Raw genomic sequence first — 55,143 nt, forward strand, 5'->3', positions numbered from 1 at the left:
TGCGCGACCCAGTACTCCACGTTGCCCTTGCCGGAGCCCATGCGGACTTCGATCGGCTTCTTGGTGATCGGCTTGTCGGGGAACACGCGGATCCACATCTTGCCGCCACGCTTCACGTAACGGCTGATGGAACGACGCGCGGCCTCGATCTGGCGCGCGGTCAACTGGCCGTGCGCGGTCGCCTTCAGGCCGAACTCGCCGAAGCTGACGGCATTGCCGCTCCAGCTCAGGCCTTCGTTCCGGCCCTTGTGCTGCTTGCGATATTTGGTTCGCTTGGGTTGCAACATGACTTAGTCCCTCGCTTCACGGTCGCGGCGCGGGCCGCGCGGACGTTCGCGGTCGCCACGATCATTGCGATCGTTGCGCGGCGTGTCGTCCTGCTTTTCCTGGCCAACCTGGGAGAAATCGAAGATCTCGCCCTTGTAGACCCACACCTTGATGCCGATGATCCCGTACGTGGTCTTCGCTTCGGCAAAGCCGTAGTCGATGTCCGCACGCAGGGTGTGCAACGGCACGCGGCCTTCGCGGTACCACTCCGAACGAGCGATTTCCGCACCGTTCAAGCGGCCACCGACGTTGACCTTGATGCCCAGCGCGCCGAGGCGCATCGCGTTGCCGACCGCACGCTTCATCGCGCGGCGGAACATGATGCGACGCTCCAGCTGCTGCGCGATCGACTCGGCGACCAGCTGCGCGTCAAGCTCCGGCTTGCGCACTTCCGTGACGTTGATGTGCGCCGGGACGCCCATCACATCGCTCACTTCCTTGCGCAGCTTCTCGATGTCCTCACCACGCTTGCCGATCACCACGCCCGGGCGGGCGGTGTGGATCGTCACGCGGGCGTTGTTGGCCGGACGCTCGATCAGGATCTTGCTGATGCCCGCGGCGGCCAGCTTCTTGCGCAGCACCTCACGGACCTTGAGGTCGGCGGCGAGGAAGTCTGCGAAGTGCTTCTTGCCGGCGAACCACTTGGAATTCCAGTCCTTGGAAATGCCCAGGCGGATGCCGATCGGATTGACTTTATGACCCATGATTACTTGCCCTCGCCCACGATCACGGTGATATGGCTGGTGCGCTTGGTGATGCGCGTGCCACGACCCTTCGCACGCGCCATGAAGCGCTTCAGCGAGGGACCTTCATCGACCATGATGGTCTTGACCTTGAGTGCATCGACGTCGGCGCCGTTGTTGTTCTCGGCATTGGCGATGGCGGACTCCACGACCTTGCGGATCATGGCGGCGGCCTTCTTGTCCGAGAACTTCAACAGGTTGACGGCGCGTTCGGCAGACAGGCCACGCACCTGGTCGGCGACCAGGCGAACCTTCTGGGCGGAGATGCGCGCGCTGCGCAGGATTGCTTTCGCTTCCATGGTCATCTCCTTACTTGCCCGACTTCTTGTCGCCGCCGTGACCCTTGAAGGTACGGGTCAGGGCGAATTCGCCAAGCTTGTGGCCAACCATGTTCTCGTTGACCAGCACCGGGATGTGGTTCTTGCCATTGTGGATGGCGATGGTGAAACCGATCATTTCCGGCAACACGGTCGAACGACGCGACCAGGTCTTGATCGGCTTCTTGCTGCTGCCCGCGGTCTCCACCTTCTTCTGCAGGTGGTGATCGATGAACGGGCCTTTCTTGAGTGAACGTGCCATTGCCGATTAGCTCCTGCGGTCGCGCACGATGAACTGCTGCGTGCGCTTGTTCTTGCGGGTCTTGTAACCCTTGGTCGGCACGCCCCACGGGGTGACCGGATGCGGATTACCCTGGCCAGCCTTGGCCTCACCACCGCCGTGCGGGTGGTCGACCGGGTTCATGGCGGCACCGCGGACGGTCGGCTTGACGCCGCGCCACCGCTTGGCACCAGCCTTGCCCAGCTTCTCGAGGTTGTGCTCGTCGTTGCCGACTTCGCCGATGGTGGCGCGGCAGTCGGCCGGCACCTTGCGCATCTCGCCCGAACGCAGGCGCAGCATCGCGTAGATGCCTTCGCGCGCGACCAGCTGGACGCCGGCACCGGCGGCACGCGCGATCTGCGCACCCTTGCCCGGCTTCATCTCGATGCAGTGCACGGTGGAACCGACCGGGATGTTGCGCAGCGGCAGGGTGTTGCCCGCCTTGATCGGCGCATCACGGCCCGCGATCACCTGGTCGCCGGCCTTCAGGCCCTTCGGCGCGATGATGTAGCGGCGCTCACCGTCGACATAGCACAGCAACGCGATGTGCGCGGTGCGGTTCGGGTCGTATTCAATGCGTTCGACGCGGGCGGGGATGCCTTCCTTGTCGCGCTTGAAGTCGATGATGCGGTAGTGCTGCTTGTGGCCACCACCGATATGACGGGTGGTGATGCGGCCGTGGTGGTTGCGGCCGCCGCTATTGCTCTGCTTTTCGACCAGCGCCGCATGCGGCGCGCCCTTGTGCAGGCCGGGCGTCACCACGCGGACCATCGAACGACGGCCGGGCGAGGTGGGTTTGAATGTCATCAATGCCATGGACTAGTTCCTCAGGCCGAGGCCGTCATCACGTCGATCGACTGGCCTTCGGCCAGCGTGACGTACGCCTTCTTCCAGTCGCTGCGGCGGCCCTGGCGATTCTTGAAGGCTTTGGCTTTGCCCTTCACGTTCACCACGTTCACTGCTTGGACCTTGACGTCGAAGATCTTTTCCACGGCAGCCTTCACATCGGCCTTGGTGGCGGTCTTCGCGATTTCAAAGACGTATTGGTTGGAGACTTCCTGCAGGCGCGCGGTCTTTTCCGACACGCGCGGCGCACGAATCACTTCGTAAACATTGGCGGTGCTCATGCCAGCCACTCCTCGATCTTCTTGACGGCATCGGAGGTGATGACGACGGTGTCGGCACCGACCAGCGCAACCGGGTCCAGGCCCTGCACGTCGCGGACCTGCACGTACGGCAGGTTGCGGGCGGACAGGTACACGTTCTCGGTCGCATCCTCGGTGACGATCAGCGGACGCCGACCGACGTTGAGGTCCTTCAACTTGGCAACCATGCCGTTGGTCTTCGGCGAATCCAGCTCGAAGCCTTCGACCACCAGCAAACGGTTCTGGCGGTTCAGCTCGGACAGGATCGCGGCGATGGCCGCACGGTACATCTTGCGGTTGACCTTCTGCGCGAAGCTGCGCGGCTTGGCCGCGAAGGTCACGCCACCGCCGACGAAGATCGGAGCCGTCAGCGCGCCATGACGCGCACCGCCGCCCTTCTGCTTCTTCGACTTCTTGGTGGTGCCATTGACTTCCGAACGGGTCTTCTGCGCCTTGGTACCGGCGCGACCGGCGTTGCGATAGGCAACGACCACCTGATGAACCAGGTCTTCGCTGAAATCGCGGCCGAACACGGCGTCGGACACCGACAGCGTCTTCCCGTTATTGATATTGAGTTCCATGATCAGACTCCCTTGCTCGTCGGGCGCACGATCACATCGCCACCCGGCGCACCCGGCACGGCACCGCGCACGGCGATCAGGCCGCGCTCGGCGTCGACCTTGACCACCTGCAGGTTCTGCGTGGTCTGGGTGACGGCACCCATGTGACCGGACATCTTCTTGCCCGGGAACACGCGACCCGGCGTCTGGCGCTGGCCGATGGAGCCCGGCGAGCGGTGCGACAGCGAGTTACCGTGGGTGGCATCACCCATGCGGAAGTTCCAGCGCTTGATCGTGCCCTGGAAGCCCTTGCCCTTGGTCACGCCCTGGACGTCGACGATCTGGCCTTCGCTGAAGATGTCGGCCTTGATCTCGCCGCCCACTTCATAGCCACCGATCTGGTCGGCTTCCACGCGCAGTTCCCACAGGCCGCGACCCGCTTCCACCTTGGCCTTGGCCAGGTGGCCGGTGGCCGGCTTGTTCAACAGCGAGGCGCGCTTCACGCCCGCGGTCACCTGCACGGCGGAGTAGCCGTCGGTTTCGACGGTCTTCACCTGGGTGATGCGGTTCGGGGTTGCCTCGATCAGGGTCACCGGGATGGACTTGCCATCTTCGGTGAACATGCGGCTCATGCCGGCCTTGCGACCGACGATGCCGAGCGAATACTTCTTCGCGCTCATCGTTAAGTCCTCAGGTCAGCTTGATCTGGACGTCGACGCCAGCCGCGAGTTCGAGCTTCATCAGCGCGTCCACGGTCTTGTCGTTGGGGTCGACGATGTCGAGCACGCGCTTGTGCGTGCGGGTTTCATACTGGTCGCGCGCGTCCTTGTCGACGTGCGGCGAGGTCAGGATGGTGTAACGCTCGATCTTGGTCGGCAGCGGGATCGGGCCGCGCACTTGCGCGCCGGTCCGCTTGGCCGTCTCGACGATCTCGCTGGCCGAACGGTCGATCAGACGATGATCGAACGCCTTCAGCCGGATGCGAATCTTCTGGTCCGCCATGGGAGGAATCCTTCGTATCTAAAGAGCGACAGGTGCGGCGGCTGGGTGCGCCGTACCCCGTGGAAACAACGGTGTTGCGATGGAGCGGATGAAACAAAAGGCGGGCCGGTTACCCGGTCCGCCAGCGTGGGAATCCATGAACGCGCCGAAAGGCCCCGCCGAAGTGCTCCGGAAATCTCCGGAACGGACGAGGCCTTGCCACGCGACATCTCCCTGTCTGGCGAACACGAGGCGCTTCCTGCACCTCTTTTCGCTGTTCGCGGAAACTCACATCCCCGCGAAGGTCTTGCATTCTAGCGGATTCAATCCAGCCAGCGCAAGCCCGAATCCACAATCTTTTTGCAATTCCCGGTAGAACCGGCGGCCGATTGCTCGGCCGCCGATAACTTCTTGAATTACTTGATGATCTTTGCCACGACGCCGGCGCCGACGGTACGGCCGCCTTCGCGGATCGCGAAACGCAGGCCTTCGTCCATCGCCACCGGGTTGATCAGGGAGACGACCATCTTGATGTTGTCGCCCGGCATGACCATTTCCACGCCTTCCGGCAGGGTCACCGCACCGGTGATGTCGGTCGTGCGGAAGTAGAACTGCGGACGGTAGCCCTTGAAGAACGGGGTGTGACGGCCGCCTTCGTCCTTCGACAGGACATAGACCTCGGCCTCGAACTCGGTGTGCGGGGTGATCGAACCCGGCTTGCACAGCACCTGGCCGCGCTCCACGTCGTCACGCTTGGTGCCGCGCAGCAGCAGACCCGCGTTGTCGCCCGCCTGGCCCTGGTCCAGCAGCTTGCGGAACATTTCCACGCCGGTCACGGTGGTCTTCTGGGTCGGGCGAATACCGACGATCTCGATTTCCTCGCCCACCTTGATCACGCCGCGCTCGATACGACCGGTCACCACGGTGCCGCGGCCCGAGATCGAGAACACGTCTTCCACCGGCATCAGGAACGGCTTGTCCACGTCGCGCTCCGGCTCCGGGATCCAGCTGTCCAGCGCTTCCACCAGCTTGATGATCGACGGCACGCCGATGTCCGACTGGTCGCCTTCCAGCGCCATGCGCGCCGAACCCGAGATGATCGGGGTGTCGTCGCCCGGGAACTCGTACTTGCTCAGCAGTTCGCGGACTTCCATCTCCACCAGCTCCAGCAGCTCGGCATCGTCCACCATGTCCGCCTTGTTCAGGTAGACCACGATGTACGGCACGCCGACCTGGCGGCTCAGCAGGATGTGTTCGCGGGTCTGCGGCATCGGGCCGTCAGCCGCCGAGCACACCAGGATCGCGCCGTCCATCTGCGCCGCACCCGTGATCATGTTCTTCACGTAGTCGGCGTGGCCCGGGCAATCCACGTGCGCGTAGTGGCGGTTCGGGGATTCATATTCCACGTGCGCCGTCGAGATCGTGATGCCGCGCGCCTTCTCTTCCGGCGCCGCGTCGATCGAACCGTAGTCCTTGAACTCGCCACCGAAACGCTCCGCGCCCACCTTCGTCAGCGCCGCCGTCAGCGTCGTCTTGCCGTGGTCCACGTGTCCAATCGTGCCCACGTTCACGTGGGGCTTGGTGCGCTCGAACTTACCCTTTGCCATTTTGATTCACCTTGCTTGTCGTGTGTGTTCGGCGGCACCCGTGGATGCCGCCGGAATGTTGGTTGATCAGGAGTTGATCAGCTGCCTAAATCAGGACTTCTTCATCACCGCGTCGGCGACGTTGCTCGGCGCTTCGGCGTAGTGGTCGAATTCCATGGTGAAGGTCGCGCGGCCCTGCGACATCGAACGCAGCGAGGTCGCGTAGCCGAACATCTCGCCCAGCGGCACCATCGCGTTGATGATCTTGCCGGACGGGCTGTCGTCCTGGCCCTGCAGCAGGCCGCGACGACGGCTGACGTCGCCCATCACGTCGCCGACGTAATCTTCCGGGGTCACGATCTCGACCTTCATGATCGGCTCCAGCAGGACCGGATCGGCCTTGCGGAAACCTTCCTTGAACGCCATCGACGCGGCGAGCTTGAACGCCATTTCCGACGAGTCGACGTCATGGTACGAACCGAACACCAGCTTGGCCTTGGTGTTCACCACCGGGAAGCCGGCCAGCGGACCGCTGGTGATGGTTTCGCGGATGCCCTTCTCCACCGCCGGGATGAATTCCTTCGGAATCACGCCACCGGTGATGTCGTTGATGAACAGGAAATCATCCTTGACGTCCGGATTCGCGCGATCTTCCGCGGTCATCGGCGACATCTCGATCACCACGTGGCCGTACTGACCCTTACCACCGGACTGCTTGGCGTGCTTGTAGTCCGACTTCACGTCCGACTTGCGGATGGTCTCGCGGTACGCCACCTGCGGCTTGCCGACGTTGGCCTCCACGTTGAACTCGCGCTTCATGCGGTCGACGATGATGTCCAGGTGCAGCTCGCCCATGCCGGCGATGATGGTCTGGCCGGATTCCTCGTCGGTACGCACGCGGAACGACGGATCTTCCTGCGCCAGGCGACCCAGCGCCATGCCCATCTTTTCCTGGTCGGACTTGGTCTTCGGTTCGACCGCCATCGAGATGACGGGCTCCGGGAACACCATGCGTTCCAGGGTGATGATGTGATCCTGCGCGCACAGGGTATCGCCGGTGGTGACGTCCTTCAGACCCACCGCCGCGGCGATGTCGCCCGCGCGCACTTCCTTGATCTCGTCGCGCTGGTTGGAGTGCATCTGCAGGATGCGGCCCACGCGCTCCTTCTTCGACTTGACCGGGTTGTACACCTGGTCGCCGGAGTTGAGCACGCCCGAGTACACGCGGAAGAAGGTCAGCGAACCCACGAACGGGTCGGTCATGATCTTGAACGCGAGCGCGGAGAACGGCGCCTTGTCGTCGGCCGTGCGGGTGTCTTCCTTCTCGTTCTCGTCGATGCCCTGCACCGGCGGACGGTCGATCGGCGACGGCAGCAGGTTGATCACGCCGTCGAGCATGGCCTGCACGCCCTTGTTCTTGAACGCCGAGCCGGCGAACACCGGCACGATTTCCACGCGCAGCGTGCGCAGGCGCAGGCCTTCGATGATCTCGGCTTCGGACAGCTCGCCCTCGTTGAGGTACTTGTCCATCAGCTCTTCGGTCGCTTCGGCGGCGGCTTCGATCATGAAGCTGCGCGCTTCCTCGGCCTTGGCCTGCAGGTTCGCCGGGATGTCGCGGTACTCGAACTGGGTGCCCTGCGAGGCGACATCCCAATGGATCGCCTTCATCTTCAGCAGGTCGACCACGCCTTCGAAACCGTCTTCAGCGCCGATCGGCACCTGCATCGGCACGGCGTACGCGCCCAGGCGCGCCTTCAGCTGCTCGACGACCTTGTCGAAGTTGGCACCGGTGCGGTCCATCTTGTTGACGAAGGCCATGCGCGGTACTTGGTACTTGTTGGCCTGGCGCCACACGGTCTCGGACTGCGGCTGCACGCCGCCGACGGCACACAGCACGAACACCGCGCCGTCGAGCACGCGCAGCGAACGCTCGACTTCGATGGTGAAGTCGACGTGGCCGGGGGTATCGATGATGTTGAAGCGGTGCTGCGGCAGCGACTTGTCCATGCCCGACCAGAACGCCGTGGTGGCGGCCGAGGTGATGGTGATGCCGCGCTCCTGCTCCTGCTCCATCCAGTCCATGGTGGCGGCACCGTCGTGCACTTCACCGATCTTGTGGCTGACGCCGGTGTAGAACAGGATGCGCTCGGACGTGGTGGTCTTGCCGGCATCGATGTGGGCCATGATGCCGAAGTTGCGGTAACGCTCGATGGGAGTGGTACGGGCCACGGTGATCTCTCGATGTGATTCCGTCGAAACGGAGTGTGGGAATCGCGCTTTGAAGGGGATGCTTCAGCGGATTCCGGATGGCCGATGGCCGCCTTGCGGCGGCCGTCGGTCTTTGTGCAGGACGAACCTGCGTGGCGCATGTGATCCGCGCCTTGCGGGCTCAGCGGGCCCGCACCGACAGTCTTACCAGCGGTAGTGCGCGAATGCCTTGTTGGCTTCGGCCATGCGGTGGGTTTCTTCGCGCTTCTTGATCGCGCCACCACGGTTTTCCGAAGCGTCCAGCAGCTCGCCGGCCAGCTTGCGCGGCATGCTGTTCTCGCCACGCTTGCGCGCGGATTCGATCAGCCAGCGCATCGCCAGCGCCATGCGGCGCGAGGAACGCACTTCGACCGGCACCTGGTAGGTCGCACCACCGACGCGGCGGGACTTCACCTCGACCGACGGCGACACGTTGCCCAGCGCCTTCTCGACCAGCTCGAGTGCGTTCGGGTTCTTCTCGCCGATCACGTCCATCGCGCCGTACACGATCTTCTCGGCGACCGACTTCTTGCCGCTCTGCATGACCATGTTGATGAAGCGGGCGATGGTTTCGCTTCCGTGCTTCGGATCCGGCAGCACCGAACGCTGCGGAGTATTGCCTTTACGGGACATATTCAGTAACCCCTAGAAATCTATTCGTGGGCGGTCGCGTGATGCGACGCGCTTAGGCCTTCGGACGCTTGGCGCCGTACTTGGAACGCGCCTGGCGGCGCTTGGCGACACCGGCGGCGTCGAGCGAACCGCGCACGGTGTGGTAGCGCACGCCCGGCAGGTCCTTGACGCGACCGCCGCGGATCAGCACCACGCTGTGCTCCTGCAGGTTGTGGCCTTCGCCACCGATGTACGAAATGACTTCGTAACCGTTGGTCAGGCGCACCTTGGCCACCTTGCGCAGGGCCGAGTTCGGCTTCTTCGGGGTGGTGGTGTAGACGCGGGTGCACACGCCACGACGTTGCGGGCAGTTGGCCAGCGCGGGCGAGGTGCTCTTGTAGGTTTCCGGGTTGCGCGGCTTGCGCACAAGCTGGTTGATGGTTGCCATTAGGTAACTCGATTGGTGGGCCTGGGCCCTTTGGAGACGGACGAACTAAGCAGGCATGGCCGGATCAATAGGCAATCCGGCCAAGTTAGACGAAAAAGTATAGCCCGCGCTCGACCCTTCGGTCAAACGCAGCCATACCGAAAAACCATGTCGGCCGCATGCGGCCAGCCATGGTCAATCTGCGATCCCGCCCGTCCTGGGCCCAATACGAGGCGCGTCCTGCGACCTCATTTGGTGATCTGGATGGCCCAAGGCCATCAAAACGGTGCGGAGTATAAGCCGTACCGAAGTATTACGCCAGCCCCGCCCGGCCAATGCCGGGCGGGATGCCGGATGTGTTACACCGCCTCGCCGGACTCGACGTCCTCGGCCAGCTCGCCGGACAAGGTCGCCATTTCGGCCTCGGTCAGGCCGGTGGCGTTCTTGCGGCGCTGGGTGTGGTACGCAAGACCGGTACCGGCCGGGATCAGGCGACCGACGATCACGTTTTCCTTCAGGCCGCGCAGGGTGTCGCGGGTGCCGCGGACGGCAGCCTCGGTCAGTACGCGAGTGGTTTCCTGGAACGAAGCCGAGGAAATGAAGGATTCGGTCGCCAGCGAAGCCTTGGTGATGCCCAGCAGGACCGGCTCGACCTTGGCCAGGATCTCGTTCTTGGCGGCGAGGCGGGCATTTTCCTCGATGACGCGCTGGCGCTCGGCCTGTTCGCCATGCAGGTACTTGCTGTCGCCACCGTCCACGATCTCGACCTTGCGCAGCATCTGGCGAATGATCACTTCGATGTGCTTGTCGTTGATCTTCACGCCCTGCAGGCGGTAGACGTCCTGGATTTCCTTCACCAGATACGCGGCCAGCTCCTCGACGCCCTTCAGGCGCAGGATGTCCTGCGGAGTCGGCTCGCCGTCCACCACGGTCTCGCCCTTCTCCACGTGCTCGCCTTCGAACACGATGATCTGGCGATACTTCGGGATCAGCTCTTCGTGCTCGGTGCCGTCCGGGTGCTTGATCACCAGGCGCTGCTTGCCCTTGGTTTCCTTGCCGAAGCTGACCACGCCGGAGATCTCGGCGAGGATCGCCGCTTCCTTCGGCTTGCGCGCTTCGAACAAGTCGGCCACGCGCGGCAGACCGCCGGTGATGTCGCGGGTCTTCGAGGCTTCCTGCGGGATCTTGGCGACCACGTCGCCCACGCCCACGGGGGCACCATCCTGAAGATTCACGATCGACTTCGGCGGCAGCATGTACTGCGCCGGCAGGTCGGTACCCGGGATGTTGAGGTCCTTGCCCGCCTTGTCGACGATGCGCACCAGCGGACGCAGGTCCTTGGCCTGGGTACCGCGACGCTTCGGATCGGTGATCTCGCGCGAGGCGAGGCCGGTCAGGTCGTCGGTCTTCTCGATCACGGTCACGCCATCGACGAAGTCGATGAAACGCATGAAGCCGGCGACTTCCGAGACGATCGGGTGGTTATGCGGATCCCAGGTGGCGATGGTCTGTCCCGCCTTGACCTCACCGCCGTCCTTGACGTTGATCATCGCGCCGTACGGCAGCTTGTAGCGCTCGCGCTCGCGACCGTGGTTGTCGAGGATCGACAGTTCGCCGGAACGCGACACCGCCACCGAACCGCCGCTGGCGTGGTTGACGTGCTTGAGGTTGTTGAACTTCACCGAGCCGGTGGTCTTCACCGTCACGTTGTCGATCGCCGCCGCTCGCGACGCCGCACCACCGATGTGGAAGGTACGCATGGTGAGCTGGGTACCGGGCTCACCGATCGACTGCGCGGCGACCACGCCGACCGCTTCGCCGTGGTTGACCAGGTGACCACGGCCCAGGTCGCGGCCGTAGCAGTGCGCGCACACGCCGAACGGCGCTTCGCAGGTAATGGTGGAACGCACGTCGATCGCCTGCACGCTGGCGTCTTCCAGCTTCTGCACCCAGGCTTCATCGAGCAGGGTGTTGCGGGTGACGAACGGATCTTCGTCGTTGCCCGGCAGGAACACATCGCGAGCCACGATGCGGCCCAGCACGCGGTCGCGCAGCGGCTCGACCACATCGCCGCCTTCCACGATCGGGGTCATGGTCAGGCCGGTGGTGGTGCCGCAATCGGTCTGGGTGATCACCACGTCCTGCGCCACGTCGACCAGGCGACGGGTCAGGTAACCGGAGTTCGCGGTCTTCAGCGCGGTATCCGCCAGACCCTTACGGGCACCGTGGGTCGAGATGAAGTACTGCTGGACGTTCAGGCCTTCGCGGAAGTTCGAGGTGATCGGGGTCTCGATGATCGAGCCGTCCGGCTTGGCCATCAGGCCGCGCATGCCGGCCAGCTGACGGATCTGCGCCTGCGAACCACGCGCGCCGGAGTCGGCCATGATGTAGATCGAGTTCATCGACTTCTGGTCGATGGTCTCGCCCTGGGCGTTCTGCACTTTCTCGGTGCCGATGGTGTCCATCATCGCCTTGGCCACGCGCTCGTTGGTGCGCGACCAGATGTCGACCACCTTGTTGTAGCGCTCGCCGCCGGTGACCAGGCCACTCTGGTACTGCTGCTGGATTTCCAGCACTTCGGCTTCGGCCTCGTCGAGGATGCCCTTCTTCTCATTCGGGATGATCATGTCGTCGATACCGATCGACACGCCCGCGCGCGTTGCGTACGCGAAACCGGTGTACATCAGCTTGTCGGCGAACACCACCGTGTCCTTCAGGCCCAGCATGCGGTAGCAGCTATTGATCAGGCGACTGATGTTCTTCTTGCTCAGCTCGGTATTGACCAACGCGAACGGCAGGCCTTCCGGCAGGATTTCGCGCAGCAGCGCACGACCGACCGTGGTGTCCACGATCGAGGTCTGCTTGCTGCGGCTGCCGTCTTCGGCCACCACGGTCTCGCTGATGCGCACCTTGCACTTGGCGTGCAGCTGCACCACGCGGTTGTCGTAGGCGCGCTTCACTTCGGCGATGTTGGCGAACACCATGCCCTCGCCCGCCTTGTTCTCCAGCGCGCGGGTCATGTAGTACAGGCCCAGCACCACGTCCTGCGACGGCACGATGATCGGCTCGCCGTTGGCCGGCGACAGGATGTTGTTGGAGGCCATCATCAGCGCGCGCGCTTCCAGCTGGGCTTCCAGCGAAAGCGGCACGTGCACGGCCATCTGGTCACCGTCGAAGTCGGCGTTGAACGCGGTACACACCAGCGGATGCAGCTGGATCGCCTTGCCTTCGATCAGCACCGGCTCGAACGCCTGGATGCCCAGACGGTGCAGGGTCGGCGCACGGTTCAGCAGCACCGGATGTTCGCGGATGACTTCTTCCAGGATGTCCCAGACTTCCGCCTCTTCGCGCTCGACCAGCTTCTTCGCCGCCTTGATGGTGGTGGCCAGGCCACGACGCTGCAGCTTGGCGAAGATGAAGGGCTTGAACAGTTCCAGCGCCATCTTCTTCGGCAGGCCGCACTCGTGCAGGCGCAGGGTCGGGCCGACCACGATCACCGAACGACCGGAGTAGTCCACGCGCTTGCCCAGCAGGTTCTGGCGGAAGCGGCCCTGCTTGCCCTTGATCATGTCGGCCAGCGACTTGAGCGGGCGCTTGTTGGTGCCGGTGATGGCGCGGCCGCGACGGCCGTTGTCCATCAGCGCGTCCACCGATTCCTGCAGCATGCGCTTCTCGTTGCGCACGATGATGTCCGGCGCATTGAGTTCGAGCAGGCGACGCAGGCGGTTGTTGCGGTTGATCACGCGGCGATACAGATCGTTCAGATCCGAGGTCGCGAAGCGGCCGCCATCCAGCGGTACCAGCGGACGCAGGTCCGGCGGCAGCACCGGCAGCACGGTCATCACCATCCACTCCGGGCGGTTGCCGGATTCGAGGAAGGCTTCGACCAGCTTGATCCGCTTGGTCAGGCGCTTGAGCTTGGTTTCCGAGCCGGTGCTGGCGATCTCTTCCTTCAGCGTCAGCATTTCCGACTGCAGGTCGATGGTGCGCAGCAGGTCGTACACGGCCTCGGCGCCCATCGCGGCGTCGAAATCATCGCCGTGTTCCTGGCGCGCCTGCATGAACTGCTCTTCGGTCAACAGCTGGCCGCGCTCCATCGGAGTCAGGCCCGGCTCGGTCACCACGAAGGCTTCGAAGTACAGGATGCGCTCGATGTCACGCAGGGTCATGTCCAGCATCAGGCCGATGCGCGACGGCAGCGACTTCAGGAACCAGATGTGCGCGACCGGCGAGGCCAGGTCGATGTGGCCCATGCGCTCGCGGCGCACCTTGGCCAGGGTCACTTCGGTGCCGCACTTCTCGCAAACCACGCCGCGGTGCTTCATGCGCTTGTACTTGCCGCACAGGCACTCGTAGTCCTTGATCGGGCCGAAGATGGCGGCGCAGAACAGGCCGTCGCGTTCCGGCTTGAAGGTGCGGTAGTTGATGGTCTCGGGCTTCTTCACTTCGCCGTACGACCACGAACGGATCAGGTCCGGGCTGGCCAGCGCGATCTTGATCGCGTCGAAGTCGAGCGCCGGGCGCTGCTGGTTGAAGAGGTTCAACAAATCTTTCATTTGGATTCTCCGGATGAGGGGCAATGGGTCTTGCGGTCCGGCGCGGCGTTACCGCCGCGCCTTCGCGAAACTCAGTGCTCCTCGAGTTCCATGTTGATGGCCAGACTGCGGATTTCCTTCACCAACACGTTGAAGGATTCCGGCATGCCCGCGACCATCTCGTGCTCGCCATCGACGATGTTCTTGTACATCTGGTTGCGGCCCTGCACGTCGTCGGACTTCACCGTCAGCATTTCCTGCAGGGTGTAGGCCGCGCCGTAGGCTTCCAGCGCCCAGACTTCCATTTCGCCGAAACGCTGGCCGCCGAACTGCGCCTTGCCGCCCAGCGGCTGCTGGGTGACGAGCGAGTACGGACCGGTCGAACGCGCGTGCATCTTGTCGTCGACCAGGTGGTTCAGCTTTAGCATGTGCATGTAGCCGACCGTCACCTCGCGCTCGAACGCCTCGCCGGTGCGACCGTCGTGCAGCACGGTCTGGCCGGACAGCGGCAGCTCGGCGAGTTCGAGCATCTTCTTGATCTCGGCCTCGTCCGCGCCGTCGAACACCGGGGTGGCCATCGGCACGCCGTCGGTGAGGTTCTGCGCCAGGGTCAGCAGTTCGGCATCGCTGAACTGCTTGAGGTCGACGCGCTCGGCATGCGCGGTGTTGTCGTGGTTGTAGATCTGGTCGAGGAACTTGCGCAGGTCGGCGATCTTGGCCTGGGCATCGAGCATCTTCTGGATCTTCTGGCCCAGGCCCTTGGCGGCCCAGCCCAGGTGCACTTCCAGCACCTGGCCGATGTTCATACGGCTCGGCACGCCCAGCGGGTTCAGCACGATGTCGACGGTCTCGCCGTTGGCCATGTACGGCATGTCCTCGACCGGAACGATCGTCGAGACCACGCCCTTGTTGCCGTGGCGGCCGGCCATCTTGTCGCCGGGCTGGATGCGGCGCTTCACCGCCAGGAACACCTTGACCATCTTCAGCACGCCCGGTGCGAGGTCATCGCCCTGGGTGATCTTGCCGCGCTTGTCGTCGAAGCGCTTGTCGAACTCCTTGCGGTGCGCGTCGAGCTGCTTGGTGGCGCGTTCGATCGCGTCGTTCGCGTCGTCTTCCTTCATGCGCAGCTGCAGCCAGTCGGACTTCTTCAGGCCGTCGAGCACCAACGAGGACACGCTGTCGCCCTTCTTGACGCCCGGGCCGCCATTGGCGGTCTTGCCCAGCAGCACTTCGCGCAGGCGTGCGTAGATCGCCGACTCGAGGATGCGGAACTGGTCGTCGAAGTCCTTCTTGACGCGCTTGATCTCGTATTCCTCGATCTGGCGCGCGCGCTTGTCCTTCTCGATGCCGTCGCGGGTGAAGACCTGCACGTCGATGACGGTGCCGTCCATGCCCGGCGGCACGCGCAGCGAGCTGTCCTTCACGTCGGACGCCTTCTCGCCGAAGATCGCGCGCAGCAGCTTCTCTTCCGGGGTCAGCTGGCTCTCGCCCTTCGGCGTGACCTTGCCGACCATGATGTCGCCGGCGCGCACTTCGGCGCCGATGTACACCACGCCGCTCTCGTCGAGGCGATTCAGCGCCTGCTCGGAGACGTTCGGGATGTCCGCGGAGATTTCCTCCGGGCCCAGCTTGGTGTCACGCGCGACGCAGGTCAGCTCTTCGATGTGGATCGTGGTGTAACGATCCTCTTCCACCACGCGCTCGCTGAGCAGGATGGAGTCTTCGAAGTTGTAGCCGTTCCACGGCATGAACGCGATCAGCATGTTCTGGCCCAGCGCCAGTTCACCGATGTCGGTGGACGGGCCGTCGGCCAGCACGTCGCCGCGCGCGACCACGTCGCCCGGGTTCACCAGCGGGGTCTGGTTGATGCAGGTGTTCTGGTTGGAACGCGTGTACTTGATCAGGGTGTAGATGTCGACGCCGGCATCGTGCTCGCCGGAGATCTCCGCCTCGTTCACCTTGACCACGATGCGGCCGGCGTCGATCTGCTCGATCACGCCGCCACGACGCGCGTTCACGGTCACGCCCGAGTCGCGCGCCACGGCGCGCTCGATGCCGGTGCCGACCAGCGGCTTCTGCGACTTCAGCGTCGGCACGGCCTGGCGCTGCATGTTCGCGCCCATCAGTGCGCGGTTCGCGTCATCGTGCTCCAGGAACGGCACCAGCGCCGCCGCGACCGACACGGTCTGCATCGGACTGACGTCCATGAACTGGATTTCGCTCGGCGGACGCAGTTCGTTTTCGCCGTTGAAGCGGCAGGCCACGAACTGGGCGGTGATGTTGTTCTTGGCGTCGCGCGGCGCATTGGCCTGGGCGATGACCTTGCCCACTTCCTCGATCGCCGACAGGAACTCGATGTCGTCGGTGATCTTGCCGTCCACCACCTTGCGGTACGGGGTCTCGAGGAAACCGTACTTGTTGGTGCGGGCAAACACCGCCAGCGAGTTGATCAGGCCGATGTTCGGACCTTCAGGCGTCTCGATGGTGCAGACGCGGCCGTAATGGGTCGGGTGCACGTCGCGCACTTCGAAGCCGGCGCGCTCGCGGGTCAGGCCGCCCGGGCCAAGCGCGGAGACGCGGCGCTTGTGGGTGACTTCCGACAGCGGGTTGTTCTGGTCCATGAACTGCGACAGCTGGCTGGAACCGAAGAACTCCTTGATCGCGGCGGCCACCGGCTTGGCATTGATCAGGTCCTGCGGCGACAGGCCATCGGCTTCCGCCATCGACAGGCGCTCCTTGACCGCGCGCTCGACGCGGACCAGGCCCACGCGGAACACGTTCTCGGCCATTTCGCCGACCGAACGCACGCGACGGTTGCCCAGGTGGTCGATGTCGTCGACCACGCCACGACCGTTGCGGATCTCGGTCAATACCTTGATCACGTCCAGGATGTCGGAACCGTTGCCGCACTCCTCGACCAGGCGCTTGGACTCCTCGTCCTTGCGATCCGCGAAGTACTTGGCGTCGTACAGCACCGAGGCGCCGGTGACGGCGTCACGGCCGATGCGGCGGTTGAACTTCATGCGGCCGACCGAGGACAGGTCATAGCGCTCGAAGGTGAAGAACAGGTTGTGGAACAGGTTCTGCGCGGCATCCTTGGTCGGCGGCTCGCCCGGACGCATCATCCGGTAGATCTCGACCAGCGCTTCCAGCTGGGTCTTGGTGCCGTCGATGCGCAGGGTGTTGGAGAGGTAGGCGCCGCGATCCAGGTCGTTCACCCACAGGGTGCCGACGCTGGCGATGCCAGCCTTGCGCAGCTTGCCGAGGATTTCCTCGTTGATCTCGTCGTTCGCGGTGGCCAGCAGTTCGCCGGTCTTCGGATCGATCACGTCATGCGACAGGATGCGGCCGACGATGTAGCTGTCCGGCACCGCGAGCGCAGACACGCCGGCACTTTCCAGCTGCTTCACGTGGCGCGCGGTGATGCGCTTGCCGGCCTCGACGATGACCTTGTCGCCATCGGCCAGGTCGAAGTCCAGGGTTTCGCCGCGCAGGCGCTCGGGCACCAGCTCCAGCTGCACGCCTTCGGCTTCGATATGGAAGGTGTTGATCTCGAAGAATTCGTTCAACATTTCTTCGTTGTTGTAGCCCAACGCACGCAGCAGCACGCTGACCGGCAGCTTGCGGCGGCGGTCGATGCGGGTGAACAGCGCGTCCTTCGGGTCGAACTCGAAGTCCAGCCAGGAACCGCGGTACGGGATCACGCGAGCGGAGAACAGCAGCTTGCCCGAGCTGTGGGTCTTGCCGCGGTCGTGGTCGAAGAACACGCCCGGCGAGCGGTGCAGCTGGGAGACGATGACGCGCTCGGTGCCATTGACGATGAAGGTGCCGTTGTCGGTCATGAGCGGAATTTCGCCCATGTAGACCTCCTGCTCCTTCACGTACTTGATCGCCTTGGTGCTCGACTCACGGTCGTAGATCACCAGGCGCACGGTCACCTTCAGCGGCGCACCGTAGCTCAGGCCGCGGTTGCGGCATTCGCGCTCGTCGAACATCGGCTCGCCGAGCTTGTAGCCGACGTATTCCAGCGCGGCATTGCCGCTGTAGCTGCTGATCGGGAACACCGACTTCAGCGCGGCATGCAGGCCACGATCGGCGCGCTTGGACGCCTCGGTGTGCTCCTGCAGGAACTCGCGGTAGGAGTCGACCTGGATGGCGAGCAGGAACGGCACTTCCAGGATGGACCGGCTCTTGCCGAAGTCCTTGCGGATGCGCTTCTTCTCGGTGAACGAATACTGCTGGGTGGCGGTAGTCATGTGGCGTGCGCCTCGTCTCTCGTTCGGCCGCGGGTGCGCGGCCGTGGGGGAATGGCTGGAACTGACAGTTGGAAGTCGCTGGTATTGCCGGCACCAGCACGCCTTCTCCCGCTACTTCCGACTGTCAACTCATGAATTTCGATATGCTGCGGAACGGTGCGAAACTTCCGTTCCGATACAACGACCAAAGGCCGGGGGCTTGTGGCCCCCAGCCTTCAGCGTGTCGTCGATGCCAGCTGACGACGCAAGTACGGATTACTTGATTTCGACGGTCGCACCGGCGGCTTCAAGATCCTTCTTCATCTTCTCGGCATCTTCCTTCGAAGCGCCTTCCTTCACGGTGCCGCCGGCCTCGGTGAGGTCCTTGGCTTCCTTCAGGCCGAGGCCAGTGATCGCGCGAACGGCCTTGATCACTTCGACCTTCTTGTCGCCGGCCGACTTCAGGATGACGTTGAACTCGGTCTGCTCTTCGACTGCGGCAGCGGCGGCGGCCGGGCCAGCGGCCATGACCGGGGCGGCGGCGGAGACGCCGAACTTCTCTTCGATGGCCTTCACCAGCTCCATCACTTCCATCAGCGACTTGGCGGCGATGGCGTCGACGATTTGCTCGTTGGACAGGGACATTTGATTTACCTCTGGATGATTTTCTTTAAGAGAACTGGTCTGTTTAAAGAATTGGTTTCGTTGGATGGGAACGCTGTCTTGGGCTTAGGCCGGTTCGGCTTCGGCGGCGGCTTCGGCAGCCGGTGCGGCGTCGCCGCCACCCTGCTGATCGGCCACGGCCTTGACCGCGCGGGCGAACATCGCCGCCGGTTCGGCCAGCACGCGGGCCAGCATGCCGAGCGCCTGCTCCAGCGTCGGCAGCGAGGCCAACACTTCGACGTGCGCCGGGCCGTACTGCTGCCCTTCGACCACGACCAGCTTCGGCTGAAGCTTGTCGTTACCCTTTGCGAATTCCTTGATCAGGCGACCGGCGGCGCCGGGCTCCTCGGTCGAGAACGCATACAGGAGGGGGCCGACCATCGAGTCCTTTGCGACTGCGAAATCGGTGCCTTCCACGGCGCGCGCGGCCAGCGTGTTCTTGACGACTTTCAAGTACACGCCGGTTTCGCGGGCCTTCTTGCGCATCGCGGTCATCTGACTGACCGTGGTGCCTGCGTATTCGGCTGCGATCAAGGAGTGCGCCTTGGCGGCCACTTCGGCCACTTCGGCAACAACGTTCTGTTTCTGGGACAGATTGAGAGCCATAGTCACTCCTCTAATGAACTCCGCCTACGGCTCCAGCCGTCGACGGTCCTGGGCGATGCCGATCCTTGGCATCGGGGATGCGGGCATCCCGTGGTGGCCATCCAGAGCTGTCTTGTACAAAAACATTCCAGAAGGGCTTCACCATCTACGCAGGCCGGCATCCTCGTCGGGTGCGGATTAAGCGATCCCGCCTTCGGCAACGGCGATTCCATGCCATGTGAGCATCCATGCCCGTCGTTGCCTTGCGCAGACCGCACCTGCGGTCTTTGACGGCTTCCGTCACGATGGATTGCGACAGGGCCTTCAAAATTTCGAAGCACCGCGCCACCGAAGCGGCGCGGCTTGAAACGATTACTTCAGGCTGAGCGACGCCTGGTCCACGGTCACGCCGGGGCCCATGGTCGAGCTGAGCGAGATCTTCTGCAGGTAGGTGCCCTTCGAGCTGGACGGCTTGGCCTTGATCAGGTCAAGCAGCAGCGCCTGCAGGTTGCCCTTCAGCGCGTCGTTCTCGAAGCTGGCCTTGCCGATCGTGCAGTGGATGATGCCGGCCTTGTCGGTGCGGTAACGCACCTGGCCCGCCTTGGCGTTCTTCACTGCCTCGGCCGGGTTCGGCGACACGGTACCGACCTTCGGGTTCGGCATCAGGCCGCGCGGGCCCAGCACCTGACCCAGCTTACCCACGACGCGCATCGCGTCCGGAGTCGCGATCACCACGTCGTAGTTCAGGTCGCCGGCGATCATCTTCTCCGCCAAGTCATCCATGCCGACGGCTTCCGCGCCAGCGGCGAGGGCTCCGTCAGCCTTGGCGCCCGCCGGGGCGAACACCGCCACGCGCACCGACTTGCCGGTACCGGCCGGCAACACGGTGGAACCGCGCACCTGCTGGTCGGACTTCTTGGCATCGACGCCGAGGCGCACGGCCACGTCGATCGCTTCCACGAACTTGGCCTTGCTGTTGTCCTTCAGGATCTTCAGCGCTTCTTCGATCGGATACGCCTTGCCCGGCTGGGTGGCGGCGAGGATCGTCTTCTGTCGTTTGGTCATCGCCATGTCTTAACCCTCCACCACCAGGCCCATCGAACGGGCGGAGCCCGCGATCGTCTTCACCGCTGCGTCCAGGTCGGCCGCAGTCAGGTCGGCTTCCTTCGCCTTGGCGATGTCTTCCAGCTGCTTGCGGGTGACCTTGCCCACCTTGTCGGTGTTCGGGCGCTTGGAGCCGGAAGTGATGCCGACGGCCTTCTTCAGCAGCACCGAAGCCGGCGTGCTCTTGGTGACGAAGGTGAAGGTACGGTCCGAGTACGCGGTGATGATCACCGGGGTCGGCAGACCGGGTTCCAGCTTGGAGGTCGCTGCGTTGAACGCCTTGCAGAACTCCATGATGTTCAGGCCGCGCTGACCGAGGGCAGGACCCACCGGCGGCGACGGATTGGCCTGGCCGGCCTTGACCTGCAATTTGATGTAACCGACTACTTTCTTAGCCATTGTCTTCTCTCCGGGTGCAAGCGCCTGAGTCTCAGGCTCCCCATCGGACCGGGATCACTGTGTTCAAAAGCGGGTCGCGTCCCGGCGTCGCGCACCGCATTGCATTCGTGCCGACGGCCGCACAAGGCGGCCGGTCGTTGATCTGGTTCCCCGCAGGGAGCCAGAAAGCATATCAGGTTTTCCCCCGCCCGCCCAGCGGGCCGGCGGATCAGGCCCGAACGTCAGGCCTTCTCGACCTGGCCGAACTCCAGCTCGACCGGAGTCGAACGACCGAAGATCAGCACCGCCACGCGCAGGCGGCTCTTGTCGTAGTTGATTTCCTCGACCACGCCATTGAAGTCGTTGAACGGGCCGTCGACCACGCGGACCATCTGGCCCGGCTCGAACAGCACCTTCGGCTTCGGCTTCTCCACGCCATCCTGCACGCGCTGCAGGATCATGTCGGCCTCGGCGTCGCGAATCGGCAGCGGGCGGTCGGCAGTGCCGCCGATGAAGCCCATCACCTTCGGGGTTTCCTTGACCAGGTGCCAGGACTCGTTGTCCATGCGCGGGATGCCGCCCTCGTCACGGGTGGCGATCTGCACCAGCACGTAGCCCGGGAAGAACTTGCGTTCAGAACGGCGCTTCTGGCCGGAACGCATTTCGATGACCTCCTCGGTCGGCACCAGCACCTCGCCGAAGCGATCCTGCATGCCCGTGCGCACGATGCGGTCGCGCAGCGCCTGCGCCACCGACTTCTCGAAGCCGGAATAGGCATGCACCACGTACCAGCGCTTGTCGGCCTGTGTACCTTGATCGATATTCTCAGTCACTTGCGATCCTCAACCGTTGCCGAGCAGCCACTTCACCACTGCCTGGATCACCAGATCCATGCCGGCCAGCAGTAGACTCATCAGGATGACCACCGCGATCACCACCCACATCGTGCGCGTGGTTTCCTGGCGGGTCGGCCACACCACCTTGCGCAGCTCGAAACGCGACTCCGAGAGGAATTCGCGGGTCTCCGCACCCTTGACGGTCGTCATGAACACCAATGCACCCGCCACCAGGCCGGCAACGACCGCAAGGACGCGCACGCCGCCGGGCCACTGGCCGTCGAACCAGTAGAAGGCGAACAGGCCGGCGGCTGCCAACAACAGCGCCAGGGCGTACTTCACGATGTCCCCACCGGAGGTGGACTGGTTATGCAGCGTCTTGCTGGTCAAAACGTCAATCCCTGTTGGCGCACGCGCCGGCGACGCGAATCGCGGGTGGCACGCCAGGAGGGACTCGAACCCCCAACCTGCGGTTTTGGAGACCGCTGCTCTGCCAATTGAGCTACTGGCGTATCGGAACTTGCAGTGCTTCCTGAAAAGGCAACGGCGGCTTGCGCCGCCTGCCTTTCACCCCGACCCATTCCCGTGAGCAGGAATGGGGGAAACGCAGGGCCGCTCACGCCTTGGCGTGAGCGTTTTGGTGCATTACTTGATGATCTTTGCCACGACGCCGGCACCGACGGTACGGCCGCCTTCGCGGATCGCGAAACGCAGACCTTCGTCCATCGCCACCGGGTTGATCAGGGAGACGACCATCTTGATGTTGTCGCCCGGCATGACCATTTCCACGCCTTCCGGCAGGGTCACCGCACCGGTGATGTCGGTCGTGCGGAAGTAGAACTGCGGACGGTAGCCCTTGAAGAACGGGGTGTGACGGCCGCCTTCGTCCTTCGACAGGACATAGACCTCGGCCTCGAACTCGGTGTGCGGGGTGATCGAACCCGGCTTGCACAGCACCTGGCCGCGCTCCACGTCGTCACGCTTGGTGCCGCGCAGCAGCAGACCCGCGTTGTCGCCCGCCTGGCCCTGGTCCAGCAGCTTGCGGAACATTTCCACGCCGGTCACGGTGGTCTTCTGGGTCGGGCGAATACCGACGATCTCGATTTCCTCGCCCACCTTGATCACGCCGCGCTCGATACGACCGGTCACCACGGTGCCGCGGCCCGAGATCGAGAACACGTCTTCCACCGGCATCAGGAACGGCTTGTCCACGTCGCGCTCCGGCTCCGGGATCCAGCTGTCCAGCGCTTCCACCAGCTTGATGATCGACGGCACGCCGATGTCCGACTGGTCGCCTTCCAGCGCCATGCGCGCCGAACCCGAGATGATCGGGGTGTCGTCGCCCGGGAACTCGTACTTGCTCAGCAGTTCGCGGACTTCCATCTCCACCAGCTCCAGCAGCTCGGCATCGTCCACCATGTCCGCCTTGTTCAGGTAGACCACGATGTACGGCACGCCGACCTGGCGGCTCAGCAGGATGTGTTCGCGGGTCTGCGGCATCGGGCCGTCAGCCGCCGAGCACACCAGGATCGCGCCGTCCATCTGCGCCGCACCCGTGATCATGTTCTTCACGTAGTCGGCGTGGCCCGGGCAATCCACGTGCGCGTAGTGGCGGTTCGGGGATTCATATTCCACGTGCGCCGTCGAGATCGTGATGCCGCGCGCCTTCTCTTCCGGCGCCGCGTCGATCGAACCGTAGTCCTTGAACTCGCCACCGAAACGCTCCGCGCCCACCTTCGTCAGCGCCGCCGTCAGCGTCGTCTTGCCGTGGTCCACGTGTCCAATCGTGCCCACGTTCACGTGGGGCTTGGTGCGCTCGAACTTACCCTTTGCCATGGCTGCGTCTCGTTGGGGTTACTGGATGGAATCGCTGAATATGGTGCTCACGAAAGGAATCGAACCTTCGACCTCCTCCTTACCAAGGAGGTGCTCTACCGACTGAGCTACGTGAGCAAGTTGTAAGGCGGGGCGGGCGTCGCAATGCAATGGTGGAGCGGGAGAAGGGAATCGAACCCTCGTAATCAGTTTGGAAAACTGAGGTTCTACCATTGAACTACTCCCGCGCCGGGAGCCCTGCCTGTGATGCACCGGTGGCTGGTAAGGCCGCCGGATGGAACAAAAAACGGTGATGCGTAAAACTGGTGGAGGGAGGTGGATTCGAACCACCGAAGGCGTAAGCCAGCAGATTTACAGTCTGCCCCCGTTGGCCGCTTGGGTATCCCTCCGGATTGTTTCGTTGGTCAGCCGCAGGGACATCCCAAAGAGCCCGCAATTTTGGAGTGCATGCGGCCGGCTGTCAACGGTCATCGCTGACGAAAACGACAGTTTTCGTCAGACGTTGAAGCGGAAGTGCAGCACATCGCCTTCCTGCACCCGGTATTCCTTGCCCTCCAGGCGCAGGCGGCCGGCATCGCGGGCACCGGATTCGCCCTTGTACTTGAGGAAATCGTCGTAGCCGATGGTTTCGGCGCGGATGAAGCCCTTCTCGAAATCGGTATGGATCACGCCAGCGGCCTGCGGCGCGGTGGAACCGGCCTTGACCGTCCACGCGCGGACTTCCTTCACGCCGGCGGTGAAATAGGTCTGCAGGCCCAGCAGTTTGTAGGCGGCGCGGATGACGCGATTCAGGCCAGGCTCGTCCAGGCCGAGATCCTTGAGGAAATCGTCGCGATCGGCATCGTCCAGCTGGCTCAGCTCTTCCTCGATGGCGGCGGAGACCGGCACCACTTCGGCACCCTCGCCGGCCGCGCGAACACGCACCGCATCAAGATGCGCATTGCCCTCGAAACCGTCTTCCAGCACATTCGCCACGTACATCACCGGCTTCAGGGTGATCAGGAACAGGTCGCGCACCGCGGCCTTGTCGTCATCGCTCAGGCCAAGCGAACGCGCCGACTTGCCCTCGTTGAGGCCAGCGCTGATGCGCCCGAGCACCTCGGCGCGCGCCTTGGCTTCCTTGTCGCCGGTCTTGGCGGAGCGCTCGGCCTTGTTCAACGCCTTCTCGACCGACTCGAGGTCGGCGAGCGCCAACTCGGTGTCGATGGTGTCGATATCGGCCAGCGGATCGACCTTGTTGTTGACGTGGATGACGTCGTCGTTCTCGAAGCAGCGCACCACGTGGGTGATCGCGTCGACCTCGCGGATATGGGCCAGGAACTTGTTGCCCAAGCCTTCGCCGCTGGCGGCACCCGCCACCAGCCCTGCGATATCCACGAACTCCACCGCGGTCGGGATCACCTTCTGCGGCTTCACGATCTCGCTCAGCGCGTTCAGCCGCGGATCCGGCACCGGCACCACGCCCACGTTGGGTTCGATGGTGCAGAACGGGAAGTTGGCGGCAGCGATGCCGGCCTTGGTCAGCGCGTTGAACAGGGTGGACTTGCCGACGTTCGGCAGGCCGACGATGCCGCATTTGATGCCCATGTCGCGTGTTGCTCCGTTGTCGCGCGGGATTCAGCCGCGCGCAGAAAATCAGGGTGGATCACTCAGGCCGCGGCGTGTGCAGCCGGGTCATCGCATCCATGAAATTGCCGCTCACCGCCAGCGGCATGACGTCGATGGCGTCGTCGATGGCGCGCAGGATGGCCGCCTCGTCGTCGCGTCCCGGTTTGCCGAGCACCCACGGGGTGACTTTGTCCTTGTGCCCGGGATGGCCGATGCCGATCCGCAGGCGGTGGAACTTGCCATGCCCGAGCAGGCGCATGCTGTCGCGCAGGCCGTTCTGACCGCCGTGGCCGCCGTCGAACTTGAGCCGCGCCACACCGGGCGGCAGGTCGAGTTCGTCGTGCGCCAGCAGCGCTTCCTCCGGCTCGATCTTCCAATAGCGCAGTGCCGCCGTGACCGACTTGCCAGACAGGTTCATGAAGGTCGCCGGCTTCAGCAGCCAGACGTTCTGGCCGGCGATCTCCACCTTCGCGGTTTCGCCGAACAGCTTGGATTCCAGGCCAAAGCGCGCGCCGGCTTTTTCCGCCAGTGCGTCAACAAACCAAAACCCGGCGTTGTGCCGGGTTCGGGCGTGTTCGGGTCCGGGGTTGCCCAGCCCGACGATGAGGCGCAAGCCTGCCATCGCGGATTCGGTCAGCAATGCGGGCACCCTGCCGGCGCGAACCGGCAGGGCGCGTCGCGATTACTTCTCGTCCTTCTTCGCGACCTTGGCGGCCGGCACTTCGGCAGCTTCCGGTGCAGCGGTCTCTTCCTCGGACTCGACGCGGGCGTGCTTGGCGATCACCACCGCCACATCGTGTTCCTTGCCCAGCTTGAGCGCCGGGATTTCCACGCCCTTCGGCAGCTTGAGCTCGGACAGGTGGATGATCTGGCCCAGTTCCAGCTTGGACAGGTCGACCTCGATGAACTCCGGCAGATCCTTCGGCAGGCAGCTCACTTCCACTTCGTTCAGTTCGTGCAGCACCAGCACGCCCGCGGTCTTGCCGGCCGGCGAGGTGTCCTGGTTCAGGAAGTGCAGCGGCACGCTGGCGCGCAGGGCCTGGTTGGCGTCCACGCGCTGGAAGTCCAAGTGCATGATGATCTGCTTGAACGGATGGCGCTGCATGTCGCGCAGGAGCACCTGCTCGGTCTTGCCGTCGATGTCCAGGTTCAGGATCGACGAATAGAACCACTCGTGCTGCTGGGCCAGCCAGATCTTCTCGTGGTCGAGCTGGATGGGCTGCGGTGCGGACTTGCCGCCGTAGACGATGGCCGGGATCGAAGCGGCATGGCGCAGGCGGCGGCTCGCACCCTTCCCCTCGACATTGCGGCTCGTGGCCTTGATGTTGTGTTCGGTAGACATGTTGATGACTCACTTTCGTTGCGATGAAACCGCCTCGCGGCGGCGATGACACTCACCCGCGACCAGGTGAGTGGGGTGCGATGCCGGCGCATGCCTGCATCGCGAAAGGTTTGGTCAATCCACGTACAGCGAACTGACCGATTCGCCGAACGCCACCCGGCGGATGGTTTCGGCCAGCAACTCCGCCACGCTGAGCTGGCGAATCTTGCCGCAGGCGCGTGCCGCAGGCGTCAGCGCGATGGTGTCGGTCACCACCAGCTCGTCCAGCTGCGACTTGCTGATGTTGTCCATCGCGGCACCGGACAGCACCGGGTGGGTGCAGTACGCCGCCACCTTCAGCGCACCGCGCTCCTTCAGCGCGTTCGCCGCGGCACACAAGGTGCCGGCGGTATCGACGATGTCGTCCACCAGCACGCAGGTCTTGCCTTCCACGTCGCCGATGATGTTCATCACGGTGGCCACGTTGGCCTTCGGACGACGCTTGTCGATGATGGCCAGCTCGGCATCGTCCAGGCGCTTGGCGATGGCGCGTGCACGCACCACACCACCCACGTCCGGCGACACCACGATCAGGTTGTCGGTGCCGTGCGCACGCCAGATATCGGCGAGCAGCAGCGGCGAGGCATAGACGTTATCCACCGGGATATCGAAAAAGCCCTGGATCTGGTCGGCGTGCAGGTCGACCGTCAGCACGCGATCCGTGCCCACCGCGCCGAACATCTTGGCCGCGACTTTCGCCGTGATCGGCACGCGCGAGGAACGCGGGCGGCGATCCTGGCGGGCGTAGCCGAAGTACGGCACCACCGCGGTGACATTCGTGGCGGACGCGCGCTTCAGCGCATCCACCAGCACCAGCAATTCCATGAAGTTCTCGGCGGTCGGTGCGTTGGTCGGCTGGATCACGAAGACCTCCTGCCGGCGCACGTTCTCCTCGATCTCCACCTGCACTTCGCCATCGGAGAAACGGCTGACCAGGGCCTTGCCCGGGCGGACGCCGAGCTCCCGGCACACCGCGTCGGCCAGCGGCCGGTTGGCATTGCCCGAAAACACCAGCAAATTGCGTTCGTCCTGCATGGTCTACTCCGCTGCGCTCTGACCGTGGCGGTGGTGCATGACCGCACGACGAGCGCGCGGGAAGGAATTGCATGTGTCGCTTGAATGGCAGGGGCGGAAGGATTCGAACCTACGCATGCCAGGATCAAAACCTGGTGCCTTAACCGCTTGGCGACGCCCCTGTATTGAAACGTTCCACCGCATCCAGCAATGGCGACCGTCCGGCACCGCGCGCCAACCAGGCATTCACGCCCGATGGCAACGCCGCCAGCGCCGTTTGCGCGGATTCGCGGGTGGCGAATTCGACGAAACAGCCGCTGCCCGAACCCGTCAAGCGCGGCGTGCCGATGCGCGCCAACGCTTCGAACAGAGCCTCGACGGCAGGTTCGCGGCGGCGCAGCACCGGCTCGAACGCGTTGTCGAGCGCAGTTCCGGAAAGGAAGTCCGACATTTTCGCGGGTGCAGCATTCCGCGTCAAATCCGCAGCCTGGAAAAGTCCGGCGGTGGCCGCGTGTACGCCGGGACTGGCCAGCACATACCAGGCCGGCGGCAGTTTGATGGCGGTCAGCTGCTCGCCCACGCCTTCCGCCCAGGCATTGCAGCCATGCACGAACACCGGCACGTCCGCCCCAAGCCGCAAACCGAGGGCGGCAAGCCTGTCGATGTCGAAATCCAGACTCCACAGCAGATTCAACGCCACCAGCACGGTCGCGGCATCCGACGAACCGCCGCCGAAGCCACCGCCCATCGGAATGCGCTTTTCGATGCCGATATCGACGCCTTGGCTACTTTTAGCTTCCGATTGCAGGATTTTAGCTGCGCGAACCAAGAGATCATCCGCTTCCGCCACACCTTCGGCGCCGGCACCGACGCGGGTGATCACGCCATCCGCGCGTGGCCGCAGGAACACCGTGTCGCCCCAGTCCAGCAGGCGGAATACGGTCTGCAACTCGTGGTAACCGTCCGGCTTGCGCCCGACGATCCGCAGGAACAGGTTCAGCTTGGCGGGGGCGGGCCAGGCGCTCCAGCCGTCGGCCGGATTCACGGCAGCCAATGCCATGCGTCCGCGACCAGCTTGACCTTGGCCTGCCCTTTCACTGCATCGATGCGAGTCGGCATTTCAGGATGATCGGTGGTCACGCGGGCTCCCGCCTCGGGCCAGCGGTAGTCGATCGTCCAGCCGGACTGCTGCAGGTGGCTGAGGCGGCCGGCATCGTCATAGCGCACTTCGCGGGAGGGCGCGTCGGTTCGCATGCCGCGCAGCCACTCGCCCAACGACGCCACCGGGATCTCCCATCCCGTGGTGTCGCGCAGCAGTTGCTCGGCATCCATGCCGCATCGTTTGCCGTCTTGGCCCTCGACGCACCACGGGCCGTTTTCCGACGCCGTCAGCCGCCAGGTCTGCCGAGTGATCGGCGCGCTGAGCTCGACGGCCAGGGATTCGTCGTCGTTGACCCATTCGATGCGGCCACTGCCGCCATCTTTGCCGTTGCTGATGGCAACGCGGCCGCTGAGCGACCAGCGATTCTCGTCGGCAAGGCGCTGCTCGCGCTGCAGTTGCGCGGCGTCTGCCGCGGCGGCATCGACCGGCGGCAGGGACTTCGGCGCCACGGTCTGGCAACCTGCCAGCACCCCGCAAGCCAGCGCGATGACGAGCCTCATGCCCCCACGTCCTGCAGCGCGCGCTGCAGCGAACGGTTGTCCGGGTCGATCTTGCGCGCGTCATCGAAATACTTGCGCGCTTCGTCCTTCTGGCCCAGCACCCACAGCACCTGGCCCAGGTGGCTGGCGATGTCGGCATCCTTCTGCAAGGCATACGCATGGCGCAGGTGATCCAGCGCCTCGCGCGACTTGCCCAGCTTGAACAGCACCCAGCCGTAGCTGTCGATGATCGCCGCGTTGCCCGGCTCGGCCACGCGCGCGCGGTCGATCAGCTCCAGCGCCTCCTTGTAGCGGTCGGTGCGATCGGCAAGCGTGTAGCCGAGCGCATTCAAGGCGTTCACGTCGTCCGGCGCGATCACCAGGATGCGGCGGAAATCCGCCTCGGCCTTAGCGATGTCGTCGCGGCGTTCCCACAACAGCGCGCGCGAATACAACAGCGCCTCGTCGTCGGCGAAGGCGGCCAACCCGCGCGAATAGGCATCGAGCTCACCGGCGGCATCGCCATCTTTGAGCCGCAGCTCGGCTTCCAGCAGGTAGGCGTCGCGCTGGGCATCTTCGTCCAGGGTCGCGTCCGCCTGGATCGCGCGTAACGCAGCGAAGGCCTGCGGCTTGCGCTTGAGCTGGAACAACACGTTGGCGCTGCGCAGGCGCGCGATGCCCTGCGCCTCCTCGCCCGGCACGTTGGCGTACCAGGCCAGGGCTTCGTCATAGCGCTCCAGCAACTCCGCCACCTGCCCTAGCAACAGCCGGCGCATCGGGTTGGGGCGGGTCGCCTCGCGCTTGAGTTCGTCGTACAAAGTGGCCAGCCCGGTTTTGTCCTTGGCCTTGTCCAGCAATGCAGCGCGCTGCGCGTAGCTGGATTCGTCCTGCGGCCCGAACGACAGCACTCGCGCCGCCTGCGCGGCATCGCCCAGCGCGTCGTACTCGCCGGCCAGCGACCAGCGTAATTGCGGGGAGAGCCGCGCGGCATTCTCCAGCCCCGCCAGCAACGACCGCGCCTCGTCGAGCTTGCCGCCCTCGCGCAGCAATTGCGCGCGCAGCAGGGCGACCCGCGGCTCGCCCGGGAAACGCGCCACCACCTGCTGGACGATGCGTTCCACCAGCACTGGCTGGCCCAACCGCTGCGCCAAGCCGCCGAAGCCCAACCACGGCTCCAGCTGGTTCGGCAATGCGCCGTCATCGACCAAGTCATCGAGCATCGCCACCACCAACTTCGGCTGCTTGCCGACCGCGCCGATCAGCGCCGCCAGCACATGCTTCCAGCCATCGCCGCCATCGGCCAGCAAATCCCGCAACTCACGTTTTGCCGCGCGCTTGTCGCCCGCGCGCAGGGCCAGCGTGGCGGCAACGGCCTGCCTTGGTGCGCTCGGCTGCGGGGCCAGCGACCGCCACAGGCCGTAACTTTCGCGGGCCAGGGCATCCTCGTTCGCCAACAGGGCGATGCGGGTGGCGCGCTCGGCCAGCACCGGATCGGATACTGCCCGTGCAGCGCGCAGGTACTGGCGCGCGGCTTCCGGCAATTGCCCGGATTGCAGCGCGAATTCGCCGGCGATGGTGGCTTCCAGCGGGTCTTCGGCGACGGGAGGCGACGGTTTCGCCGCCTGGGCGCCCGATGCGGCGGCGAACAGGGCCACGCAGAGGAGTAGGCGGGGAAAGTAGCGTTGCGGCATCGGCATGTGGGTGGGCCGGTACAATATCGGGTCGTGCCGGCAGCTTAGCGCAGGCACCTGAACGTATTTCGGATACCCGATTGAACTTCCGATGAGCCTGCATGTCCTCGGCATCAACCACCAGACCGCGCCGGTTGCCCTGCGCGAGAAGGTGGCGTTCGCGCCGGATGCGCTGGCCACCGCACTGAGCTCGCTGCGCGCGCTGCCGGAGGTGCACGAGGCGGTGCTGCTGTCCACCTGCAACCGCACCGAGCTGTACGCGCATACCGACGACGATGGCCGCGCGCTGTCGGACTGGCTGGCCACCCATCCCGATACCGGCCACGACCTGCACACCTATCTGTATCGCCACCGCGACGGCGACGCCGTGCGCCACCTGTTCCGGGTCGCCACCGGCCTCGACTCGCTGGTGCTAGGCGAGCCGCAGATCCTGGGCCAGGTGAAGCAGGCGTGGGCAGCCTCGCGCGATGCCGGCGCACTCGGTGGTCAGCTCGACCGCCTGTTCCAGCAGGCCTTCGCCACCGCCAAGCGCGCGCGCACCGACACACGCATCGGCGCCAATCCCGTGTCGGTGGCATCGACGGCCGTGCGGCTGGCGCAGGACAGCTTCGCGCGGCTGAGCGAGTCCAGCGTGCTGCTGATCGGCGCCGGCGAGACCATCGAACTGGCCGCACGGCACCTGGTCGAAGCCAAGGCGCAGCGCCTGCTGATCGCCAACCGCACCCTCGCCCATGCGCAAGACCTGGCCACCCGCCATGGCGGCGTGGCCCTGCCGCTAGCCGAACTGGACAAGCACCTGGCCGAAGCCGACATCGTGATTTCAGCCACCGCCAGCCGCGAGCCGGTGCTGCATCGCGCGCAGGTCGAACATGCGCTGCGGCAGCGCCGGCATCGGCCGATGCTGCTGCTGGACCTGGCCGTGCCGCGCGATATCGCCGCGGATGTCTCGGGCCTGCGCGACGTGTTCCTGTACACCGTGGACGATCTGGAACGCGCGATCGAGGACAACCGCCGCAGCCGCCGCGAAGCGGCCGAACAGGCCGAAGCCATCGTCGAGCTGCAGACCGCGCGCTTCGTCGAAGCCATGCACGCCAGCGGCCGCCAGCAACCGATCCTGCGCCTGCGTGCGCATGGCGATGCCGCACGCGCCGAAGCGTTGGCGAAGGCGCAGCAGCAGTTGGCTGCCGGCGCATCGCCGCAGGAAGCACTGGAGTTCCTGGCCCACACGCTGACCAATCGCCTGCTGCACGCGCCCACCGTCGCATTGCGCGAAGCCGCGCTCAGCGGTGATGGCGAACTGCCGCGCGCTGCGGAAAAATTGTTCCCGCACGGCACGAGCGATACCGACGCATGACGCCTGCGCTGCGCCGCAAGCTCGACGCGCTGGTCGAGCGCCGCGAGGAAGTCGAACGGCTACTCGCCGATCCATCGGTGGCGGCCGATCAGACCCGCTTCCGCAACCTGTCGCGCGAATTTTCGACGCTGCAACCGGTCGCCGATGCACTGGCCGCCGAAGCGCAGGCGCGCGCCGACCTCGCCGCCGCCGAAGCGATGCGCGCCGATCCGGAACTGCGCGAACTGGCCGAGGACGAAATCGAAGCCGCGACCCAACGCCTGCAACAACTCGAAGGCGAACTGCTGGCCCAGCTGATCCCCAAGGACGCGCGCGACAGCGGCGGCTTGTACCTGGAAGTGCGCGCCGGCACCGGTGGCGACGAGGCCGCGATCTTTGCCGGCGACCTGTTCCGCATGTACGCGCGCTACGCGGAAACGCAGGGCTGGCGGGTCGAAGTGGAATCGGCCAATGCCGGCGAGCACGGTGGCTACAAGGAAATCGTCGCCCGCGTCGAAGGCGACGGCGCCTACGCGAAACTCAAGTACGAATCAGGCACCCATCGCGTGCAACGCGTGCCGGCCACCGAATCGCAGGGCCGCATCCACACTTCGGCGGCGACGGTGGCGATCATCGCCATCGAACCGGGCGACGATGCCGAGATCGTGATCAATCCGGTCGACCTCAAGGTGGACACCTTCCGCAGCTCCGGCGCCGGCGGCCAGCACGTCAACAAGACCGAATCGGCGATCCGCATCACCCATGTGCCCAGCGGCGTGGTGGTGGAATCGCAGACCGAGCGCAGCCAGCACGCCAACCGCGACAAGGCGATGAAGCGCCTGCAAGCGATGCTGGTGGAAGCCGAACTGGAAAAGCGCGCTGCCGCCACCGCCGCCGACCGCAAGTTGCAGGTCGGTAGCGGCGATCGCAGCCAGCGCATCCGCACCTACAACTTTCCGCAGGGCCGGATCACCGACCACCGCGTCGAGGGCCTGACCCTGTACGACCTGCCGAACATCATCGAAGGCGACCTCGACCTGCTGGTGCTGCGCCTGCAGCAGGAACAGCAGGCCGAGGCGCTGGCGCAACTGGCGCGGGAGAACTGACTTGAGCGATACCACCATTTCCCGCGCCGGCCCGGCCGACCTCGATGCGCTCGCCCTGCTGTTCGACGCCTACCGCCAGTTCTACGGCCAGCCGTCCGATGTGCCGCGCGCCCGCGACTGGCTGCGCAGCCGGCTGCGCGTCGGCGAGTCGGTGGTACTGCTGGCCAAGCGCGATGGCGCCATGGTCGGCTTCGTGCAGCTGTATCCGATGTTCTCCTCGGTGCGCACCGCCAAGACCTGGATCCTCAACGACCTGTATGTCGATGCCGGCGCACGCCGCAGCGGCGCGGCCCGCAGCCTGCTGGACGCCGCGGCGAAGTTCGCCCGCGAGGACGGCGCGGCCGGCATCTCGCTGGAAACCACGCAGGACAATGCCGCCGCCCGCGCGCTGTACCGCGCCGCCGGCTGGAACGAGGACGCGACCCAGTGGTACTCGCTGTCGTTCTCCAGGCAGCACCACTGATGCAGGCGTAACGCGCCCGGCCTACACTCGACGCATGACGGCCGCCTCCGAATTCAAACCACTCTCGCTGTGCGTACTGACCGTGTCGGACACGCGCACGGCGGACAACGACACCTCCGGCGATTACCTCTGCGATGCCTTGCGTGAAGCCGGCCATCGCCTGCACGAGCGCGCCATCGTCCGCGACGACAAGTACGCGATGCGCGCGATCGTCTCGCGCTGGATCGCGGATGGTGGCGTCGACGGCATCTTTGTCACCGGCGGCACCGGCTTCACCGGCCGCGATTCCACCCCCGAAGCGCTGCTGCCGCTGCTGGACAAGCGCATGGATGGCTTCGGCGAATTGTTCCGCGCGTTGAGTTTCGAGGAAATCGGCACCAGCACGCTGCAGTCGCGCGCGTTCGCCGGCCTCGCCAATGCCACCTTCCTGTTCGCCTTGCCCGGCTCCACCTCGGCCTGCCGCACCGGCTGGGAGAAGATCATCGCCGCGCAACTGGATGCACGCACCAAACCCTGCAACCTCGCCAATTTGAAGCCCAGGCTCAAGGAGTGACGATGGCCATCGATACCACCCTGCGACTGCTCAGCAAGGCCAGCGGCCTGACCGTGGTCGATATCGCCACCGCCATCCCGCGCGCCGGCGTGAGCACGGTCAATGCCTGGCTGAAGGGCGACAAGATCCCGGGCAAGGAGCAGATCGACGCGTTGGCGCGCACCTTCGGCGTGCCGGCCGGTGCGTTGCTGGGCGAGCTTGCCAGCACCCTCGACCCCGCACGCACCAAGGGCGAGCACGACCTGCTCGCTGCCTATCGCAGCCTCAACACCCGTCAACAAGGTGCGCTGCTGGAAGTCGCGCGCAGCATGAAACCGGGGAAGCAGAAGAAATGAGCAAGCTCAAGCGCAAGCACTACGAGAAACTACTGGAGCCGATGCAGGAAGAACTGGCGGCGCTGGCACGGTGGACGCAACAGGCTGGCAAGCGCGTGGTGGTGCTGTTCGAGGGCCGCGACACCGCCGGCAAGGGTGGCGCCATCGACGCGATCCGCGAACACGTCAATCCGCGCCAGTGCCGCGTGGCCGCACTGCCGAAACCCAACGAGCGCGAAGCCACCCAGTGGTATTTCCAGCGCTACGTCCCGTACCTGCCGGCCGCCGGCGAGATCGTCCTGTTCGACCGCAGCTGGTACAACCGCGCCGGCGTGGAAAAGGTGATGGGCTTCGCCAGCGACGCGCAGGTGAAAGCCTTCCTGCAGCAAGCCCCGCAGTTCGAGAAACAGCTGGTCGATGACGGCATTCTGCTGTTCAAGTACTGGCTGTGCTGCGACCAGGTGCAGCAGGAAAAACGCTTCGCGCAGCGCCTGGACGATCCGCTCAAGCGCTGGAAGCTCTCGCCCATCGATCTTGAAGCACGCAACAAGTACGGCGAATACACCAAGGCGCGCGAGGCGATGCTGAAAGCCACGCATACCGACTACGCGCCGTGGACGCTGGTGGATTTCAACGACCAGAAGCTGGGCCGGCTGACACTGATCCGCGATTTGCTGGATCGGCTGCCCGACACCCGCGCGGAGGAACAGGCCATCGTGTTCCCGCCGCTGCCTGGCAAGCCGGCGAAGGAACGCTACGGTGCGTTGAAGCCGATCCCGTCGCTCAAGGACTGAGTCCTACAGGATGTCGAAACCCAAAGCTGCAGCATCGACCGCATCCGCATCGAAACGCTGCAGCGATTCCACCCTCGCCAGCGGAGGCCCATGCCGGAGCCATTCGGCCAGCCGTTCGATGGCTGTCGCATCGCCCACCGCCAGCACTTCGACGTCGCCATTGGAAAGATTGCCGGCGTAACCGCGCAAACCCAGCGCCAGGGCTTCGTCCCGCGTGCCGGCGCGAAACCACACGCCCTGCACTTTGCCGCGGACGAGGAAGCGGGCGGCGTAGCTCGTCATCGACAAGCTCACCCAGCCTTGGGGCCGCCCGCCTTGGCGATGTCGTCCTCGATCATCCGCGCGGTGACCGGCCCGGTGTATTGCTTCGCCACCTTGCCATCCGGGGTGATGATGTAGGTCATCGGCAGGCCACGCGGGGTCTCGAAATCCTTTGGCGGGTCATAGACGTCGACCAAGGCAATCGGATAGACCACCGGGTGCGTTTTCATGAAAGCCTGCATCGCCTCCGGCGTGTTGTCCTCGTAGGCCAGACCGATGACCACGATGTGTTCGCGCATCGCGTCCAGGGCGGACAACTCCGGCATTTCCTTCAGGCAAGGCCCGCACCAGGTCGCCCAGAAATTGACGATCACCCACTTGCCGCGCTGTTCCGCCAGGTCGAAGGTCTTGCCGTCCAGCGTGGCGATGCGCAGGGTCGGCTGTTCGACGACGGCGGGAATCCGCGCGGGCCGTACCGGCTGCGCAACGTCAGGCTTCGTCGCGGGCGCGGGCGTCGCCGTGGATTCGGCTTCGCGCTTGCATGCCGCAAGCAAGACCAGCAACAACATCAACATCGCGATCCGCAATTGCATCAATCAGGCTCCTTCGATTCCATCGTACACACTGGACACGCGCTGCTTGAGTTGGTCGCGCAACGGCAGGCGCAGGCCGTCCAGCACGGTCATCACGGCGATGCCGAGTGCATCATCGCGATGCGGCAAGTGCGCTTCCGCCACCGGCACGCGCAGGTGGCAGGCTTCGTATAGTTCGCCGATGGTGACATCATCCAGGTCGCGCGCCAGCAGCCATTCGCCGCTTTCGGCGCGACTGACCACGTCGATCTCGTCCAGCTTGCCCAGCATGTCCTGCACCAGGCTGTCGGTGAGGATGGGTTCCAGTTGCTGGATTTCGTCGCTGTGCAGGCCGCGTCCCTGCGCCCGCGCCTGCTGGAAGCGGCCCAGCATGCGCAGCAGGCCATACAGCTCGTAACCATGTGGAAGCCGCAAGGCGACCGGCTGGTAACGAAACGCCGACATCGAGGAGGCGAACGACGCACCGAACAGGATCGACGTCCAGCCGAAGTAGATCCACAGCAGGAAGATCGGCACGAACGCCAACGGCCCATAGATCTTCTGGTAGGAACCGAAGCTGCCCAGATACAGGCCGATGCCCCACTTCACGGCCTCGAACAAGAGCACCGAAAGCAGAGCGCCAGCCAACGCGTGCCGCCACTGCACCGTGCGATGCGGCACCACCTTGAAGATCGCGGCGAAGGCGAGCATTTCGATCGCCATCGGCGCCAGCCTCAACATGATCGCTTCCAACCAGCGTCCCGGCATGGTCTCGAAGATCGCCAGCGCGAAGAAGCGGGTGGACAGCGCCAGGCTGGTGGCGGCAACCAGGCCGCCCAGGGTGAGCACCGTCCAGTAAACCAGGAAACGGCCGAACTTGGGACGTGCCGTCGGCACCCGCCAGATGCGGTTGAAGATGGATTCCACGCTGCTCAGGGTCACCAGCAGCGAGATCACCAGCGCTAACGCACCTGCGGTGGTGAGCGACTTGGTGTTGGCGGAGAACTCGCTCAGGTAGTTCTGCACCGCACTCGCCGCGCGCGGCACGAAGTTGGCGAAGATGTAGGCCTTGAGGCCGTCGCTCCATTCGTCGAACACCGGGAACGCCGAGAGCACGCCGAACACCACCATGGACAGCGGCACTAGCGCGAACACCGTGGTGAACGACAACGCGCCGGCGGCCTCGAACAGGCGGTCGCCCAGGAATCGCTTCCAGGTGAAGCGGAAGAAGGTGCCGGCGCGCGCACGATCGCGCAGGCGTTCGCTCCAGCGGTTCAGGGAATCCAGTGGCTCCATCGGCACAAGCCTAACCGATGACCCGTTCCCGCCGCGCAGCCCGTCGAATGCCCTATCCTGCGCGCTTCGCCCGACGCATCGCATGTCATGCCCGAGATTCTCGTCCTCTATTACAGCCGCGGCGGTTCGGTGGCGCGCCTGGCGCGACAGATTGCGCGCGGCATCGGCGAGGTCGAAGGCATGTCCGCGCGCCTGCGCACGGTGCCGCCGGTCGCACCGATCACTGAGGTCGCCGCACCGCCAGAGCCGGAAGACGGCGCACCCTACATCGACAAGCGCGACCTGCACGAATGCGCAGGCCTGCTGCTGGGCAGCCCGACCCGCTTCGGCAACATGGCCGCGCCGATGAAGCATTTCATCGACAGCCTTGGCAGCGAATGGGCCAGTGGGGTGTTGGTCGGCAAGCCGGCGGCGGTGTTCACCTCCACCGCCACCATGCACGGCGGCCAGGAATCGACCCTGCTGACCATGTTGGTGCCATTGCTGCACCACGGCTGCGTGGTTGCCGGCATCCCGTTCTCAGAACCGGCGCTCAACACCACCCGCAGCGGCGGCACACCCTATGGCGCCAGCCATGTGGCCGGAATGCAGGACACGCCGGAGCCCAGCGACGATGAGGCGCAACTTGCGCGCGCGCTGGGGCGCCGCGTGGCCATGCTCGCAAGCAGGCTTTCCGCATGAATTCGAAGCGATTGCTTTCCATTGCATTGATCGCATTGGCCGTGTTGTTCGGCCTGTGGGCCGGACGCGGCGGGCACGTCATGGCTGCAGTCCTGCTGCTCGTGTTGCCGCCATTGCTACTGGCAGTTGCCGCATGGCGTGGCTGGCCGCTGGCGGGCTTCGTTGCCGGAGTGTTCGCGCTGCCGTGGTTCAGCCATGGGGTGATGCTGGCGTGGTCGGAACCGGCTGAGCGCGCGTTTGCCCTGATCGAAATCGCACTGGCGCTGGTGGTCGTGTATGCCTCCAGCATCGACGGCATCCGCGTGCGCTTCGGCAAGCAACAATGACAGCCGCCAATCCACGCATGACCGGCCTGGCGCCGGACGACATCGAACGCCTGCATGCCGCCGCCCGCGCAATCCGCGACCGTGCGCCGGCGCAGGCCGAACGCCTGATCGGCGAAGTTCTGGGACGCCATGCGCAGCACGCGGAAGCGCAGCGCTTGCAAGCGATCCTGTTCTTGCACACGCAGCGTGCGATGCAGGCCATCGCCACCTTGCAACAGGCCATTGCGACGCACCCGCACGATGCCCTGCTGCATGCCGACCTCGGCAATGCATACAACACGCGCGGCGAATGCGACGCCGCCATCGCCGCATGGCGACGCGCTGTGGAACTCGACCCGCAACAGGCCGTGCCGTGGTTCAACCTGGGCCGAGCGTTCCATGGCCAGGGCGACAGCAACGCCGCAGTCGACGCCTTGCAGCACGCGCGCGCACTGGCACCGGAAATCCTGCCCGCCGCCGTATTGCTTGGCGATGCGCTGGTGCACCTGGGCCATTTCGATGGCGCCGCCACCCACTATCGCGACGCACTGCGCCTGCATCCCGCCTGCGGCGATGCCTGGCGCGGGTTGTCCAACATCAAGACCGTGCCCTTGTCCGATGCCGATGCCGATGCGCTATCCGCGCAACTGCAGCGCCGCGACATCGCCGACAGTGACCGCGTGGCGATGGGCCATGCGCTGGGCAAGCTGGAGGAAGATCGCGGCCGTCACTCGCAGGCATTCGCCGCCTTCTTGGCCGCGAACGCCCTGCAACAGCGGCTCACGCCATGGCGCCTGCAGCCATTCGAGCACTACGTTCGACAGGCGCTTGCCGCAACCGAATCCCTGCCTGCGCCCATCGACGCAACGCTTGGCCATGAAGTCATCTTCATCGTCGGCCTGCCGCGTTCCGGCTCGACCCTGTTCGAACAGATCCTGGCCGCACACCCGCAAGTCGAAGGCGCAAGCGAACTGGCGGATCTCGGCATCGTCATCCAGCAGGAATCGGTACGCCGTGGCGTGGCGTATCCGCAATGGGTGCCGCAGGCCAGCGCGGAAGACTGGCATCGACTCGGCCGCGACTACCTTGCGCGTACCGCGCATTGGCGCACACGCCGCCCGCGCTTCACCGACAAATTGCCCGACAACTGGAAGCACGCCGGAATCCTGCGCGCCATGCTGCCGGGCGCGACCGTGATCGAGGTTCGTCGCGATCCACTGGAAACCGCCTGGTCCTGCTTCAAGCAGCAGTTCTACAGCCAACCGCATTTCGCCAACGACATGGACAACATCGCGATCTATCTGCGCGATTGTCGGCAGGCGATGGATGCCTGGCGTACGCGCGATCCCGCCCACATCCGACTGCACCGCTACGAGGATTTGCTGGCGGATCCCGACGCACGCATCCATGCCTTGCTGGACGACTGCGGGCTGGATTTCGAACCGGCCTGCCTGCAGCCGCACCAGGCAGCCCGCGCCGTGCGTACCGCCAGCGCCGCGCAGGTACGGCAACCGATTCGCGCGGGGCTGGCGCATGCCGCCTCCTATGGCGCGATGCTGGATCCGCTGCTGCAGCTGACCGGCCTGGGCTGACGCGCACGCCCACTTGCCGGACAATGGCGGCAAGGAGGGCACAGCCCATGGACAATCTGCTCATCGTCACCACCGGCGGCACCATCGACAAGGTCTATTTCGACGCCAAGTCGGACTACCAAGTCGGCGAGCCACAGATCGGCCGCATCCTGCAGGAACTCGGGGTGGCATTCCGCTTCCACGTGATCCCGCTGCTGCGCAAGGACTCGCTGTTCGTGGACGATGCCGACCGCCAGCTGCTGCGCGCCACCATCGCCGCGCAGGAGGAAACCTGCGTGCTGATCACCCACGGCACGGACTCGATGGTGCAGACCGCGCATGTGCTGGCCGACATCCAGGGCAAGACCATCGTGCTGACCGGCGCACTCAACCCTGCACGCTTCGAAGGCTCCGACGCGGAATTCAACATCGGCTGTGCAGTGGGCGCGGTGCAGTCGCTGCCGCCGGGCGTCTACATCGCCATGAACGGCCGCATCTGGGATCCGCGCAAGGTGCGCAAGAACGTGGATGCCAACCGCTTCGAAGCCGCTAGCTGAAGCCTCGCCGCCACTGGCGAGTCGCGCTTCGTTTCTCGCGGGTTTCCCACAAAAAAGAACCCCGGCCGAAGCCGGGGTTCGTGGCCTACCAACTGGCCGACAGGATCAGAACGTGATGCTCCAGCTGTTGATGTAGCCCACGTCGGAACGCGCGCGATCTGCTGCACGCAGCTTCCAGGTACCGTTGAGGGCTTCGCCGGACAGGTTGATGTTGACGGTCTTGTTGATGTTGTCGGCGCTGCCGCCCGAACGGTTGCTGATGTTGTAGACCGAGCCGTCCGGTGCGATCAGGTCGACGATCAGGTCACCAATGTACGGGTGCACGATGTTGACCGCCACCGGAGTGCTGGCCTGGCCATTGCCGGTGCGGCCGGACACGGCGATGCTGCTGGTCACGCCGGTCGAGTTGTTGTCCGGGATGCTGACGTCGGTGCCATTGGTGTAGGTCTGGGTGGATCCACCACCGCCACCGCCGGTGGTGTAGTCGCCGACTAGGCTGACGCCGGAGAACGCCGAATACGCCTTGAGGCGGACGTAGTAGGTACCGGCCGACGGTGCGGCGAAGCTGCAGGTCTCGGCATTGCCGGAGGCATACGGACGGCAGTCGTAGGACGTGTCGGTCGGCGCACTGCCGAACTTCACGTACATGTCGGCATCGCCGGTGCCGCCGGACGTGGTGAAGGTCAGATTGCTGGCGCCGGCCGGCACTACCAGGGTGTAGTTCACCGAGTTGCCGCTGGTCTGGTTGATGCCGGTCACCGCCACGCCCTTGGTGAGCGCGCCGCCGGTGCTGCCACCGCCGCCACCGCCGCCGGAGCAGCTCACGCCAACCGACGAGAATGCGGAAGTCACGTCGGCCACGGTGAAGCCGAGGTCGCCAGCGGCGGTCTCGACACCACAGGCGCCCTGGTTGAAGGTGCTGCTTGCCGTCCAGTACAGATCGTTGGCGCGGGCCATGACCTGGAATGCCTTCTGGGTATTCCAACCCGCCTTGTTGGCCAGCAGGTAGAACGCCTTGTTGTACACGCCGGACGTGTAGTGAACGTCCATCGAGCTGGTGTAGTTGGCGGCGTTGTCGATCGAACTGCCGTCCTGCGGCGGGTTGGCCATGTAACGCAGCGCGCCGGTGCCCTTGAAGATCTCGGCGCCGACCAGCCAGTCGTTGCTGCCGCGCGAGAAGTACTCGGCGGCCTCGCCGGCCATGTCGGAGAACGCTTCGTTCATGCCGCCGGACATGCCGGAGTAGGTCAGGTTGGAGTTCTGCTCGGTGAAGCCGTGCGAGACCTCGTGGCTGGACACGTCCAGGCTGACCAGCGGGTAGAAGGTGCTGGCACCATCGCCGAAGGTCATCGCGCTGCCGTCCCAGTACGCGTTCTCGTAGCCGCTCTTGTAGTGCACCTTCATCACCAGCTGGAAGGTCAACGGCGCGCGGCCCAGGTAGGCCTGGTACATGTCGAAGATCACGCCGCCGAAATAGTGGGCGTCGTTCAGCGGCGAGTACGCACCGTTGATGGTCTTCACTGTGTTGCGCGGGCAGGTGTAGGAGAACGCGGTGGTGCTGGTATTGGTGCTGGCGTTGTTGAGGTTGACGGTCTTGACGTTGGTGTTGTTCATCGTGCACGTCGTACCGCTCTGGGCAACGTCCAGGTAACCGTAGTCGGTGCCGTACTCGTACTGGCCAGTCTTTGCATTGCCGCCAGGGCCGGTGCCGACTTGTGCGTGCTGCAGGTTTTCCCACTGCTTCAGCACGCGGCCGCTGTTGGCATCGATGATGATGCTCGGGCGGGTCGGCGCACCGCCGGTGGCCGAATCGGCGAAGAAGTCGACGTGGTAGGCCAGGTGGCCGCGGCCGTTGCCGTCGACGAAGATCACCAGGTCGGACTTCTCGTTGCGGGTCAGCATGCCGCCAATGCCGTTGCCCAGGCCGGCGCGCTTGCCGGCAACCAGCGCATTGGCCTTGCTCAGGCGGGGCGTGGTCGACGCGATGTCCTGCTCAAGACCGGTGATCATGTTGCCGAACATGGTGCGCACGTTGCCGGCGCCGTCTTCGCTGACCACCACGCCCTCACCGAAGATCGGGATGCCGCGGTAGGCCTGGGTGTACCGGTAGTTGCGCACGCCATGGTCTTCGCGCTTGACCTTCATCAGCAGCTGCGAGTTGGCGTCGGCTCCCATGAACTGTGCGTGGCGGCTGTGCGCCATCGCGGCCACGCCCTTGGCGGCGACCGCAGTGTTGTACTGCTGCTTGAGCTGGTTCAGGTTCTGCTTCTGCAGATCAACCTTGCCCGCGGCCTGCGCGCCGGTCGCGACGAGCGACAAGGCGATGGCGGCGGCGAGGCTGTTGAGACGGCGCTGATTCACTGGCATGTACCCCTATAGGTGGATTGGAGGCCGCGGCATGCGGCGTGGCAAATACAGGCACAAACTTCCCGTTGATCCGGCCAGGACATTCCCCTGTTGACCTGATTTCATGACGGGAGTCGCCCCAGGAAGCTGAATGAACCTGAAGCGAAGCGCGAGCGTCATGTGGGGTTGGGAATACCGTCAAGTATTCGAGGGCATAAGCAGATAACTTTTCTGCATATGAATGGTTGCAAACGTAAGCAATGGCGGTGTAGAGCCACTTCGATTGATGCTGCTTTGCAGCAAATTACGCTTGTTCCGGCAGTTGAAGGCCAGAAATGTTGCAGGGCATCACGCTTCTGCGCAGCCCAGACAGGCCAAAAGTGACGTTATGCGGCTATGTCGATGGTCACGACGAATGTAAAAAAGTCACATTCGAAATGTCCGGTCTGTCATCCGAACTGCGTTAGAGCATTCCGGTTTCCAACCGTGCCAGCTCGGACATCATGGTCCGGTTCCACGGCGGGTCGAAGACCAGCTCCACGTCGGCCTCGACAATCGTCGGGATCAGCTCGATCTTGCTGCGCACGTCATCGACCAGGATGTCGCCCATGCCGCAAGCCGGGGCGGTCAGGGTCATCCGCACTTCGACCTCGCGCTGGCCGTCGTCGCGGGGCTTCACCTCGGCCGAATACACCAGCCCCAGTTCGACGATGTTGACCGGGATCTCCGGATCGAAGCAGGTACGCAGCTGGCGCCAGACCAGGGCTTCCACGTCCTCGTCGCTGGCGCCTTCGGGCAGGTCGATGGGTTCTGGCGGTTCCTTGCCGATGGCATCCGCATCCTTGCCGGCGATCCGCATCAGGTTGCCTTCGACGAACACCGTCCAGCTGCCGCCCAGCGATTGGGTGATGTAGCCCACGGTGCCCGCGGGCAGGGTCACTTCCTCGCCCTGCGGGACCAGGACGGCCGCGCAATCGCGCTCGAAACGGACGGGTTCACTGCTTCGGGAGTACATGCGGGCGGGCGACGGACGTGCGGGATCGAATTCGTACCATTCTAGTCCCTTTCGGCACTCGCTAGAATGCGCAACCACATTCCGGCCCCACCATGACAGCTTCCCCCCGCACCATTCCCCTCCCCGCTCTGCTGCTCCTGCTGTGCGGTTGCCTGGGATTCGCCGCGGCCTGGGTGCTGGCATCACTGGCGCTGGAAACGCATGGTGCTTGGCTGGCACCGCTGGCCGCGCTGGACGCACTGCTGATGCTCAAGCTGGGCCATGCGACGGCCGGATGGCGGCGCGCCACCATCGCCACATGCGCAACCGCCACCACGATCCTGATCGCGAATTGGGGCATCGCAGCGACCGAAATCGGCCGCAGCATGGGCCTGCTGCCTTGGGATTCCGCGCTGCGCCTGGGGCCGGCCTATGCCTGGGAACTGATCCGCCTGGCCAACGGCACCACCGATCTGGCCTGGTACGCGTTGGCCCTGGTGGTGGCGCTGATCGGTGGCCTCAGTGGCCGCCGTCCAGTGCCTTGAGCTCGCTGACCAGCGCGTTCGCCATCTCGCTGCCGTCGCCGTAGAGCATGCGGGTGTTGTCGGCATAGAACAGCGCATTCTCGATGCCGGCAAAACCGGTGCCCTTGCCGCGCTTGATGACGATGGTGTTCTTCGAATCCACCACGTCGAGGATCGGCATGCCATAGATCGGCGATGCCGGATCGGTCTTCGCCACCGGATTGACCACGTCGTTGGCGCCGATCACCAGCGACACGTCGGTGTTCTTGAACTCGGGATTGATGTCGTCCATGTCGGCGATCAGGTCGTAGGGCACGCCGGCCTCGGCCAGCAGCACGTTCATATGTCCCGGCATGCGCCCGGCCACCGGGTGGATGGCGAACTTCACCTTCACCCCGCGATCCATCAGCCGCTGCGCCAGTTCCCAGATCTTGTGCTGCGCCTGCGCCACCGCCAAGCCGTAGCCGGGCACGATCACCACGCGCTCGGCGTAGGCCATCATCGCGGCCACGTCGGCGGCTTCGATCGGCTTCATCGAACCGCCGATCTCCTGCATTTCCCCGCTGCTGCCGCCGAAGTTGGAGAACAGCACGTTGCTGATCTTGCGGTTCATCGCCTTGGCCATCAGCCGCGTGAGCAGCATGCCGGCTGCGCCGACCATGGTGCCGGCGATGATCAGCGCCTCGTTGCCCAGCACATAGCCCTCGAACGCCACCGCAAGACCGGTGAACGCGTTGTACAGCGAGATCACCACCGGCATGTCCGCGCCGCCGATCGGCAGCGTCATCAATACACCCAAGGCCAGCGCCAACACGAAGAACGCCACGATCCACGGCATCGCCAGCGTGTGCAGCGCCATCGCCCCGCAGACCACCGCCGCCACCGCCACCGCCGCGTTGAACCACTGCTGGCCGGGGAAGGTGTAGCGCTTGTCCATGCGCCCATCGAGCTTGGCCCAGGCGATGATCGAACCGGTCAGCGAGACCGCGCCGATCAGCGAACCCAGCACCGCCAGCACCGCCGGCACATGGCCGGGCGACTGCCCCGCCGCCGACCAGCGCACCAGCTCCACCGCGCCGATGCCCGCCGCCGAACCGCCGCCCATGCCGTTGAACAGGGCGACCATCTGCGGCATGTCGGTGATCGCCACCTTCTTGCCCCAGACCCAGTTCAGGCCAACGCCGATCACGATCGCCGCGATCATCAGGCCGATGTTATGCAGGCCCGGCAGGAAGAAGGTGGCGATGGTGGCGATCAGCATGCCCACGCCGGCCCACTGGATGCCGCTGCGCGCGGTCTTCGGGCTGGCCATGCGCTGCAGGCCCAGCAGGAACAGGGTCGCCGCGATGAAATAGCTCAGCTTGATCAGGGTGAGAACGGTCACTTGCCGCCCTCCGGCTTCTGAACGGGCTGTTTGCTGGACTTGAACATGTCCAGCATCCGCTCGGTCACCACGTAACCGCCTGCCGCATTGCCCGCGCCCAGGAACACCGCGATGAAGCCCAGCGCCTTTTCCAGGGTGGTATCCGCATGGCCGAGTACGACCATCGCGCCGATCAGCACGATGCCGTGGATGAAGTTGGAACCCGACATCAGCGGGGTATGCAGGATCACCGGCACCCGCGAGATGATCACGTGGCCGGCGATGGCCGCCAGCATGAAGATGTACAGCGCCACGAAGCCGTCGCCCACGATCCACCCCCAAGTTGTCTGTCTGCATCATAACCATGTATCTGGACGCGGCGACTAGTGGCGATCCGTCATGTCAACCGCGCGCTCCGCGGGGCGTTTCCCCTGCACGGCCGGCGCAATCCCGCCCCGGCGGCGAACTGCGGTGCGATACCGATACCGGATGCCATGTTGCTGTTCGACCCCGCTAAGCTTGGTCGCGTGAGCGCCGAAGCCCACCAGAACGTTCCGGCCACCGAGCCGGCGATACCGACGACGCTCGAGGCGTTCCTGGCCGGTATCGACACGCGCGCGTTCCGCTTCGCCGAGATCGCCCTGCGCAACCGCGACGATGCGCTGGACGCGGTACAGGACGCGATGATGAAGATGCTTGCCTACCGTGACCATCCGCCATCGGAATGGAGCCCGTTGTTCTGGAGCATCCTGCGCAACCGCATCGTCGATGTGCAGCGGCGCGGCCTGTTCCGCCTGCGCTGGCTGATCCCCGGCAGCAGCAATGACGACGGCGAACCGCTGGACTGGGCCGACGACAGCCCGGATCCCTCGCGCAACAACGACAGCCGCGAAGCATGGACGCGGATCAGCGCGGCGCTGCGCAAGCTGCCCGCCCGCCAGCGCGAAGCCTTCACCCTGCGCGTGCTGGAAGAACTCGACGTGGCCGATACCGCCCGCGCGATGGGCTGCAGCGAAGGCTCGGTGAAAACGCATCTGTCCCGCGCCCGCGAGGCGATGCAGAAACAACTGGAAGAATTCCGATGAACAGCAACGACAACAAATTCGACGACGCGCTTCGCGCGCACCATGACACCTCGCTGGAACGGTTGTCGCCGCGCACCCGCGCGCAGCTGGCGCAGCGCCGCAATGCCGCCCTGCGCGGCGAACGCGTGCGCCACGGCCATGGCCTGCGCTACGCCGCCGCCGGTTTCGCTGCGCTCGGCGCGTTGGCCATCGGCCTGCAGTTCGGCACGGTGCAGGCGCCGACCACCAGCACGCCTGTTGCCGGCAACGTGGTTTCGAGCACCGCGCCGGTCGCCACGATGCTGGATGAAGACCCCGAGTTCTACGCCTGGCTGGCATCGTCCGATGCGCAGCGGCTCGCGATGGAGTAAGCGATGAACAACACGATCCAGAGCCGCATGATCCGAACCACCCTCCTCGCCCTTGCCCTGTGGCCGGCGTTCGCCTTCGCGCAGGCACAGACCGCGACCACGCAGTACCCGGAATGGGACAAGCTGACGCCTGCCCAGCGCGACGCCTTGGTCGCGCCCCTGCGCGATCGCTGGGACAGCAACCCCGACGACCGCGGCCGCATGATCGAACGCGCGCAACGCTGGAAGACCATGCCGCGCGACCAACGCGACCGCGCCCGCCACGGCATGCAGCGCTGGGAACACATGTCGCCCGAACAGCGCACCGAAGCCCGCGCCCTGTTCCACGCCATGCGTGGTATGGATAACGATCAGCGCAAGGTCTTCCTGGCCGACTGGCGGCAAAAGACCCCGCAACAGAAAGTCGAATGGCTGAAGGCGCATCCGGCACCGGAACGGCGCGAACGCGCGCGACAATAACCCCGCCATAGGGCAAGACCGAACGACGGGAGCTATTCGCTCCCGTTTTTTGTTGCCTGGCGCTGCTTCATCGCCAACGCACGCAGGTGCTCGTACCAGCCACGCTGGATCTGTGCGTACGGCCCAAGCAACCGGCGGAACTCGACCGGCCCACCTCCCTGCCGCACCAGGGCCAGGAAGGCATCGCGATGCTTGCCGGCATCCCCATCGAGCAGGTAATGCGTCAGGCTCCAATAGTGGAGGTAATAACCATTGACGTCCTGCGAGATCGGAGGGCCGGTGTCCTCGACAATTTGCTCGATCGGAATCACCACGCCGCGGTCGATATCCGCCTGCATGTCGCCCGATAACTCCAACGAGGCCAACCACCAGATCGGATAAGCAGCTGCATCCGCAACCATCGGATCAAGCATGCCATCGCGCAGCGTGCCCGCGCCGAAATAACTCGCGATCCCTTCGTTGACCCACCGTCGCAGCTTGAATCCGCTGGCCTGCCTCAGCAGTTGATGCGTTGCCTCGTGCAGCATCCAGTGATGCGGGTTATCGCCATTGCCCGGATAGGCGTAGGAGCGGGGCTCGCGGTAATACGCTTCCGCCCAGGCGGCGCTGCGGTTGTTCGCCTTGAACTCGGCCTGGCTTTTGTAGAGCACCAGTTCCAGCCGCTGCACCTGTCGCTGCTGGCCGAATACTTTCGCGTAAGCGGCGTACAAGGATTCGACCGACTCGCCCACCGCTCGCGTCTGCGTATCCGTCGCCGAACTATGGATTCGATAATGGGTTGTTTCGACGACAGGGCGCGGGATGTACGGATCTTGCTGCGCCCCGGGTTGACGGCCATTGCCACCTTGATCGCTGCATCCAGCCGCCAAGCAGAATGCAGCGACCGTCAATGCTTTACGCAGCAACCACCCGCTCCGGCCACACCGTCTTCGCCAGCAATTCGTCATCCCAGTCGAACGCCAGCGCGCCGTCCTTCAGCAGCAAGCTGACGAAGTTGTAGACGTTGCGGGCGTACATCTCGCTGGCGTGCTGCGCACCCATCGAGGCGAGATTCAACGGGCCGGCAATGGTGACGCCGCCGCTGTCGATGGTCTGGCCCGGCTGGGTGAGTTCGCAGTTGCCGCCGGTCTCGGCGGCGAGGTCGACGATCACGCTGCCCGGCTTCATGCCGGACACCATCGCCGCACTGATGATCTTCGGCGCGGGGCGGCCCGGCACTGCGGCGGTGCAGACCACTACATCGATGCCTTTGAGGTGATCGGCCAGGCGCTGCTGCTGCAAGGCACGTTCCTCATCGGTCAGCGCACGCGCATAGCCGCCCTCGCCCGCCGCGGACACGCCGAGGTCGAGGAACTTGCCGCCGAGCGATTCGATCTGCTCGCGGGTTTCCGGCCGCACGTCGAAGCCTTCCACCTGAGCGCCCAGGCGCTTGGCGGTGGCGATCGCCTGCAGGCCGGCCACGCCGGCGCCAACGATCAACACCTTCGACGGCCGGATTGTGCCGGCGGCGGTGGTCAGCATCGGGAAGAAGCGCGGCGCCAGTTGCGCGGCGATCAGCACCGATTTGTAGCCGGCCATGCCGGCCTGCGAGCTGAGCACGTCCATCGCCTGCGCACGGGTGGTGCGCGGCAGTTTTTCCAGCGGGAAGGCGACGATACCGCGCGTCGTGATCGCCTCGCCGCGTGCGGCATCCGCCTGCGGCTGCAGGCTGCCGACCAACACCGCACCCTGCTTCAACGCGCCGATGGCATCGGCCACAGGCGGTTGCACGCACAACACCACGTCCGCGTCGCGGGTGGCGTCTTCGGCCAGTTGCGCGCCGGCATCGGCATAGGCTTGGTCGGGAAAGTACGCGCCGACGCCAATCCCGGGCTGTACACGCACGCTGGCGCCTGCGGCGACCAGCTTCTTGCAAGTTTCCGGAGTCAGTGCGACGCGACGTTCGCCCGCCGCCGTTTCGCGTGCCACGCCAACGATCACCGCCATCGTCCGTTCCCCGCCTGGATTCGCTTCGATGACCGCATCCTACCGCTACCATGGCAGCTCCCTGCAATACGGCTCCAAATAACGATGCCCGCAACGCTCACTCTGGACGCACTCGATACCCGCCTGTCGGTGCCAACCCGCCAGCTGTCCACGCCCGGCCCGGATGCCGCCCAGCTGCAGCGCATCTTGCAGACCGTGGTGCGCGTGCCCGACCACGGCAAGCGGGTGCCGTTCCGCCTGTTGCGGATCGCCGGCCCAGCGCGCGCGCGCCTTGCTGACGCGGTCTCCGCGCGCCTTCGCACGCGCGAACCGGATGCGGGCGAAGCCGTCATCGACAAGCTGCGCACGCGTTTCCTGCTGCCGCCGCTGACCATCGCGGTCATCGCCAAGCTCGGCCCGGACGAGAAGATCCCGGAGTCCGAACGCTTCTCCACCGCCGCCTGCGTCTGCCTACTGCTGCTTCAGGCCGCGCAGGCCGAAGGCTTCGGTGCGCAGTGGCTGACCGGCTGGCCCGCCTATGACCGGCCGTTCCTCGAACACACCCTTGGCCTGGCTGCGGATGAGCAACTGGTCGGGACGATTGCCATCGGCACCCCGCTGGTCGACGTCCCGGAACGCGAACGCCCTGACCCTGCATCGCTGATCAGCGACTGGGCGCCCGCGTGAGCCAAGCGGCACCCGCGATGCCGACCCTGTACCTGGTCGATGCCTCGATGTACGTGTTCCGCGCCTGGCATTCGATGCCGGACGAATTCCACGATGCCGATGGCTGGCCGACCAATGCGGTGCACGGGTTCGCGCGGTTCCTGCTGGAACTGTTGGAGCGCGAACGGCCGACGCATATCGCGATTGCCTTCGACGAGGCGCTGGATTCCTGTTTCCGCAATGCGCTGTATCCGGCCTACAAGGCCAATCGCGATCCCGCGCCGCCGGAACTCAAGCGCCAGTTCGCCTGGTGCAAGGCGCTGTGCCAGGCCGTGGGACTGACCACGCTCGCCCATTCCGATTACGAAGCCGACGACCTGATCGGCAGCGCCGCTCATCGCTCGCGCAACGAAGGTTTCCGCAGCGTGATCGTGTCCGCGGACAAGGACATGTCGCAGTTGCTGGCGGCGCATGACGAGCAGTACGATTTCGCCAAGGGCGTGCGCTGGGGCGCCGATGGCGTCAAGGCGCGGCAGGGCGTGCGCGCAGACCAGATTGCCGATTACCTCGCGCTCACCGGCGACGCGGTGGACAACATCCCCGGCGTGACCGGGATCGGCCCGAAATCGGCGGCGGTGCTGCTGGCCCACTTCGGCACGCTGGATGCGGTGCTGGAACGCATCGACGAAATCCCCTTTCTGCGCCTGCGCGGCGCCGCGAGCATGGCCACCCGTCTGCGCGAACAGCGCGAACATGCGCTGCTGTGGCGACAGCTCACCACCATTCCGCTGGATGCACCCTTGCCGGAAGGCGACTTCGCGCGCGGCAAGGGCGATGCGGCGGAATTGGCATCACTCTCGGACTGGATGGGCTTCGGGCCGTTGACGCGCAAGCGGTTGGCAGAGGCTGCAGGGCTTTCCGTCTAGCGATTTCGTGCCGAGGTGACGGCGGAATCGACGGGTGTCCGCGCAGCGGCATTTCGAGGCGCGTAGCGGACACCCGTCGGTTTCGCCGTCACCTGCGAGTCGACGGCCTGTCGCATTCCCCGGTTAAGATCGGCCCATGGGCAAGAACCTCAAACAGACCTTGTACGAAGGCGATTGGCTGCGGCTTGTGCGCATCGACCATTGGGAATCCTGCGAACGCACCCACGGCCAGGGCATGGCGGTGATCATCATCGCGGTGACGCCGGACGATCACGTGCTGTTCGTCGAACAGTTCCGCGTGCCGCTGGGCGCGCGCACCATCGAGATGCCGGCCGGCCTGGTCGGCGACGACCACGCGCAGGACACGCTGGAAGACGCCGCGCGTCGCGAACTGATCGAGGAAACCGGCTGGTCGCCGGGCAAGGTCGAAGTACTGCTGGTCGGCCCCACTTCGTCCGGCATGAGCAACGAGCGCATCGCCTTCGTCCGCGCCCGCGAGTTGACCAAGGTCGGCGACGGCGGCGGCGTGGACAACGAGAACATCACCGTGCATACCGTGCCGCGCAGCGATGCGCCGCGCTGGCTGATGCAGAAGCAGGCCGAGGGCTTCGAGCTCGACCTCAAGCTGTGGGCCGGACTGTGGATGATCGAGCGCAACCCCGACGGCAGTGCGGTCACACCGTAGGCGCTATCCTCGGGGGCCCATTTCGATGAAGGCCACGCCATGGACAAGAACGCACTGCGCAACGCCCTGCTCGCCCTGGAAACGCAGGAACTGCAGGCCGCGCAACAGGCCTATGCCGACTACTCGGCCGCAGCGAAACCCGCAGCCGACCTGCAGGACGATGCCGAATCGCATTCGTTGAACGTGCAGGACGCCGAACTCGCCCAAGGCCTGGAAGCACCGCTGCAGTCGGCAGAAGACGCGATGGCGACGCTACAAGCCATCGACTTCGGGCCGAAGACGGATGTCGCGCCAGGTGCGCTGCTGCAAGTCGGCGGCCAGCACTTCGTGGTCGCGGTCGCCACCCGCCCGTTCCAGGTGGATGGCGTGCAGGTGATGGGCATTTCCACCGAATCGCCGCTGTATCAGTCCGCGCAGGGCAAGCGCGTCGGCGAAACGGCGGCCTTCGGCGGCAAGCACCACCGCATCGATCACATCGAATAAGCGCCGCGGCGCTTAGGCGAAGCGATCCGTCGCCGCCACCAGCGCCGCGATGTTCTCCGCCTCGAAGCCGGAATGGCCGGAGGCCGCGCTGACGATCAGTTCCGACTTCGGCCATGCCTTGTGCAGGTCGAACGCGCTCTGGATCGGGCAGACCACGTCGTAGCGGCCGTGCACGATCACGCCGGGGATATCGGCGATCTTGTGCGCGTCGCGCAGCAACTGGTCTTCGACTTCGAAGAAACCACCGTTGACGAAGTAGTGGTTCTCGATTCGCGCGAACGCCAGCGCGAAACGCGGATCGCCGTGGCTGGTGGCGTAGTTCGGATCGATATGCAGGTAACTGGTGGCACCTTCCCAGATGCTCCAGGCCTTGGCTGCGGCCAGGCGCACGGCTTCATCGCTGCTGGTGAGGCGGCGGCCGAAGGCGGAGATCAGGTCATGGCGCTCGACCGGCGGAATCGCGCCGATGTAATGCTCCCACGCGTCCGGGAACAGGCGGTTGGCGCCTTCCTGGTAGAACCATTCCAGCTCCCAGCGGCGCAGCATGAAGATGCCGCGCAGCACCAGTTCGGTGACGCGCTGCGGATGGGTTTCGGCATAGGCCAGCGCCAGCGTCGAACCCCAGGAACCACCGAACACCTGCCACTTGTCGATGCCGAGCAACTCGCGCAGCTTCTCGATGTCGGCGACCAGGTTCCACGTGGTGTTGTCGGTCAGATCCGCATGCGGCTTGCTGCGGCCGGCACCGCGCTGGTCGAACAGCACGATGCGGTACTTGGCCGGGTCGTGGAAGCGCCGCATCTTCTCGTTGCAACCCGCGCCCGGGCCGCCGTGCAGCAGCACCACCGGCTTGCCATTCGGATTGCCGCACTGCTCCCAGTACAGGGTGTGGCGGTCGTCGACTTGCAACGTGCCGGTTTCGTACGGCGCGATCTCCGGATACAGCGTGCGCATGGGCGTTCCCTGCGTTGGCGAAACCGCGATTTTAACGCGGCAGGCTCAGGGCCATCGACCAATGCTGATGCGGTCGCGATTTTCGAGGTCGCGCGCGGTGTCGACGTCGACGAATCCCGCTGCGACCAATAGCTCACGCACGGTCGCACCTTGCTCCCAGCCATGCTCCAGCAACAGCCAACCGCCGCTGTACAGGTGCTTTGGTGCCGCGCTGATGATCGTGCGCAGCGCATCGAAGCCATCCTCGCCCGAGGACAACGCCGATGCAGGCTCGAAGCGCAGGTCGCCTTCGCGCAGATGCGGATCGCCGTCTTCGATATAGGGCGGGTTGCTGGCGATCAGGTCGAAGGCCTCGCCCACCAGTGGCGCAAACCAGTCGCCTTCGCGGAATTCGATGTTTGTGATGCCGTTGCGCACAGCATTGCGCTGCGCGATATCAAGCGCCGCCGCACTGGCATCGGTAGCGATGACCGTCGCGCGCGGCCGTTCCTTGGCAATCGCCAGCGCGATCGCCCCGCTGCCGGTGCCGAGGTCGGCGATGTGCGATGCCGCATCCATCGGAATCCGCGCCAACGCCAGCTCGACCAGCAATTCGGTCTCCGGACGCGGGATCAGGGTGGCGGGCGAGACCTCAAGCTCCAGCGACCAGAAACCCTGCCGGCCGGTCAGGTAGGCCACCGGTTCGCCCGCCGCGCGGCGTTCCAGCAGATCGGCGAAGCGCGCGGCGGCCTCGGCATCGACCGGGTCTTGCGCATGCGCGAACAGCCAGCTGCGCGGCCGCGCCAGCGCGTGCGCCAGCAGCCATTCGGCGTCCACCGGATCGATCCGGGACCGGGCAGCGGCGAGTAGATGAGCGGGAGTGGCGGTGTCTGGCGTCATCGGCGGCATGGTAGCTGGCCCGGCCGATACACCTCGTCTTGCTCATCGATAGATGAAATCTATCAATAGCATATCTATAATCGATTTTACAGATTGATTGAGCCTGACTATTCTTTTCCTCAACCAATCACCCACCCCACCCACGAGAGGATTCCCCATGTCCCTGATCAATACCCAGGTTCAGCCGTTCAAGGCCAATGCCTACAAGGATGGCAAGTTCATCGAAGTCACCGACAAGGACCTGCAGGGCAAGTGGTCCGTGCTGATCTTCATGCCGGCCGCCTTCACCTTCAATTGCCCGACCGAGATCGAAGACGCCGCCGAGCATTACGCCGAGTTCCAGAAGCTGGGCGCCGAGGTCTACATCGTCACCACCGATACCCAGTTCAGCCACAAGGTGTGGCACGAGACCTCGCCGGCCGTCGGCAAGGCCAAGTTCGCCCTGATCGGCGATCCCACCCACCAGCTGACCCGCGCGTTCGACGTGCATATCGATGCCGAAGGCCTGGCCCTGCGCGGCACCTTCATCATCGATCCGAGCGGCACCATCAAGACCATGGAAGTGCATGACAACGCGATTGCCCGCGACGTCAGCGAGACCCTGCGCAAGCTCAAGGCCGCCCAGTACGTGGCCGCGCACCCGAACGAAGTCTGCCCGGCCAAGTGGAACGACGGCGCCAAGACCCTGAAGCCGTCGCTGGACCTGGTCGGCAAGATCTGACCCTCCCCCACTGCAGGCGGCGTTTCCCTGTCCGCTACCTGCAGTCCGCCCCTCTTCCCCTCGCGGGGAGAGGGCTCCGGCCAGCCTCTTGCGGGCGGTTGGCCGCAGCCCTTTCCCGATATTCCACCGGCGCCTGCGCGACTTCGGTCGGCGCGCCCTGCCCCAAGGATGCCCACCATGCTCGATGCCGACCTCAAGCCCCAGC

Annotated in this window: 60 protein-coding genes and 5 tRNA genes (2 of these 65 only partly in view); 20 read left to right on the top strand and 45 right to left on the bottom strand. The window is 65.0% G+C overall.

Going from position 1 to position 55,143, the window contains the following annotated elements; genetic code table 11:
• The 34 genes from rplP to G7079_RS11425 form a co-directional block, all read right to left on the bottom strand.
• Positions 1 to 287, bottom strand: the 5' portion of a protein-coding gene (gene rplP / locus G7079_RS11260) for a 50S ribosomal protein L16 (RefSeq protein ID WP_166057394.1). 127 nt of this gene lie to the left of the window's left edge; the window shows 287 of its 414 coding nt (coding positions 1–287); the start codon lies at positions 285 to 287; its stop codon lies off the left edge, out of view.
• A 3-nt stretch (positions 288 to 290) separates the two neighbouring features.
• Positions 291 to 1,031, bottom strand: a complete 741-nt coding sequence (gene rpsC / locus G7079_RS11265; protein ID WP_166057395.1) for a 30S ribosomal protein S3 — start codon at positions 1,029 to 1,031, stop codon at positions 291 to 293.
• Between the two features lie 2 nt (positions 1,032 to 1,033).
• Positions 1,034 to 1,369, bottom strand: coding sequence for a 50S ribosomal protein L22 (rplV, locus tag G7079_RS11270; RefSeq protein ID WP_166057396.1), 336 nt, complete (start codon positions 1,367 to 1,369; stop codon positions 1,034 to 1,036).
• A 10-nt stretch (positions 1,370 to 1,379) separates the two neighbouring features.
• Positions 1,380 to 1,649, bottom strand: a complete 270-nt coding sequence (gene rpsS / locus G7079_RS11275; protein WP_166057397.1) for a 30S ribosomal protein S19 — start codon at positions 1,647 to 1,649, stop codon at positions 1,380 to 1,382.
• 6 nt (positions 1,650 to 1,655) lie between these two features.
• A complete protein-coding gene (gene rplB / locus G7079_RS11280) occupies positions 1,656 to 2,483 on the bottom strand; it encodes a 50S ribosomal protein L2 (protein WP_166057398.1) in 828 nt (275 codons plus the stop codon).
• A gap of 11 nt (positions 2,484 to 2,494) precedes the next feature.
• Positions 2,495 to 2,794 (bottom strand): 50S ribosomal protein L23, encoded by a 300-nt coding sequence (gene rplW, locus G7079_RS11285; RefSeq protein ID WP_166057399.1) that lies wholly within the window; start codon positions 2,792 to 2,794, stop codon positions 2,495 to 2,497.
• Positions 2,791 to 3,393: a 50S ribosomal protein L4 gene (rplD, locus tag G7079_RS11290; RefSeq protein WP_166057400.1), complete on the bottom strand. Its 603-nt coding sequence runs from the start codon at positions 3,391 to 3,393 to the stop codon at positions 2,791 to 2,793. The genes rplW and rplD overlap by 4 nt, the downstream gene beginning before the upstream one ends.
• Positions 3,394 to 3,395: 2 nt before the next feature.
• Entirely contained in the window at positions 3,396 to 4,052 is a 657-nt protein-coding gene (rplC, locus tag G7079_RS11295) for a 50S ribosomal protein L3 (RefSeq protein ID WP_166057401.1), read from the bottom strand.
• Between the two features lie 10 nt (positions 4,053 to 4,062).
• Positions 4,063 to 4,374: a 30S ribosomal protein S10 gene (gene rpsJ, locus G7079_RS11300; protein ID WP_024891232.1), complete on the bottom strand. Its 312-nt coding sequence runs from the start codon at positions 4,372 to 4,374 to the stop codon at positions 4,063 to 4,065.
• Positions 4,375 to 4,769: 395 nt separating this feature from the next.
• Complete coding sequence (gene tuf / locus G7079_RS11305) at positions 4,770 to 5,960, bottom strand: elongation factor Tu (RefSeq protein WP_166057402.1); 1,191 nt, start codon at positions 5,958 to 5,960, stop codon at positions 4,770 to 4,772.
• 90 nt (positions 5,961 to 6,050) lie between these two features.
• Positions 6,051 to 8,168, bottom strand: a complete 2,118-nt coding sequence (gene fusA / locus G7079_RS11310) for an elongation factor G (protein WP_166057403.1) — start codon at positions 8,166 to 8,168, stop codon at positions 6,051 to 6,053.
• A 183-nt stretch (positions 8,169 to 8,351) separates the two neighbouring features.
• Positions 8,352 to 8,819: a 30S ribosomal protein S7 gene (gene rpsG / locus G7079_RS11315; RefSeq protein WP_166057404.1), complete on the bottom strand. Its 468-nt coding sequence runs from the start codon at positions 8,817 to 8,819 to the stop codon at positions 8,352 to 8,354.
• 52 nt (positions 8,820 to 8,871) lie between these two features.
• Positions 8,872 to 9,246 (bottom strand): 30S ribosomal protein S12, encoded by a 375-nt coding sequence (rpsL, locus tag G7079_RS11320; RefSeq protein WP_139715753.1) that lies wholly within the window; start codon positions 9,244 to 9,246, stop codon positions 8,872 to 8,874.
• 338 nt (positions 9,247 to 9,584) lie between these two features.
• Positions 9,585 to 13,781: a DNA-directed RNA polymerase subunit beta' gene (gene rpoC, locus G7079_RS11325; protein WP_166057406.1), complete on the bottom strand. Its 4,197-nt coding sequence runs from the start codon at positions 13,779 to 13,781 to the stop codon at positions 9,585 to 9,587.
• Between the two features lie 71 nt (positions 13,782 to 13,852).
• A complete protein-coding gene (rpoB, locus tag G7079_RS11330) occupies positions 13,853 to 18,016 on the bottom strand; it encodes a DNA-directed RNA polymerase subunit beta (protein ID WP_166057407.1) in 4,164 nt (1,387 codons plus the stop codon).
• A gap of 255 nt (positions 18,017 to 18,271) precedes the next feature.
• A complete protein-coding gene (rplL, locus tag G7079_RS11335; RefSeq protein WP_166057408.1) occupies positions 18,272 to 18,640 on the bottom strand; it encodes a 50S ribosomal protein L7/L12 in 369 nt (122 codons plus the stop codon).
• Between the two features lie 84 nt (positions 18,641 to 18,724).
• Positions 18,725 to 19,264: a 50S ribosomal protein L10 gene (rplJ, locus tag G7079_RS11340; protein WP_028840191.1), complete on the bottom strand. Its 540-nt coding sequence runs from the start codon at positions 19,262 to 19,264 to the stop codon at positions 18,725 to 18,727.
• A gap of 351 nt (positions 19,265 to 19,615) precedes the next feature.
• A complete protein-coding gene (gene rplA, locus G7079_RS11345; protein WP_166057409.1) occupies positions 19,616 to 20,314 on the bottom strand; it encodes a 50S ribosomal protein L1 in 699 nt (232 codons plus the stop codon).
• Positions 20,315 to 20,317: 3 nt separating this feature from the next.
• A complete protein-coding gene (rplK, locus tag G7079_RS11350) occupies positions 20,318 to 20,746 on the bottom strand; it encodes a 50S ribosomal protein L11 (protein WP_166057410.1) in 429 nt (142 codons plus the stop codon).
• 221 nt (positions 20,747 to 20,967) lie between these two features.
• Positions 20,968 to 21,546: a transcription termination/antitermination protein NusG gene (gene nusG / locus G7079_RS11355; RefSeq protein ID WP_166057932.1), complete on the bottom strand. Its 579-nt coding sequence runs from the start codon at positions 21,544 to 21,546 to the stop codon at positions 20,968 to 20,970.
• Positions 21,547 to 21,567: 21 nt separating this feature from the next.
• Positions 21,568 to 21,951, bottom strand: a complete 384-nt coding sequence (gene secE, locus G7079_RS11360) for a preprotein translocase subunit SecE (RefSeq protein ID WP_166057411.1) — start codon at positions 21,949 to 21,951, stop codon at positions 21,568 to 21,570.
• A 46-nt stretch (positions 21,952 to 21,997) separates the two neighbouring features.
• Positions 21,998 to 22,073 (bottom strand) — tRNA-Trp (locus G7079_RS11365).
• A 133-nt stretch (positions 22,074 to 22,206) separates the two neighbouring features.
• Positions 22,207 to 23,397, bottom strand: coding sequence for an elongation factor Tu (tuf, locus tag G7079_RS11370; protein ID WP_166057402.1), 1,191 nt, complete (start codon positions 23,395 to 23,397; stop codon positions 22,207 to 22,209).
• 41 nt (positions 23,398 to 23,438) lie between these two features.
• Positions 23,439 to 23,514: transfer RNA gene (locus G7079_RS11375), tRNA-Thr, on the bottom strand.
• Positions 23,515 to 23,550: 36 nt separating this feature from the next.
• Positions 23,551 to 23,624 (bottom strand) — tRNA-Gly (locus tag G7079_RS11380).
• 76 nt (positions 23,625 to 23,700) lie between these two features.
• Positions 23,701 to 23,786 (bottom strand) — tRNA-Tyr (locus tag G7079_RS11385).
• 106 nt (positions 23,787 to 23,892) lie between these two features.
• Complete coding sequence (gene ychF / locus G7079_RS11390; RefSeq protein ID WP_166057412.1) at positions 23,893 to 24,984, bottom strand: redox-regulated ATPase YchF; 1,092 nt, start codon at positions 24,982 to 24,984, stop codon at positions 23,893 to 23,895.
• A gap of 58 nt (positions 24,985 to 25,042) precedes the next feature.
• Positions 25,043 to 25,627: an aminoacyl-tRNA hydrolase gene (gene pth, locus G7079_RS11395; protein WP_166057413.1), complete on the bottom strand. Its 585-nt coding sequence runs from the start codon at positions 25,625 to 25,627 to the stop codon at positions 25,043 to 25,045.
• A 60-nt stretch (positions 25,628 to 25,687) separates the two neighbouring features.
• On the bottom strand, positions 25,688 to 26,347 hold the full coding sequence (locus G7079_RS11400) for a 50S ribosomal protein L25/general stress protein Ctc (protein WP_166057414.1): 660 nt from the start codon (positions 26,345 to 26,347) through the stop codon (positions 25,688 to 25,690).
• Between the two features lie 114 nt (positions 26,348 to 26,461).
• Positions 26,462 to 27,421 carry a ribose-phosphate diphosphokinase gene (locus tag G7079_RS11405; protein ID WP_166057415.1) on the bottom strand — a complete coding sequence of 320 codons (960 nt, stop codon included), beginning with the start codon at positions 27,419 to 27,421 and terminating at the stop codon, positions 26,462 to 26,464.
• Between the two features lie 85 nt (positions 27,422 to 27,506).
• A tRNA-Gln gene (locus G7079_RS11410) sits at positions 27,507 to 27,582 on the bottom strand.
• Positions 27,561 to 28,460, bottom strand: coding sequence for a 4-(cytidine 5'-diphospho)-2-C-methyl-D-erythritol kinase (gene ispE / locus G7079_RS11415; protein WP_166057416.1), 900 nt, complete (start codon positions 28,458 to 28,460; stop codon positions 27,561 to 27,563). The genes G7079_RS11410 and ispE overlap by 22 nt, the downstream gene beginning before the upstream one ends.
• Complete coding sequence (lolB, locus tag G7079_RS11420) at positions 28,442 to 29,062, bottom strand: lipoprotein insertase outer membrane protein LolB (protein WP_166057417.1); 621 nt, start codon at positions 29,060 to 29,062, stop codon at positions 28,442 to 28,444. Before lolB ends, ispE begins: the two co-directional genes overlap by 19 nt.
• On the bottom strand, positions 29,059 to 30,738 hold the full coding sequence (locus G7079_RS11425; RefSeq protein ID WP_206203208.1) for a tetratricopeptide repeat protein: 1,680 nt from the start codon (positions 30,736 to 30,738) through the stop codon (positions 29,059 to 29,061). Before G7079_RS11425 ends, lolB begins: the two co-directional genes overlap by 4 nt.
• An 85-nt stretch (positions 30,739 to 30,823) precedes the next feature.
• On the opposite strand from G7079_RS11425, the gene hemA reads away from it, so the two are divergent.
• From hemA to ppk2, 6 genes are read left to right on the top strand one after another with little or no spacing between them, the layout of a single operon-like run.
• Positions 30,824 to 32,086: a glutamyl-tRNA reductase gene (hemA, locus tag G7079_RS11430; protein WP_166057419.1), complete on the top strand. Its 1,263-nt coding sequence runs from the start codon at positions 30,824 to 30,826 to the stop codon at positions 32,084 to 32,086.
• Complete coding sequence (gene prfA, locus G7079_RS11435; protein WP_166057420.1) at positions 32,083 to 33,171, top strand: peptide chain release factor 1; 1,089 nt, start codon at positions 32,083 to 32,085, stop codon at positions 33,169 to 33,171. Before hemA ends, prfA begins: the two co-directional genes overlap by 4 nt.
• Position 33,172: 1 nt before the next feature.
• Positions 33,173 to 33,634, top strand: coding sequence for a GNAT family N-acetyltransferase (locus G7079_RS11440; RefSeq protein WP_240906178.1), 462 nt, complete (start codon positions 33,173 to 33,175; stop codon positions 33,632 to 33,634).
• Positions 33,635 to 33,668: 34 nt separating this feature from the next.
• Positions 33,669 to 34,187: a molybdenum cofactor biosynthesis protein B gene (moaB, locus tag G7079_RS11445; protein ID WP_166057421.1), complete on the top strand. Its 519-nt coding sequence runs from the start codon at positions 33,669 to 33,671 to the stop codon at positions 34,185 to 34,187.
• 2 nt (positions 34,188 to 34,189) lie between these two features.
• Positions 34,190 to 34,522 (top strand): hypothetical protein, encoded by a 333-nt coding sequence (locus G7079_RS11450; protein WP_166057422.1) that lies wholly within the window; start codon positions 34,190 to 34,192, stop codon positions 34,520 to 34,522.
• On the top strand, positions 34,519 to 35,295 hold the full coding sequence (gene ppk2 / locus G7079_RS11455) for a polyphosphate kinase 2 (RefSeq protein ID WP_166057423.1): 777 nt from the start codon (positions 34,519 to 34,521) through the stop codon (positions 35,293 to 35,295). Before G7079_RS11450 ends, ppk2 begins: the two co-directional genes overlap by 4 nt.
• A gap of 3 nt (positions 35,296 to 35,298) precedes the next feature.
• Here ppk2 and G7079_RS11460 read toward each other — a convergent pair whose 3' ends face one another.
• The 3 genes from G7079_RS11460 to G7079_RS11470 are packed head-to-tail and all read right to left on the bottom strand — an operon-like array spanning position 35,299 to position 37,424.
• Positions 35,299 to 35,577 carry an acylphosphatase gene (locus tag G7079_RS11460; protein WP_206203209.1) on the bottom strand — a complete coding sequence of 93 codons (279 nt, stop codon included), beginning with the start codon at positions 35,575 to 35,577 and terminating at the stop codon, positions 35,299 to 35,301.
• Between the two features lie 8 nt (positions 35,578 to 35,585).
• Positions 35,586 to 36,149: a TlpA disulfide reductase family protein gene (locus G7079_RS11465; RefSeq protein ID WP_166057425.1), complete on the bottom strand. Its 564-nt coding sequence runs from the start codon at positions 36,147 to 36,149 to the stop codon at positions 35,586 to 35,588.
• Between the two features lie 3 nt (positions 36,150 to 36,152).
• Complete coding sequence (locus G7079_RS11470; protein WP_166057426.1) at positions 36,153 to 37,424, bottom strand: YihY family inner membrane protein; 1,272 nt, start codon at positions 37,422 to 37,424, stop codon at positions 36,153 to 36,155.
• Positions 37,425 to 37,511: 87 nt separating this feature from the next.
• On the opposite strand from G7079_RS11470, the gene wrbA reads away from it, so the two are divergent.
• The 4 genes from wrbA to G7079_RS11490 are packed head-to-tail and all read left to right on the top strand — an operon-like array spanning position 37,512 to position 40,538.
• On the top strand, positions 37,512 to 38,105 hold the full coding sequence (gene wrbA, locus G7079_RS11475) for an NAD(P)H:quinone oxidoreductase (RefSeq protein ID WP_166057427.1): 594 nt from the start codon (positions 37,512 to 37,514) through the stop codon (positions 38,103 to 38,105).
• Positions 38,102 to 38,431 (top strand): DUF2069 domain-containing protein, encoded by a 330-nt coding sequence (locus G7079_RS11480; RefSeq protein ID WP_166057428.1) that lies wholly within the window; start codon positions 38,102 to 38,104, stop codon positions 38,429 to 38,431. The genes wrbA and G7079_RS11480 overlap by 4 nt, the downstream gene beginning before the upstream one ends.
• Complete coding sequence (locus tag G7079_RS11485; RefSeq protein WP_240906179.1) at positions 38,428 to 40,002, top strand: sulfotransferase; 1,575 nt, start codon at positions 38,428 to 38,430, stop codon at positions 40,000 to 40,002. Before G7079_RS11480 ends, G7079_RS11485 begins: the two co-directional genes overlap by 4 nt.
• A gap of 47 nt (positions 40,003 to 40,049) precedes the next feature.
• Positions 40,050 to 40,538, top strand: coding sequence for an asparaginase domain-containing protein (locus G7079_RS11490; protein ID WP_166057429.1), 489 nt, complete (start codon positions 40,050 to 40,052; stop codon positions 40,536 to 40,538).
• 105 nt (positions 40,539 to 40,643) lie between these two features.
• Here G7079_RS11490 and G7079_RS11495 read toward each other — a convergent pair whose 3' ends face one another.
• Both G7079_RS11495 and sufT read right to left on the bottom strand, forming a co-directional pair.
• Positions 40,644 to 42,899, bottom strand: coding sequence for a M4 family metallopeptidase (locus G7079_RS11495; protein WP_166057430.1), 2,256 nt, complete (start codon positions 42,897 to 42,899; stop codon positions 40,644 to 40,646).
• Positions 42,900 to 43,347: 448 nt separating this feature from the next.
• Complete coding sequence (gene sufT / locus G7079_RS11500) at positions 43,348 to 43,899, bottom strand: putative Fe-S cluster assembly protein SufT (RefSeq protein WP_166057431.1); 552 nt, start codon at positions 43,897 to 43,899, stop codon at positions 43,348 to 43,350.
• Between the two features lie 92 nt (positions 43,900 to 43,991).
• Between sufT and G7079_RS11505 the strand changes: the two genes are divergently transcribed.
• Positions 43,992 to 44,423, top strand: coding sequence for a hypothetical protein (locus G7079_RS11505; RefSeq protein WP_166057432.1), 432 nt, complete (start codon positions 43,992 to 43,994; stop codon positions 44,421 to 44,423).
• On the opposite strand, the gene G7079_RS11510 is transcribed toward G7079_RS11505, so the two are convergent.
• Together G7079_RS11510 and G7079_RS11515 are read right to left on the bottom strand one after the other, a co-directional pair.
• Positions 44,398 to 45,786, bottom strand: a complete 1,389-nt coding sequence (locus G7079_RS11510) for an NAD(P)(+) transhydrogenase (Re/Si-specific) subunit beta (protein WP_166057433.1) — start codon at positions 45,784 to 45,786, stop codon at positions 44,398 to 44,400. The genes G7079_RS11505 and G7079_RS11510 overlap by 26 nt on opposite strands.
• Complete coding sequence (locus tag G7079_RS11515; RefSeq protein ID WP_166057434.1) at positions 45,783 to 46,094, bottom strand: NAD(P) transhydrogenase subunit alpha; 312 nt, start codon at positions 46,092 to 46,094, stop codon at positions 45,783 to 45,785. Before G7079_RS11515 ends, G7079_RS11510 begins: the two co-directional genes overlap by 4 nt.
• Before the next feature lie 165 nt (positions 46,095 to 46,259).
• Between G7079_RS11515 and G7079_RS11520 the strand changes: the two genes are divergently transcribed.
• From G7079_RS11520 to G7079_RS11530, 3 genes are read left to right on the top strand one after another with little or no spacing between them, the layout of a single operon-like run.
• Positions 46,260 to 46,850 carry an RNA polymerase sigma factor gene (locus G7079_RS11520; RefSeq protein ID WP_166057435.1) on the top strand — a complete coding sequence of 197 codons (591 nt, stop codon included), beginning with the start codon at positions 46,260 to 46,262 and terminating at the stop codon, positions 46,848 to 46,850.
• Positions 46,847 to 47,200, top strand: coding sequence for a hypothetical protein (locus G7079_RS11525; RefSeq protein WP_166057436.1), 354 nt, complete (start codon positions 46,847 to 46,849; stop codon positions 47,198 to 47,200). Before G7079_RS11520 ends, G7079_RS11525 begins: the two co-directional genes overlap by 4 nt.
• Before the next feature lie 3 nt (positions 47,201 to 47,203).
• Positions 47,204 to 47,659: a DUF3106 domain-containing protein gene (locus G7079_RS11530; protein ID WP_240906181.1), complete on the top strand. Its 456-nt coding sequence runs from the start codon at positions 47,204 to 47,206 to the stop codon at positions 47,657 to 47,659.
• A gap of 32 nt (positions 47,660 to 47,691) precedes the next feature.
• Here the strand turns inward: G7079_RS11530 and G7079_RS11535 are convergent, their stop codons facing one another.
• A complete protein-coding gene (locus tag G7079_RS11535; RefSeq protein WP_166057437.1) occupies positions 47,692 to 48,564 on the bottom strand; it encodes a DUF1570 domain-containing protein in 873 nt (290 codons plus the stop codon).
• Positions 48,554 to 49,645, bottom strand: a complete 1,092-nt coding sequence (locus G7079_RS11540) for an NAD(P) transhydrogenase subunit alpha (protein ID WP_166057438.1) — start codon at positions 49,643 to 49,645, stop codon at positions 48,554 to 48,556. The genes G7079_RS11535 and G7079_RS11540 overlap by 11 nt, the downstream gene beginning before the upstream one ends.
• Before the next feature lie 84 nt (positions 49,646 to 49,729).
• On the opposite strand from G7079_RS11540, the gene G7079_RS11545 reads away from it, so the two are divergent.
• The 4 genes from G7079_RS11545 (at position 49,730) to G7079_RS11560 (ending at position 52,384) form a co-directional block, all read left to right on the top strand.
• Positions 49,730 to 50,311 carry a nitroreductase gene (locus tag G7079_RS11545; protein ID WP_166057439.1) on the top strand — a complete coding sequence of 194 codons (582 nt, stop codon included), beginning with the start codon at positions 49,730 to 49,732 and terminating at the stop codon, positions 50,309 to 50,311.
• A 17-nt stretch (positions 50,312 to 50,328) separates the two neighbouring features.
• Entirely contained in the window at positions 50,329 to 51,216 is an 888-nt protein-coding gene (locus G7079_RS11550; RefSeq protein WP_166057936.1) for a 5'-3' exonuclease H3TH domain-containing protein, read from the top strand.
• Positions 51,217 to 51,352: 136 nt separating this feature from the next.
• Positions 51,353 to 51,901: an NUDIX hydrolase gene (locus G7079_RS11555; protein ID WP_166057440.1), complete on the top strand. Its 549-nt coding sequence runs from the start codon at positions 51,353 to 51,355 to the stop codon at positions 51,899 to 51,901.
• Positions 51,902 to 51,940: 39 nt separating this feature from the next.
• Entirely contained in the window at positions 51,941 to 52,384 is a 444-nt protein-coding gene (locus tag G7079_RS11560) for a hypothetical protein (protein WP_166057441.1), read from the top strand.
• A gap of 12 nt (positions 52,385 to 52,396) precedes the next feature.
• Here G7079_RS11560 and pip read toward each other — a convergent pair whose 3' ends face one another.
• Both pip and prmC read right to left on the bottom strand, forming a co-directional pair.
• Entirely contained in the window at positions 52,397 to 53,338 is a 942-nt protein-coding gene (pip, locus tag G7079_RS11565; RefSeq protein WP_166057442.1) for a prolyl aminopeptidase, read from the bottom strand.
• Positions 53,339 to 53,383: 45 nt separating this feature from the next.
• Positions 53,384 to 54,217 carry a peptide chain release factor N(5)-glutamine methyltransferase gene (prmC, locus tag G7079_RS11570; protein WP_166057443.1) on the bottom strand — a complete coding sequence of 278 codons (834 nt, stop codon included), beginning with the start codon at positions 54,215 to 54,217 and terminating at the stop codon, positions 53,384 to 53,386.
• 157 nt (positions 54,218 to 54,374) lie between these two features.
• Here prmC and ahpC point away from each other — a divergent pair, with 157 nt between their 5' ends.
• Both ahpC and ahpF read left to right on the top strand, forming a co-directional pair.
• Complete coding sequence (gene ahpC / locus G7079_RS11575) at positions 54,375 to 54,938, top strand: alkyl hydroperoxide reductase subunit C (protein ID WP_166057444.1); 564 nt, start codon at positions 54,375 to 54,377, stop codon at positions 54,936 to 54,938.
• 177 nt (positions 54,939 to 55,115) lie between these two features.
• On the top strand, positions 55,116 to 55,143 hold the 5' portion of the coding sequence (ahpF, locus tag G7079_RS11580; protein ID WP_166057445.1) for an alkyl hydroperoxide reductase subunit F. The gene runs 1,562 nt beyond the window's last position; the window shows 28 of its 1,590 coding nt (coding positions 1–28); it begins with the start codon at positions 55,116 to 55,118; its stop codon lies beyond the right edge, outside the window.

The organism is Thermomonas sp. HDW16, assembly GCF_011302915.1.
GTDB lineage: Bacteria > Pseudomonadota > Gammaproteobacteria > Xanthomonadales > Xanthomonadaceae > Thermomonas.

Excerpts from the sequence above, each read along its gene's own strand:
- rpsC (WP_166057395.1), bottom strand. The coding sequence starts at position 1,031 with ATGGGTCATAAAGTCAATCCGATCGGCATCCGCCTGGGCATTTCCAAG.
- rplV (WP_166057396.1), bottom strand. The coding sequence starts at position 1,369 with ATGGAAGCGAAAGCAATCCTGCGCAGCGCGCGCATCTCCGCCCAGAAG.
- rpsS (WP_166057397.1), bottom strand. The coding sequence starts at position 1,649 with ATGGCACGTTCACTCAAGAAAGGCCCGTTCATCGATCACCACCTGCAG.
- rplB (WP_166057398.1), bottom strand. The coding sequence starts at position 2,483 with ATGGCATTGATGACATTCAAACCCACCTCGCCCGGCCGTCGTTCGATG.
- rplW (WP_166057399.1), bottom strand. The coding sequence starts at position 2,794 with ATGAGCACCGCCAATGTTTACGAAGTGATTCGTGCGCCGCGCGTGTCG.
- rplD (WP_166057400.1), bottom strand. The coding sequence starts at position 3,393 with ATGGAACTCAATATCAATAACGGGAAGACGCTGTCGGTGTCCGACGCC.
- rplC (WP_166057401.1), bottom strand. The coding sequence starts at position 4,052 with ATGAGCGCGAAGAAGTATTCGCTCGGCATCGTCGGTCGCAAGGCCGGC.
- rpsJ (WP_024891232.1), bottom strand. The coding sequence starts at position 4,374 with ATGGCGGACCAGAAGATTCGCATCCGGCTGAAGGCGTTCGATCATCGT.
- tuf (WP_166057402.1), bottom strand. The coding sequence starts at position 5,960 with ATGGCAAAGGGTAAGTTCGAGCGCACCAAGCCCCACGTGAACGTGGGC.
- rpsG (WP_166057404.1), bottom strand. The coding sequence starts at position 8,819 with ATGTCCCGTAAAGGCAATACTCCGCAGCGTTCGGTGCTGCCGGATCCG.
- rpsL (WP_139715753.1), bottom strand. The coding sequence starts at position 9,246 with ATGGCAACCATCAACCAGCTTGTGCGCAAGCCGCGCAACCCGGAAACC.
- rpoC (WP_166057406.1), bottom strand. The coding sequence starts at position 13,781 with ATGAAAGATTTGTTGAACCTCTTCAACCAGCAGCGCCCGGCGCTCGAC.
- rpoB (WP_166057407.1), bottom strand. The coding sequence starts at position 18,016 with ATGACTACCGCCACCCAGCAGTATTCGTTCACCGAGAAGAAGCGCATC.
- rplL (WP_166057408.1), bottom strand. The coding sequence starts at position 18,640 with ATGTCCCTGTCCAACGAGCAAATCGTCGACGCCATCGCCGCCAAGTCG.
- rplJ (WP_028840191.1), bottom strand. The coding sequence starts at position 19,264 with ATGGCTCTCAATCTGTCCCAGAAACAGAACGTTGTTGCCGAAGTGGCC.
- rplA (WP_166057409.1), bottom strand. The coding sequence starts at position 20,314 with ATGGCGATGACCAAACGACAGAAGACGATCCTCGCCGCCACCCAGCCG.
- rplK (WP_166057410.1), bottom strand. The coding sequence starts at position 20,746 with ATGGCTAAGAAAGTAGTCGGTTACATCAAATTGCAGGTCAAGGCCGGC.
- tuf (WP_166057402.1), bottom strand. The coding sequence starts at position 23,397 with ATGGCAAAGGGTAAGTTCGAGCGCACCAAGCCCCACGTGAACGTGGGC.
- ychF (WP_166057412.1), bottom strand. The coding sequence starts at position 24,984 with ATGGGCATCAAATGCGGCATCGTCGGCCTGCCGAACGTCGGCAAGTCC.
- pth (WP_166057413.1), bottom strand. The coding sequence starts at position 25,627 with ATGGCAGGCTTGCGCCTCATCGTCGGGCTGGGCAACCCCGGACCCGAA.
- G7079_RS11400 (WP_166057414.1), bottom strand. The coding sequence starts at position 26,347 with ATGTCTACCGAACACAACATCAAGGCCACGAGCCGCAATGTCGAGGGG.
- G7079_RS11405 (WP_166057415.1), bottom strand. The coding sequence starts at position 27,421 with ATGCAGGACGAACGCAATTTGCTGGTGTTTTCGGGCAATGCCAACCGG.
- ispE (WP_166057416.1), bottom strand. The coding sequence starts at position 28,460 with ATGGCATTGGCTGCCGTGAATCCGGCCGACGGCTGGAGCGCCTGGCCC.
- lolB (WP_166057417.1), bottom strand. The coding sequence starts at position 29,062 with ATGAGGCTCGTCATCGCGCTGGCTTGCGGGGTGCTGGCAGGTTGCCAG.
- G7079_RS11425 (WP_206203208.1), bottom strand. The coding sequence starts at position 30,738 with ATGCCGATGCCGCAACGCTACTTTCCCCGCCTACTCCTCTGCGTGGCC.
- hemA (WP_166057419.1), top strand. The coding sequence starts at position 30,824 with ATGAGCCTGCATGTCCTCGGCATCAACCACCAGACCGCGCCGGTTGCC.
- prfA (WP_166057420.1), top strand. The coding sequence starts at position 32,083 with ATGACGCCTGCGCTGCGCCGCAAGCTCGACGCGCTGGTCGAGCGCCGC.
- moaB (WP_166057421.1), top strand. The coding sequence starts at position 33,669 with ATGACGGCCGCCTCCGAATTCAAACCACTCTCGCTGTGCGTACTGACC.
- G7079_RS11450 (WP_166057422.1), top strand. The coding sequence starts at position 34,190 with ATGGCCATCGATACCACCCTGCGACTGCTCAGCAAGGCCAGCGGCCTG.
- ppk2 (WP_166057423.1), top strand. The coding sequence starts at position 34,519 with ATGAGCAAGCTCAAGCGCAAGCACTACGAGAAACTACTGGAGCCGATG.
- G7079_RS11460 (WP_206203209.1), bottom strand. The coding sequence starts at position 35,577 with ATGACGAGCTACGCCGCCCGCTTCCTCGTCCGCGGCAAAGTGCAGGGC.
- G7079_RS11465 (WP_166057425.1), bottom strand. The coding sequence starts at position 36,149 with ATGCAATTGCGGATCGCGATGTTGATGTTGTTGCTGGTCTTGCTTGCG.
- G7079_RS11470 (WP_166057426.1), bottom strand. The coding sequence starts at position 37,424 with ATGGAGCCACTGGATTCCCTGAACCGCTGGAGCGAACGCCTGCGCGAT.
- wrbA (WP_166057427.1), top strand. The coding sequence starts at position 37,512 with ATGCCCGAGATTCTCGTCCTCTATTACAGCCGCGGCGGTTCGGTGGCG.
- G7079_RS11480 (WP_166057428.1), top strand. The coding sequence starts at position 38,102 with ATGAATTCGAAGCGATTGCTTTCCATTGCATTGATCGCATTGGCCGTG.
- G7079_RS11485 (WP_240906179.1), top strand. The coding sequence starts at position 38,428 with ATGACAGCCGCCAATCCACGCATGACCGGCCTGGCGCCGGACGACATC.
- G7079_RS11490 (WP_166057429.1), top strand. The coding sequence starts at position 40,050 with ATGGACAATCTGCTCATCGTCACCACCGGCGGCACCATCGACAAGGTC.
- sufT (WP_166057431.1), bottom strand. The coding sequence starts at position 43,899 with ATGTACTCCCGAAGCAGTGAACCCGTCCGTTTCGAGCGCGATTGCGCG.
- G7079_RS11505 (WP_166057432.1), top strand. The coding sequence starts at position 43,992 with ATGACAGCTTCCCCCCGCACCATTCCCCTCCCCGCTCTGCTGCTCCTG.
- G7079_RS11520 (WP_166057435.1), top strand. The coding sequence starts at position 46,260 with ATGTTGCTGTTCGACCCCGCTAAGCTTGGTCGCGTGAGCGCCGAAGCC.
- G7079_RS11525 (WP_166057436.1), top strand. The coding sequence starts at position 46,847 with ATGAACAGCAACGACAACAAATTCGACGACGCGCTTCGCGCGCACCAT.
- G7079_RS11530 (WP_240906181.1), top strand. The coding sequence starts at position 47,204 with ATGAACAACACGATCCAGAGCCGCATGATCCGAACCACCCTCCTCGCC.
- G7079_RS11540 (WP_166057438.1), bottom strand. The coding sequence starts at position 49,645 with ATGGCGGTGATCGTTGGCGTGGCACGCGAAACGGCGGCGGGCGAACGT.
- G7079_RS11545 (WP_166057439.1), top strand. The coding sequence starts at position 49,730 with ATGCCCGCAACGCTCACTCTGGACGCACTCGATACCCGCCTGTCGGTG.
- G7079_RS11550 (WP_166057936.1), top strand. The coding sequence starts at position 50,329 with ATGCCGACCCTGTACCTGGTCGATGCCTCGATGTACGTGTTCCGCGCC.
- G7079_RS11555 (WP_166057440.1), top strand. The coding sequence starts at position 51,353 with ATGGGCAAGAACCTCAAACAGACCTTGTACGAAGGCGATTGGCTGCGG.
- G7079_RS11560 (WP_166057441.1), top strand. The coding sequence starts at position 51,941 with ATGGACAAGAACGCACTGCGCAACGCCCTGCTCGCCCTGGAAACGCAG.
- pip (WP_166057442.1), bottom strand. The coding sequence starts at position 53,338 with ATGCGCACGCTGTATCCGGAGATCGCGCCGTACGAAACCGGCACGTTG.
- prmC (WP_166057443.1), bottom strand. The coding sequence starts at position 54,217 with ATGACGCCAGACACCGCCACTCCCGCTCATCTACTCGCCGCTGCCCGG.
- ahpC (WP_166057444.1), top strand. The coding sequence starts at position 54,375 with ATGTCCCTGATCAATACCCAGGTTCAGCCGTTCAAGGCCAATGCCTAC.